The sequence below is a fragment of the Synechococcus sp. W60.3 genome (genome assembly GCF_047502615.1).
Classification (GTDB): Bacteria; Cyanobacteriota; Cyanobacteriia; order Thermostichales; family Thermostichaceae; genus Thermostichus.
The window spans coordinates 1-40,973 of record NZ_JANSHJ010000024.1 but is presented as its reverse complement, the minus strand read 5'-3'; the positions used below and the strand labels follow the sequence as shown (position 1 = coordinate 40,973).

Genomic DNA, 40,973 nt, shown 5'->3' with positions numbered 1-40,973 from the left:
TTGGCGAAGCGTGGCGTAAGCCATGAAGCCTGCACTCTATGCGTCAGCATGAGTGCGGGAGTACGTCACGGTTTCACGGTTTGTCTTCTGGCTCTGTGGGTTACTATGTCCTCTGATGTCTCTCCTCCACCTCTTCTCTCGGCTGAAGCAGCTGCCCAGTTGGCAACCGCTCCCCCCGTCTTCACCACGGATCAAATCCTGGAGATCCTGCCCCATCGCTACCCTTTTTTGCTGGTGGATCGCGTGGTGGAGTATCAACCAGGGCAACGGGCGGTGGGCCTGAAAAACGTCACCTTCAACGAGCCCTTTTTCCAGGGGCACTTCCCCAACCGACCGATCATGCCCGGCGTTCTGATCGTCGAGGCCATGGCGCAGTTGGGGGGGATCGTGTTGACCAAGTTGCCGGATGTGGCTGGGCGGTTGGCTCTCTTTGCCGGCATCGATGGCGTTCGCTTCCGCCGCCCCGTGCTGCCGGGGGATCAGTTGCTGCTGTCAGCCAATTTGCTCACCATCCGGCAAAAACGCATCGGCAAGATGTTTTGTCGGGCCCAGGTGGGGGGACAGTTGGTGACCGAAGGGGAGCTGATGTTCTCCCTGGTGGATTGATGGGCCAACAGCGGCCAGCAGCGGGGCCTTTGGCGCTCCGCAACCGCGGGGCAAGTGGGGGGTGGCCATCTGTTTTCCCCATCGAGGAGGAGCCCAGCGGAGGCAACTTGGCGTGGAAAGACCCTGCTAAAGTGTTGGGATAGGGGCATGTCAAGTGCTGCTTTCACCTCCCGGTCGGAGTTTCACAGCAGAGCGGTGGAGGATTGTGCCCTCCCCAAGCAAGCCCTAATCGCAGGGTTGGGAGCGTAGCTACATTTGCTGGCTAGGTTAGAAATGAGTTCGTTGGCTTCAGCGGGATCCACTCCCAACTCCTCTGTTCGGATTCATCCCACAGCGGTAATCCATCCGAAGGCTGAGTTGCACGAGACGGTACAAGTTGGCCCCTATGCGGTTATCGGCGAGCATGTGCGCATTGGCGCCCGTACGGTGGTGGGGGCCCACGTGGTGATCGATGGTTGGACAGATATTGGCGAGGACAACCAGATTTTTCCGGGGGCGGTGCTGGGCACGGAGCCTCAGGATCTGAAGTACAGCGGCGCGCCCTCTCAGGTGGTGATCGGCAAGGGCAACCGCATCCGCGAGTTCGTCACCATCAACCGAGCCACCAATGAAGGGGAAGCGACGGTGGTCGGCGATCACAACCTGCTGATGGCCTACGTCCACGTCGCCCACAACTGCGTCATCGAAAATCAGGTGGTGATCACCAACGCTGTCTCCCTGGCTGGCCACATTCACATTGAGTCGCAGGCGCGCATCGGCGGCATGGTCGGGATCCACCAGTTTACCCGTGTGGGGCGCCTGGCTATGGTGGGGGCCATGAGCCGGGTGGATCGCGACGTGCCGCCTTACATGTTGGTGGAGGGGCACCCGGCCCGCATCCGGGGCCTTAACTTGGTGGGGTTGCGGCGAGCCAAGGGGATGGAGGGATCCCTGGCGGCCTTGCGGCAGGCCTACCGGCTCCTCTACCGTTCCGGTTTGCCCCTGGAAAAAGCGCTGCAAACGCTGCGGGAGAGTCTGCGAAGCGAGGGGGGCTCTAGCATCTTCTCCCTGCAGGGGAAAGAGCTGGTGGACGAGACGGGATCCCTGCTCCATCTGCTGCAATTTTTGGAAGATTCCCTTTCCCAACCCCAACGGCGCGGCCCTCTGCCGGCCTTGCGCCGCAGCAGAGAAGAGGACGACCTGTGAGCCATCTGTTTATCTGCACCGGAGAAGTCTCCGGGGATCTGCAGGCCGGCCATCTCATCCGCGAGTTGCTGCGCCAACGCCCGCACCTACGCATCACGGCAGTTGGGGGAGAGGAGATGGCCGCTGCGGGGGCCAATCTGTTGCACCGCACCACGGAGATCAGCTCTATCGGCATTCTGGAGGCTCTCCCCTTCGTCGGCCCTGCCCTATGGACGGAGTGGAAGATCCGCCGCTTCCTGGCGCAAGACCCGCCTGATTTGGCCATCCTGGTGGATTACATCGGCATCAATAGCCGCATCGCCCGCCTGTTGCAGCGGCGACGCATCCCTGCCGTTTACTACATTGCCCCCCAAGAATGGGTGTGGTCGCCCAACAGCCGCCTCACTTACCGGCTAGCCCAGCAGATGCGACTGATGGTGGCGATTTTCCCTGAAGAAGCCCGCTACTACGCCGCAGCAGGTGCCCAGGTTTGCTATGTGGGCCACCCCCTGCTGGATATTTTGGCGAGTGTACCCGGTCGCGCTCAGGCCAGGGCTGAGTTAGGGATCCCTGAGGAAGCGATGGTGGTGGCGCTGCTGCCGGCCTCCCGCCGCCAGGAGCTGCGCTCGGTTTTGCCCATCTTGCTCCAGGCAGCGCGGCTGTTGCGGGCTCGCCTGCCCCAGGTGCGGTTTTGGGCGCCGCTGGCCTCGCCCCGCTTTGCCGCCCCGATTGCCCAAGCCGCCCGCCGCTATGGGCTGGAGGATCTCACCCTTCTCTTGCCTCGCCCTTCGCCTCCGAAGGCGCATCACCTGCTGTTGGCGGCCGCCGACCTGGTGCTGGCCAAGTCGGGAACTGTCAACCTGGAGGCGGCCATTTTGGGGATCCCGCAGGTGGTGATCTACCGCCTCAACCCAATTACCTTTTGGCTGGCCCGCCATTGGCTGAAGGTGTCGGTGCCCTTTATGTCTCCCCCCAACTTGGTGCTGATGCGCCCCATTGTGCCGGAACTCCTCCAGGAGGAGGCCCAGCCAGAGCGAGTCGCCCAACTGGCCTTGGAGCTGCTGACTCGGCCCGAGCGCCGCACCCAACTGCAGGCCGACTATGCTGCTATGCGGGCAGCGCTGGGGGAGCCGGGAGTTTTGGCCCGCGCCGCCAAGGCCATCCTGGAAGTGCTCGACAGCGAAACTCGCCCTAAGGGAGATCCCTGAGGCTAGCCTGTCGAGAGAATGGCATCCAAGAGGGGATCCGCCCCAAAGCGCACCACGTCGGTACAGGGCCGCCCGGTCTCCACTTCCACCTGGCGGATCTGGGCCAGGGCGGCTTCCTCCTCCCAACCGAAGGTATTGAGGGCCACCCCCACCACCGGCACGGGGGCAAAGGCGCCGGCAGCTCTGGCCACCTGTTCGTACAGCTCGATGACCTTACGCAGGGGAGGGATGGGTACGTAGTCCATCCCTTTGATGTGGGTTTGCCCAGCTCGGTGGACCAAGATCAAGTGGGTGGGCTGGGATCCCCTTAGCAAAGGCAGGGTGGCGGTGGAAGCGGGGTTGAGCAGGGATCCCTGGCCTTCGATGTGCAGGATGTCGTGGTCAAATCCATAGCGCAACACCAGTTGCTCCACAGCGCCGCTGGCGTAGTCCACCCGCACCGCATCCAGGGGTATCCCATCGCCGCTGATGAGGATCCCGGTTTGTCCGGTGGCCAAAAAGCAGGAGCGCAGGCCGCGCTTCAGGCTGGCCCGGTGCAGTTCCAGGCTGGTGGACATTTTGCCCACGGCCATATCGGTGCCCACCGTCAGTACCCGCCGACAGGGGAGAGAGCGAGCTAGGCCCCTCCCTACTCCCAGACCAGGGGGTTCGCGGCGAATGTCCCAGATCCAGGCTCCCGGCTGCAGCCACTGCCGCAACTGGGCATCTTCCGCTAGGGGGGTGTGCAGCCCGTTTGCTAAAGACAAGCCGGCTTGCAGGGCTTGGCAGAGCTCCTCCCGCCACTCCGGGGGCAGCTGGCCGCCGGAAGGAGCGATCCCAATCACCAACACCTCGGGGCCGTAAACCAGCGCCTCTTGCACCGAGGCTACGATGGGAATGTCTTTGGCAATGCCCGTGAGTTGGGCCAGGGATCCCCCCGCCTGCTCCCGGTCGATCACCGCCACCACCGGGAAGGAGCCGTAGCGCAGCAGCCCCAGCCCCGTTTTCCCATGCTCCCCCAGCAACCCCCCGTGGAGCAGGATGGCCACGCGACTTTCGCTGGACAGGGATCCTGGCTTTCCCATCATTCCTCCCGCAGCTCTACCCCCAAACCCGGTCGGTCGGTGGGGAGCAGGCAGCCGTCCTGCAGGATGGCCCCGGCAAAGGGATTGTCGATGAGATTGAGGTGGCTGTCTAAGTCCACGTAGTCCACCAGCGGCGCTAGGTGGGCAGCCGCCGTGTTGCCCAGGGCGGTGTTGCTGTAGCAGCCCAGCATCACCTGTAGCCCATGGGCTCTGGCTATGTGGATCATGCGCCAGGCTTCGCTAAGGCCGCCGCACTTCATCAGCTTGATGTTGATGCCGTGCACCCGATCCACCAGGGCGGGAATATCGCGGCTGTCGAAACAACTCTCATCCACGAAGATGGGCAGCTTCGACTCGTGCCAGAGGGTGATCAGCTTCGCCTCCTGTCCCCTCTCCAAGGGCTGCTCCAGGTAGCTCACCCCCTGCCCCGCCAGCCAATTGCTCATGCTCAGGCTCTGTTCCACCGTCCAGGCACCATTGGCGTCCACAGTAATCAGGGATCCCAGCGGGATCACCTCCTGCACGGCAATCAGCATGTTCTGATCGGCCATCAGCCCCAAGTCGCTGCCCAGCTTGATCTTGAAGGCCCGCGCTTGGGTCTGTTCCATCCAGGCCAAGGCACGCTGGCGGGCCGCCTGAGGGGTGGAAATGCCAATGGTCAAAGTGGTGGGCGGGATGCGGGAGCGATCCAGTCCCCACACCTGCCACAGGGGCATCCCCAGACGTTTGCCCATCCAATCGTGCAGGGCCATGTCTACTGCTGCCCGCGCCGCCGAAGGGATCCCGGCCCGCAGCAGTTCCGCCTCAATGGCCTGCCGCTCCCAGGGGGAGTGGCGGCGTAGGATCCCTTTGGCCACCTCCAAACCCACCAAGATATCCTCCAAAGACTGGTGGCAGTCCTCGCTCACCGAGAAAGGACAGGCCTCCCCCCAGCCCTCGATCCCCTCCTCTTCGATCCGCACCCAGGCCAGCGTGGCCTCGGTATAGGTGCCGCGGCTGAGGGTGAGGGCATAGCGCTTGTGAACGGTAAAGGGTTCGACGTAGAGCCGCATGGGCAGTTGCAGCGAGGTAATCCTAAACAAGTTGGGCCGACTCCGTCCCTTTGAGCTTAGCTTGTCCCCCGAATTTCCCATCAGCTTGGCGTTGCCCGCCCTATTTTCGACCGATCTCAGCCATTGGCAGAAGCTGTCTCGAGAAAGGGGACAAGTTAGCAGGCTTCTCCCGTCGGAAAGGCTCGCAAGCCGCCGGCCTGCTCCCCATCTTAAGCTGATCCCTCTCTGGAAGCAGGCCCCCAACCGGCCCCGTGGATCCGGCGAAGATCCCGGCCTGACCAGACAGGCGTCACCACCCTGCCGGAACTAGGAAGGGGGATTTAAGTTTCAACCAAGTTGGGGCATAGTAAGGCCATGGGCAGCGCCCTTTGGGACGCGCAGGCCTGCATGTCCCCACCGTTGATCCCTGCGGTTAACTGCAGTCATTATGTGAATACATCCTGGGTGGCCCGGCAGCATGAATGACCTTCCTACTCCTCTAACCCGTCGCAGCGTTGCGGCCAGCAAAGCCCTGGCCATTGCCAACGTCAGCATCACTCCTTTCGGCCGCAAGCTCAAAGAGCTGGGCTTTGCCGACGATAAGCAAATCCAGGACATCCAAAACGCCCTCAAAGCCGATCGCGAAGGGGGCAGCAAGGCCCTAGCCCTGGTGGTCAAAGAGATTGTCGGCAAAGAGATCACCCCTGACCTGGAGCGGGCCTACAAGCGGCAGCAGCTCTTTGAGCTGAAAATCATCTACGGGATCCCCCCCCTCGACATCGATTTGGAGCCGGTGGAGATCTCGGAGATGATCGGGCTCATCGACTCGCTCTTGCCTCTCGACATCTGCAACCGCTACAAGTTCTTGCCCATCCGCCGCCAAGACAACCAAGTGCTGGTGGCGATGGTCAGGCCGGACAACCTGCAGGCGCTGGACGACATCCAGCGGCGCTTCCGCATCCAGGGGCTGAAGCTGCAGCGGCGGGTCTTCACCCAGCGGGATTTCGAGACCCTGATCAACCGCTACATGGATGCGCAGGCGGAGCTGCTGGCCATCAAGGGGATCAACGACGCGGCTGCTGCCCAACAGGCGGCTGCTGCCCAACAGGAAGAAGAGGTGGTGGTCAACACTGCCGAAATCGATCTGGATGCTATTGAGGATGTGGCTGCCGATGAGGCCGGCGAGGGATCCCTGGAGCAGCAGCTCAAATCGGCAGACGATGCCCCGATCGTCAAATTGGCCAACCAAATCCTAATCAAGGCGCTGCAAGACGGGGCGTCGGACATCCACATCGAGCCGCAGGAAGAATACCTGCGCATCCGCTTCCGCAAGGATGGGGTGCTGCGGCAGGCTTTTGAAAACTTTCCCAAGAAGATCGTCCCCGCCCTCACCGCTCGCTTCAAGATCATGTCCAACCTGAACATTGCCGAGCGGCGCTTGCCCCAGGACGGGCGGATTCGCCGCGTCTTCAAGGGGCGCAAGGTGGATTTCCGCGTCAGCACCCTGCCCTCCCGCTACGGGGAGAAGATCGTGCTGCGGATTCTGGACAACTCCGCCACCCAGCTCGGCCTGGACAAGCTGATCACCGACCCAGAGACCCTGGCCAGCTTCAAGGAGGTTGTCAGGCGACCCTTTGGCCTAATCCTGGTAACTGGGCCAACGGGATCCGGGAAAACCACGACCCTCTACTCGGCGCTGGCAGAAGTGAACGACCCGGGCATCAACATCAGCACCGCCGAGGATCCCATCGAATACTCCCTGCCGGGGATCACCCAAGTGCAGGTGATCCGAGAAAAGGGCATGGACTTTGCCATGATCCTGCGGGCCTTCTTGCGGCAAGACCCGGATGTGATCCTGGTGGGGGAAACTCGCGACCACGAGACGGCCAAAACCGCCATCGAAGCCTCCCTCACCGGCCACCTGGTGTTGACCACGCTGCACACCAACGATGCCCCTGGCGCCATTGCCCGTCTGACGGAGATGGGGATCGAGCCATTTATGATCTCCAGCTCGTTGCTGGGGGTGTTGGCCCAGCGCTTGATGCGCCGGGTGTGTACCGAATGTCGGATCCCGTACCACCCCACATCCGAGGAGTTGGCCCGCTATGGCCTCAGCCTCAGCGGCGACGGCGAACAGCTCACCTTCTACAAAGCCAACAAGCTCTCCCCCAAAGAGATCGAGCAGCGCAAGGCCACCGGCAAGCCCATCTGCGAGAAGTGTGGGGGCGTGGGCTACAAAGGCCGCGTGGGGGTGTACGAGTTCATGCGCATGAACGACCGCCTGGCCGAGTTGATCAACAAGGGGGCTCCCACGGAGGTCATCAAGGAAGCCGCTGTCGAAAGCGGCATGAAAACCCTGCTCGCCTACAGCTTGATGCTGGTAAAGCAGGGCCTCACCACGCTGGAGGAGGTAGATCGGGTTATCCTCACCGACAAGGGTTTGGAAACGGAGCTGAAGGCCCGTGCCAAGGCCCTTAGCACCTGCCGCAACTGTGGCGCCGCCCTGCAGGTAGACTGGATGGATTGCCCCTACTGCCTGACGCCGAAGTTTTAGGCAAGGCGCCTGGCTCTTGACGCCGCCAAGGTGCTGATTATAACAGTCCTATACGAGTCCTGGAGGGTTGCCTCTAGCCCGGCTTTAGAAGGGTTTTTCATCGACAACTCCTAGGTCGAACCCAGCCTGACTCAGCTTACCGATTGGAGACACCAGCCCTATGCCACAACTCATGATCGAAGACCTGATGGAAGAAATCGTCCGCAGGGGCGGTTCTGACATCCACATCTCAGCCGGTTTGCCCCCCTATTTCCGCATCAATGGCGAACTCCAGCCAACCGAGCACGAGCCCCTCACCCCTGAGGAGGTGCAGCGGCTCATTTTCAGCATGTTGAACAACACCCAGCGCAAACACCTGGAGCAGAACTGGGAGTTGGACTGCTCCTACGGCGTGCGCGGGATCGGGCGCTTCCGCGTCAACGTCTACCGGGATCGCGGCACCTACGCCTGCGCCATGCGGGCGCTGGCCTCTGAGATCCCCAACATCGACAAGCTGGGCCTGCCGGATGTGTGTAAGGAGATGGCCCGTCTGCCTCGGGGCCTGGTGTTGGTGACCGGCCCGACGGGATCCGGCAAGTCCACCACTTTGGCCGCTATCATCGACTTCATCAACCGCGAGCGGGCCGAGCACATCCTCACCATCGAGGATCCCATCGAGTACATCTACACTCCCATCCGCAGCATCATCCACCAGCGGCAGTTGGGCGAAGACACCAAGAGCTTTGCCAATGCCCTGCGGGCGGCGATGCGGGAAGATCCGGATGTGATCCTGATCGGGGAGATGCGGGATCTGGAAACCATCCAGTTGGCCATCACCGCCGCCGAGACCGGCCACCTCTGCTTTGCCACGGTCCACACCAGCTCTGCCGCCCAGACGGTGGATCGCCTGGTGGACGTGTTCCCGCCGGAGCAGCAGCAGCAGATCCGCGTGCAGCTCTCCAACTCCCTCAAGGCCGTCTTCTCGCAAACTTTGGCCCGCCGCCTCAACCCCAAGCCGGGAGAGCCCGGGCGGGTGCTGGTGCAAGAGATCATGGTGGTGACGCCGGCCATTGCCAACCTGATTCGGGAGGGCAAGACCGCCCAGATCTACTCGGCCATCCAGACGGGCGGCAAGCAGGGCATGAAGACCCTGGAGCAGGATCTGGCCAACCTCTACCTGCAGGGCAAGATCGACTTCGAGACGGCCATGTCCAAGACCTCTCGTCCTGAGGAGTTGCAGCGGCTGTTGGGCAACGTTGCCGGGCCCTCGCCAGCCGCGGCAGCTCAACACCAGCGTCCAGCGGGGGTTGCCGTCCGTCGTTGAGCCGCAGCGCCGCCTCCCGGGGTGAGGTCTTCTTGCCGATCTCTGGCCGCCGCCTCAATTTGTGGCTAAGCTCTAGCTGAGAAAGTTAGTTGCCCAAAGTTCGGGGGCTGGATCCCACAACTCGAACCCTCTCATCATGAGTTTGAATCGGGGGTAAGCTATGCCGCGCTACAAGGTTCGGGGGTTAAAGGCCGGTCAGCCGGTACGCCTGACGGTGGTGGCCAACAACTTGACCGAGGCGCGTGCACGGCTGCGCCGAGAGGGCGTTTTTGCCAAGCCAGAGGACATTCAGGAAGAAAAGCCCTTTTTCTCGCTGGAGACCTCTTTTGATTTCTCGATGCTGGGATCCATCGACATTCGGGACAAGGCGGTGTTCTCCCGGCAATTTGCTGCCCTGATCAACGCCGGCGTGTCGATGGTGCGCTCCCTCACCATTATGGAGGAGCAAACCGGCAACCCCAAGCTCAAAAAATACCTGCGGGCGATTCGGGCGGAAGTGGAGGCGGGGAAAAACCTGTCCGATTCCATCCGCCCCTATCCGGATGCCTTTGACGGCCTCTACTGCAGCATGGTGCAGGCGGGGGAGGTGGGCGGCGTGCTGGACGAGGTGCTCAACCGCCTGGCCAAGCTGCTGGAGGACATGGATCGCCTGCAGAAGCAAATTAAATCGGCCATGACCTACCCGGTGGTGGTGACCATCTTGGCCGTCTTAATCTTTTTGGGCATGGTGCTGTTTATCTTGCCCACTTTTGAGAGCATCTACAACGACTTGGGGGGTGAGCTGCCCGCCTTTACCCAGTTTTTCATCAACATCAGCAAGTTCCTGCGCACGCCCCAGTACAGCTTGGGCCTGGTGGGCTTTCTGGTGGCGGTCTTCTTTGCCTTCCGCCGCTTTTATCGCACCCCCGCCGGCAAGGAGACCATCGACGCGCTGGCCCTCAAGCTGCCCATTTTCGGGGATCTGATCCAGAAGTCGGCGGTGGCCCGTTTTTGCCGCACCTTTGGGGCCTTGACCCGCTCTGGGGTGCCGGTGCTGACTTCGTTGGAAATTGTGCGCGACACTTCCGGCAACCAGGTGGTGGCCAACGCCATCGACGCCGCCCGCCAATCCATCTCGGAAGGGGGCCAGATCGCCCCGGCCCTGGATAAGGCCAAGGTCTTCCCGATCATGGCCATCCAGATGATCAGCGTGGGCGAAGAGACGGGGGAGCTGGATGCCATGCTGATGAAGACGGCGGACTTCTACGAGCTGGAGGTGGAGGAGGCGGTGCGCGCCCTCACCAGCCTGCTGGAGCCGCTGATGATCGTGATCTTGGGGGGGATGGTGGGCTGCATCATCGTGGCCATGTACCTGCCGATGTTCAACGTGTTCGAGCTGGTGAAGTAGCGACCCCGTCCCCAGGGCAACCAGGACACATAGGGAGGAGGAAGGGATCCCATGCTGCGGCGCTGGTTGGTGGCCCTGGGGGTGTTCTTGGCCGTGGGGCTGGCGGTTCTGCTTTCCGAACAGCCGACGGGATCCCTGACGGGGCGGGTGGAGCTGCCGGCAGGGGTGGCGCCGGGGAACGTCCAGGTGATTGCCGCCGGCCCGGTGAGCCGCAGCGTCAGCCCGTCTGCGGAGGGCGAGTATCGCTTGGATCAATTGCCCGTTGGGGAATACCGGGTGACGGTGCGGGGATCCGGCCTGGAAACCGTCTTCAGCGAGAGGCCTGTGCAGGTGCGGGAAGGGTCAGTAGCTTCTGCTCCTCTCCTGCGCCCGCAGCTTCTGCCCCCCAGCCTCTACCTCTACAGCACCAGCCAGGTGTTCACGACCGCCGAGCCGGCGCGGCTGGAGTGGAGGACCAGTGGCTTGAGGGCGGTGCAGTTTGCCGTTTACCGCTTTTCCCTGGCCGATCTGGAGGGATCCCCTCGCTTGCGGAATTTGGCCCTCGGCTACGGATCCCTGGATCCGGATTTGTATTCCACCCTGCGAGGAGAGCTGCTGCGCCGTTGGCAGCAGCCGCTGGGGGGAGAAGAGGTGACCCGCACCTTGGATCTGGGGATCCTGCCGCCGGGGGCCTACTGGCTGGAGGCGAAAGGACAGGAGCCGCTGAACCCGAGTGCACCTTTGCCCCGTTCTGAGGAGTGGCTTTTGGTAAGCGACCTGGGCCTAATCCAGAAACAGGATGCCAGCCAGTTGGTGGTGCAGGCGGTGCATTTGCAGGAATTGCGTCCTCTGCCGGGGATCCAGATCCAAGTTTTTGGGGAGTGGGGGGATCCCTTGACGGCCACCACCGACGAGGAGGGGCTGGCCCAGTTTAGCTTGCCGGCGGGGGAGAGATCCTCGTTGGTGGTCTATGGCCGCAGCGCCGACAACACGTTGCAGGTTTTGTCCCGCAGCTACACCTACGGCTGGAACCAGCCGTACCGCATCTACGCCTACCCAGACCGCCCCCTCTACCGCCCCGGCCAGACGGTCTATTTTCGCGCCCTGGTGCGGGAGCAAGGCCGCCTCACCCCGCCCCCGGCAGGCCAGCCGCTGCAAGTAACCCTCGCCGCTCCCAACGGCGATGTGCTGGAGGAGCAGACCCTGGCCACCAACGCTTTCGGCAGCGTCCACGGGCAGTTTCAATTGCCGGAAGAAACCCCCCTGGGCAGCTACAGCCTAGAGTGGCAGTTCCAGGGATCCAGCCGCGAGTCCACCGACTTTGGGGTGGCAGCCTACCGCAAACCGGAGTTTGAGGTGACGGTGGTGCCCGACCGGCCTTGGCTGGTGCGGGGGGGATCCCTGAAGGCTCAGGTGGAGGCCGAGTATCTTTTCGGCGCGCCGGTGGCCCAGGCCCAGCTCCGCTACCGAGTTTACAGCAGCCCCGACTGGAGCCTGCGCTATGGGCTGTTGCCCCGTTCTGCCGAGGAAGACTATTTCGCCGACGACCTGGGAGAGGAGCAGGGCTACTACGGCGGCTACGGCCAGTTGGTGGCGGAAGGAGAAGGGGTGACGGATGCCCAAGGGCGGGCGGAGTTTCGCCTGGATCGCCTGCTGCAGGATCTCAACTGGGAAGAAGACAGCTACTGGGGCCCCCAAGAGGTGCAGCAACTGCGCATCGAGGTGGAGGTGACCGATATCAGCCGCCGGACGGTAACAGGATCGGCGCGGGCCTGGGTCACGGCTGGCGAATTTGCTCTGTTTGCGGAAGTGAACCGCCATCTGCCCGCTCCGGGGGATACCCTCACCTACCGGCTGCAAGCCCGCGATTACGATGGCCGCCCCGTCAGCGCCACCGGAGAGCTGAGCCTGGAGCGCTGGCGCTGGGATCCCAAGAGCAGCACCTACCAACGGCAAGATACCCTGCTGCGGCAACCTTTTCAGATTGTCAACGGGGAAGGCAGCCTCGACCTCCACCTGCCCGCCGACCTGGAGCCGGGAGACTACCGGGTGCGGTTGACGGCATGGGATCCCCGCCGCCGTCGCGTGCAGGAGGTGGACTATCTCTGGGTGGTGGAGCCGGGCAGCCCCCTGCAAAGTTGGGGATCCCTGCCCAGCCTGGAGGTGGTGGCGGATCGCCAGATCTACGAAGTGGGGAGATCTACGAAGTGGGGGAAGAGGCCCAGATCCTGATCGCCTCGCCACTGCCGGATCTGCCGGTGCTGGTGGGCCTGGAGGGATCCCGGCTGCACCAGGTACAACTGCTGCGCCTGCAGGGGCATACGGCCACCCTGCGCCTGCCCATCCGGGAGGAGTATCGCCCCAACCTCTACGTCACCGCCACTGTCGTTGGCCCAGAGCGGCGGCTGTACCAGAACGAGGCGCTGCTGCGGGTCTCGCCGCTGGATCGCTTTTTGCAGGTGGAGCTGCAGACGGATAAGCCCACCTACCAGCCGGGGGAGACGGCCCGAATTCAAATCCGCACCCGCAATGCCCAAGGGCAGCCGGTCAGCGCCGAGGTGGGGCTGGGGATCGTGGACAATGCCCTCTACCTGCTCCGGCCCGACTTTACCCCCGATATCCGCCGCTTCTTCTACGGGCGCCAGGACAACCAAGTCACCACCACCACCTCTTTCCCGCAACAATATCCCGGCGGCGCCGACAAGCTGGCCGGCCAAGTGCGGGAAGACTTTCGCGATACCGCCGCCTGGTTCCCGGATCTGGTCACCGATGCCGATGGCCTGGCTCAGGTGCAGGTGCGCTGGCCCGACAACCTCACCACCTGGCGCTTGACCGCCCGTGCTGCCACTGCCGACACCCAGGTGGGATCCGCTCTTGCCACAGTCTCGGTTAGCAAAGACCTGTTGGTGCGCTTGGCCGCTCCCCGCTTTTTCCGGGTGGGGGATCAGCTCACCTTGGCGGCCATTGTGCAAAACCGCACCACAAAAGCCCAGGCGGTGGAGGTGGGGCTGGAAGTGCCCGCCAACTTGGCGTTGCAAGGCCCGGATCGACAACGCCTTACCGTGCCGGCCCAGAGGGCGGAGCGGGTGGAATGGCCCCTGCGGGTGCTGGGGGCCGGCGAGACCCCCCTGCGGGTTTGGGCACAAGGGGAGGGGCTGCAGGATGCGCTGCAACTGCGGATCCCCAGTCAGCCCTTAGGGGCAGTGCACCGCTTCTTCCAAACGGGGCGGCTGCAGGAGGATGGCCTTGAGCTGCCTTTGGATTGGCCGGCCACCTGGGTGCCGGGATCCCGACACCTGCATCTGGAACTGGCCGCCAGCCCCGCAGCGGAGCTGTTGGGGCCCTTGGACTACCTGGTGCAGTTCCCCTACGGTTGCACCGAGCAGACTTTGAGCCGCTTTTTGCCCGCCTTGGCGGTGGCCCAGGCCGGCGAGCAGTTGGGCCTCAGCTTGCGCTTGCCCACCCTGGAGCGGCTGCCGCGGGTGGTTCGGGCCGGCCTGCAGCGGCTGGAGGAATCCCAGAACTACGACGGCGGCTGGGGCTGGTGGGCCTACGACACCAGCAACCCCTACCTGACCGCCTACATCCTGCAGGGCTATCATCTCGCCCAGGCCGCCGGCTACGCCCTCAAGGAGTGGCGGGTGCGGCGGGCTTTGGAGTATCTGGCTGGGCAGCCGTTCCAACGCCTCTCCCCCGATCTGCGGGCCTTTGTGGCCTACAGCCTGGCCCTCTGGGATCCGGCGCTGGTGACTGCCGAGCTGCCGCCGCCGCCGCAGCTTTCCACCTTTGGCCTGGCCTACCGCGGCCTGGCCGCCCTGCAACGGGGCCAGCGGGATCTCGCCCAGGCGGCTCTGGAGGAAGGTCTGCAACGGCGACAAAGGGATCCCCAGGGCCGCTGGTTTATTCCTGCCGCCTCCGCTCCGCCAGCCGGGGAACGCCCCACCTACGACGACCTGGAGGTGGCCGGGCCCCTCCTGCAACTGGCCGTGCGCCTCCAGGATGGCCGCGCCGGGGAGATCGCCACCGCCCTTCTCCAGCAACGGCAGGACAACCGCTGGCGCACCACCAAAGCCACCGCCGACGCCCTCCTGGGCCTGGTGGCCCACTACCAAGCCCAGCAACAGCAACAGCCTGGCCCCCGCCAGGTGCGGGTGCAAGATGGGGTAAGCGGGGCGCAACTGGCCCAGTGGCAGGCCGGTCCTCAGGATCCTCGCCAGGTGCTGGACTGGGACGACGCCGAAGTGAGTAACCTGCGCCGCCTGCGCCTGGAAAAATCCGGCCCCGGCCCCCTCTACTACAGCCTGCGGGGAGAGGCCTTTCTGCCGGAGCTGCCGCCCCCCGACAGCCAGGGCTTCACGGTGAGCCGCCGCTACTTCCGCCTACAGCCCCAGCCCCAAGCCAATGGCGAGATCCGCTACCGGGAACAGCTCCTGCGCCCCGGCGAGGCGGTGCGGGCGGGCGAGGTGCTCCTGGCCCGGCTGACGGTGGAAGCTGAGCGGGATAGCCACTACGTGGTGATCGAGGATCCCTTGCCCAGCGGCGCCGAGATCACCTCCCGGGATCCGCGAGGGCTTGCCGCCGACTACTGGTGGGACTGGTTTTGGGCCCATCAAGAGAACCGGGACGACCGGGTGGCCTTCTTCAGCACCGAGCTCAAGCGGGGCCGCCACGAGTTCGTCTACCTCTTCCGTCCCGAGATCCCTGGCCAATTCCAGGTGGCCCCTGCCCTTGTCGAGGAGATGTACGATCCCAGCCGCTATGGCCGCAGCGCTGGCCAGGCGCTCAAAGTCCTGCCCTGAGCTTGAAGCTGCCCAGGGATCCTCCCTAGAGGCCCCAACGATGAGATAGTAGAGGGGCGAGCAGAGTTGGGCAGCCTATGATCCTGCGCACCGTGGCCACCATCCCTTTTCCCGACCAAAAGCCGGGCACCTCCGGCCTGCGCAAGCCGGTGCAGGTGTTCCAGCAGCCCCACTACCTGGAGAACTTCATCCAATCCACCTTTGACGTCCTCGAGGGATCCGCCGGCCAAACCCTGGTGGTGGGCGGAGACGGCCGCTACTACAACCGGGAAGCCATCCAGATCCTGCTCAAGATGGCAGCAGCCAACGGCATCGGGCGAGTACTGCTGGGCCGGGGGGGGATCCTCTCCACGCCAGCGGTTTCCTGCTTAATTCGCAAATACGGGGCCTACGGCGGCATCATCCTCTCCGCCAGCCACAACCCCGGCGGCCCCCAGGGAGACTTCGGTATCAAGTACAACATCGGCAACGGCGGCCCTGCCCCGGAGAAGGTGACCGAGGCCATCTACGCCCGCACCCAGCAGATCCGGGAGTACCGCATCCTGCAAGCCCCGGATGTGGACCTGGATCGCCTGGGGGAGCAGCGGCTGGGATCCCTGACGGTTTCCGTCATCGACCCGGTGGCCGACTATCTAGGCCTAATGCAGCGCCTGTTTGATTTCGACGCCATCCGCGACTACCTGGCCTCCGGGGTTCGCATCGCTTTCGACGCCATGCACGCCGTCACCGGCCCCTATGCCCACGCCATCCTGGAGGGAGCTCTAGGGGCGCCCCAGGGCAGCGTCCTCAACGGCCAGCCGCTGCCGGACTTTGGCGGCGGCCGCCCGGATCCCAACCTGGTGCATGCCCGCGCCCTGGTGGAGCTGCTGTTTCGAGAAGATGGGCCGGATTTCGGCGCCGCCTCCGACGGGGATGGGGATCGCAACATGATCCTGGGCCGCCGCTTCTACGTGACCCCCAGCGACAGCCTGGCGGTGTTGGCCGCCAACGCCCACCAGGTGCCCGGCTACCGGGAGGGGCTGGCGGGGATCGCCCGCTCCATGCCCACCAGCCAGGCAGCAGACCGGGTGGCGGCCAAGCTGGGGATCCCTTGCTACGAGACGCCTACCGGCTGGAAGTTTTTTGGCAACCTCCTGGATGCCGGCAAAGTTACCCTCTGCGGCGAGGAGAGCTTCGGCACCGGCTCCCACCACATCCGGGAAAAAGACGGCCTCTGGGCTGTCCTCTTTTGGCTCAACATCCTCGCCGTGCGGCGCCAGTCGGTGCGGCAGATTGTGGAAGACCACTGGCGCACCTACGGGCGCAACTTCTACTCCCGCCACGACTACGAGGGGCTACCGGTGGAGGTGGCCGAGGAGCTGATGGAGCACTTGCGGCGCTCCGTGGCAAGCTGGGTGGGGCAGCGCTTTGGCTCCCAAACAGTAGCCTATGCCGATGACTTCAGCTACACCGATCCCGTGGACGGCAGCACCAGCCGCAACCAGGGGATCCGCATCGGCTTTGAGGACGGCTCCCGCATCGTCTACCGCCTTTCCGGCACCGGCACCCACGGGGCCACCCTGCGGGTGTACTTGGAGCGGTTTGAGCCGGATCCCAGCCGGCACGGCCTGGATCCCCAGGTGGCCCTGGCCGAGCTGATCCAACTGGCGGATCACTTCGCCCAGATCCGCGCCCGCACCGGTCGGCAGCAGCCGGATGTGATCACCTGAGAGTTCTGCCGAGAAGCTAGATCTCTCTGGGGGGAGGGATTGGGGGCAATGGCCGGCAGAGAAAGACGCTCGAGAGTGGCGGTAGGATGAGGAGGTGGGGACCCTTCCACAACGCCTCCACATCTTTTTTCTGTCTGTGTTCACTGCTCCTCCTGCGAGTTTGGCAGCCGATCCCATTGCCCCTTTTGCTCCCCAAACCTGGAGCTGGCGGGGTCACGCCATTCGCTACGTCGTCCAGGGATCTGGCTCCCCACTGATTTTGGTGCATGGCTTTGGGGCCTCCATTGGCCACTGGCGGCACAACATCCCTGTGCTAGCGGCGGCGGGATACCGGGTCTATGCTTTGGATTTGCTGGGGTTTGGCGGCTCGGCCAAGCCGGCCCTTGCCTACAGTCTGGAGCTGTGGGCCGAGCTGCTGGCGGATTTTTGGCGGCAGCATGTGCGGCAGCCGGCGGTGTTCATCGGCAACTCTATCGGCGCCTTGCTCAGCTTGCTCATGGCTGCCCGCTATCCCCAGCTTGTTGCTGGAGCCGTGCTGCTCAACTGTGCCGGCGGTCTCAACCACCGCTCCCACGAGCTCAGCCCGCTGGCCCGCCTTTTCATGGCCACCTTCACTGCTCTGGTGGCCTCGCCGGTCACGGGGCCCCTTCTGTTTGATTGGGTGCGGCAGCGGCAGCGGATCCGCGCCACTCTGAAACAGGTGTACTGCAACCCTGCCGCCATCACTGACGAGCTGGTGGAGATCCTCTACGCCCCTTCCTGTGAGCCGGGAGCGCAGCAGGTGTTTGCCGCTGTTCTCACGGCTCCCCCTGGCCCTACGCCGGAAGCGTTGCTGCCCCAGGTGCGCTGTCCGCTGCTGGTGATTTGGGGGGAACGGGATCCCTGGACGCCTATTCAGCGGGGTCGCGGCTTTCAAAACCATGTGCAGGGGATCGACTACCAATTTTTCCCTCTTCCCGATACGGGCCATTGCCCCCACGACGAGCGCCCAGAGATTGTCAACCCCTTGATTTTGAGCTGGCTACCCAAAGCCTTTGCCACGGCTTAGCCTTTCTTGGAGGCTTGGGTAGTTCTTTTGCCCAGGCCCAGCCACTTGCGCACCCTGTCTATCCAGCTCTGAAGGGGCGAAGGCTGGGGCCGAACTGCCACCTGAATGGGCTCGTCTTGAAACTCTTTGTCCTTAAGGCGAAAGCCAAACTCCAGCTCGTCTTTGACTTTGCTAAGACGGGGAAAGAGGCGGACGGCTGCTTTTTTGAGCTCTTCCTCGTTTTGGAAGATGGCCTGGTGGATGGCGCTGGAGCGACTGACCGCCAGGGATCCCACGGGCAGCCAGGGGTTGGGTTTGCCGGGCTCAGCTTGGCGGCGCCGGGCAAAAATGGCGAACTCCGGCATCCCCTTGGCTTTCAGCTCGTCGTAGCGTTTGGCGGCTTCCTTGCGCTTGGCCGTGTTGGCCTTGGCCGGTTTCTTCTCTGGCTTGGATTGGCTGAAACCCTTGGGCTGACTCATACTCCAGTAGGGCAACGGTGGATCCCCATAGCCTAGCGCAGAACGACTCCCGCCCGCGGGAAGATGCCATGCATGGCATGCTATACTTACAAAGCCTTGGATTTGGATTGCTCCTCGGGATGTAGCGCAGCTTGGTAGCGCACTTCGTTCGGGACGAAGGGGTCGCAGGTTCGAATCCTGTCATCCCGATAGATTCAGGAAAATGTGGGGCAACGGCCATCCTTCGAGCCTAAGGCCCTCTTCCCCTTGGGCAGCAGAGGGGCAAAAGCGCAGCCTGCGGCACTCAGATCACTGGTGGGGTTGTAGGTGACGCAGCCAGGCGTTGACGTTAACGCGGAGCCGCTGCCCAAGCTGGAAGAGGCGGCGCAAGGTTTCGCCAGGGATCTCCTGGCCTTCTTCTCGAAGGTGGGTTGGGCCGCTCGCGCTCCCTTCAGCCAGATGCAGTTGAAGTTCTCTCTGCCGTTCCAGACCCAGCAGGTAGAGCTCCTGGAGGCGATCCAGGTTGATGGGCAGGCGCAGATCGTCAGCTAGTTTTAGCCACTCCTCCAGGTTGTGGAGCTGTTCGCCAAAGCTCTCCGGCTCAAAATCGTGGGCAAGGTGCCACATCCCCCGCTGCAAGAGCCGATCCAAAACCCGGGCCGCCTCCTCCCGCCGCAACTGACACCCCAACTGCTCCGCCTCGCGGGCGATTGCCCGCAACTCCAGCAGGTGATCCTGCTTGCCCCCTTCCACTTCCATCGCCCGCAAGCTGCTCAACAGGCGCTGGTTGAGAGTGATCTGCGCGGCAGCCAACAGCTCTTCCGGGATCGGCAGGCCATCGGCCCGAAAAGCCATCAAAACCCCGTAATTTTCCAGGTAGGTTTGGCGATAGAGCTGGGCCAGGCGATCTAACGTGTCTTGGGTAAGCCAGCGCAGCATCTGCTGCCGGTCTTCCTCAATCAGGGCGTTGAGGTCAAAGGTTTCCGGGCCAAACAGCTCTTGCAGGGTTAGGACTAGCTGGATGCGGCTGCGGGATCCAGATAGCAGGGTGGCTTTCAACTGCTCGTAGCTGCGCCGCCCTGTAAACGGCTTAACCCCACACTGAAAGTCCCAGCCGCCCAGATGGAGGAGAGCGTAGATGAGGTCGTGCTCTTCGCCGGTGTTGGGAAAGGCGAGCTTCACCCGCCCGACGAGCAGTGTGGATCCCCCTATAGCCAGGCGCTCCTGATCCACCGGCTCCAGCATATATCCGGGGGCTCGGGGCATGCCGTTGCACAGGGAAAGCAGGGCGTGCTGGGCCACCAGCCGCTGTGGGCTGATCAAAGCGGGGCGCACCAAAGCCCAGTAAACCCCCTTGCCATCTCTGTATAGGTCGAGGTTACTGGGAGCCTTGCTCAAGCGGCCCAGAAACTCTTCTTCCAGATCCACATCCGCCACTGCTGCCGCCAGCTCGATGGCCCGCGCCGCGTAGCGCAGGATCTGCACTCCCTCAGGACGCGAGAGCTCCTCGAAGAACCAGCCGCAACTGGTAAACATCAACTGGCCGTAGCGCTGCATCTCCAGTAGGCGCAGCACCTGCACTCGGTCTTCGGCAGTGAGGCGGTGGCTCTGGTGCTCCTGCAAAAACGCCTCGCAGCGCTCCCGATCCAAGATCACCTCGATGTAGCGATCCCGGGCCAGCCAGGGATCCCGCAGGTAGGCCTTGGCCTCCGTCTCGTAGATCTCGGCCAACTGATCCCGCAGCCAGTTGAGGGCCTCCCGCAGCGGTTGCCGCCAGCGCTGGTGCCAGCCTGGAACCGCCCCACAGCCGCAGTCGCGCGACCACCGTCCTACCCCGTGGGCGCAGCTCCAGGCGGTGACCGGCTTCAGTTGCACCTCCCAGGTGGGGGGATGGTGGCTGAGGAAGTGGCCGTAGTTGCCCACCTGCCACCCCCGCCGGGGAAACTCTTCGCAAAAGGCGTAGGCCAGCGTGCGCTCCACGCTGCGCTTGTGGTGGCCAAAGGTCTCGCCATCGGTAGCACAGTTGATCAGATAGGGTTCCCCTTTTCTGTCAGGGCGGATGGCCAGCCGGATCCGCTCCGCCAGCGACTGGGTGCTGTAGACGATATCGCCAAAGCCAAGATCCCGGGAGATAGGGCCATCAAAAAAGAAAATGTCCAGGTAGCCGCTGCGATCCGGGGTAAAGCAGCGGTAGGGCCGGCTGGGATCGATCTGACCCTGGCTGACATCGATCCATTCCGTTTGACCCAAAGGACGAATGCGCTGCGCCTGGCTGGGTGCCAAGATGACAAAGCGGATCCCGCAGTCGACTAAGGCTTTAACCGTTGCCGCATCGATGGCGGTTTCCGCCAGCCACATGCCCTCGGGAAAGCGGCCAAAGCGATGCTGGAAATCGGCAATCCCCCAGCGGATCTGGGTGTACTTGTCCCGCTCGTTGGCCAAGGGCAGGATGACGTGGTTGTAGACCTGGGCGATGGCATTGCCATGCCCCTCCAGCCGCTCGGCGCTGAGGCGGTCGGCAGTCAAGATGCGTTGGTACACTTCAACATCGTGCTCCTCCAACCAGGAGAGGAGAGTGGGGCCAAAGTTAAAACTCAAGAATTCGTAGTTATTGACAATGCGCACCACCCGCCCCTGCTCGTCCAGGATGCGGGCAAAGGCGTTGGGACGATAACACTCCGCCAGAATGCGCTCGTTCCAGTCGTGGAAGGGGGCAGCGCTGGGCTGGCGCTCAATGCGGTTTAGCCAGGGATCCTCCCGCGGCGGCTGGTAGAAATGACCGTGCAGCACCACGTAGGGAGCGGTGGTTGTAGCTCGCGGAGGCGGAGAGCTAGCATCAGCTAAAAAGGGAGCCGGATCCCCTTGCCCTGATTCGGCCGCCGGCATAGAGGCGTTTTTGGAGCCACTCGGCAGCATGAGACCCTACTCCTTGCCCGCCCTCGGAGCTTCAGTTCTGGGGAGACGGGCTGCTAGTTAACCTAAGTTCATATCCATACGTTACAGCGATCCCCGATCTGCGACTGTCAACGTAAAGGACTTGGACAAAAATTTGACGGCGAATAACTATTGCTTAGCAATCTTCTTGCGTTCCCCCAGCGAAGACTCTTGAGCAAGCCCGAAGATGACCCGATCTCACTGCCACTCGGAGTAACAAGCTATACAAAAAGCCTCACTGATGTCTCCAAGGCTCCCTCCTGGTGGCCGGCCATTGGCAGTTGTTCATGGATTTTGAGGACAGCTTCCAGGCTACAGGTGGCTGCGAAGCTTGTAGCTTTCCAGGGTGTTGGCCAGCAGCATCGTCACCGTCATCGGCCCCACGCCGCCTGGTACAGGCGTGATGGCAGCGGCCCGCTCTTTGACCGCTTCGTAGTCCACATCTCCCACCAACTGCTCAGATCCGTCAGGGTCTTGGATACGGTTAATGCCTACATCGACAACCACGGCGCCCGGCTTCACCATGTCTGCCGTGAGCAAGCGAGGACGCCCTACAGCCATGACCACAATGTCGGCACTGCGGGTTACTTCGGCCAGGTTGGGTGTACGGGAGTGGGCCACGGTAACCGTTGCGTCGGCGGCCAACAACATCAGGCTCAGGGGCTTGCCCACCAGGAGGCTGCGGCCGACCACCACCGCTTTTCGTCCGGCAATGGGGATCCCTTCCGCTTGCAACAGGCGCATCACACCTAGAGGCGTACAACTGCGCAGGCCGGGCTCGCCGCGCACTAGCCGGCCCAGGTTGAGGGGGTGGAGACCGTCCACGTCTTTGGCGGGGTCGATGGCCAGAAGGGGCGGGATGGGATCCCAGCCGGGGGGCAGAGGCAGTTGCACGAGGATGCCGTCGACGCGCTCGTCCTGGTTGAGTTGGGCGATGGCGTCGAGCAGATGGGCGGGGGAGTCTTGGGCGGAAAAATGGCGGCCAAAGGAGGCAATGCCCACTCGCTCACAGGCCCGCTCTTTGCCGCGCACATAGGCAGCACTGGCGGGATCCTCCCCCACCCGCAGCACCGCCAATCCCGGCGGACGCCCCACCCGCGGCAGCCAAGCTTGCACCTGAGCGGCCATCTCGGCTTGCAGCCGGCCAGCCAAGGCTTTGCCATCCAGGATCTTGGCAGACATGGGGGCCCCAGAAGACATCTTGACAACTTGACGATTGTTACGGGTCGAGCATTGTCCGTCAAGCCTCGGCGCAGCAAAGAGGCGACGGCAGAGCGGGATCCCTAGAATGCTTGCCAGTCTTCGTCGTCTTGGTTCAATTCCTCGATGAGGATCTCCACCTGCTGCCGCTTTTCCTCCAAAAACTCGCCGCAGCGCTTCAGGGTCTGGGCGGCCTGTTGGAAGCGCTCCACCACCTCCGCCAGATCCAGCTCTCCCGATTCGATCTGGGCAATCAGACTTTCCACTTCGGCGATGGCTGCTTCGTAGCGCCAGGGATCCTCACGTTTGCGGCGGCTCATGGCTCTCCTCCACTCGGGCCCAGAGGCTGCCCGAGGCCAGTTGTATCCTCAGCCGGGTCTGGGGCGGCAGGCGGTGGCTGCAGACCAGGGATCCCCGCTCGTCGCGCACCAGGGCATAGCCCCGCCTGAGAACGGCGGCAGGATCGAGGGCTTGCAGGTGCTGCTGGAGAGCTTGGTGGCGCTGTTGCTGCTGCTGGAGACGGTGGCGCACGGCCTGGACCAGGCGCTGCTGCTGTTGGGCTAGGCGCTCCTGGGCCTGCTGCAGCAGCCGCTCCGGATGCACCTGGGCTAGGCGGCGCTGGGCGTGGTGCCAACGCTGTTCAGCTTTTTCCAGAGCATGCAGGGTGCGCTCGACAAGCTGCTGGCGCAACTGGAATGCCTGGCGCTGCAGTTCCCGCAGATCGGGCACAACTCGCTCGGCGGCCGCTGTGGGGGTGTGCGCCGCATAGTCAGCAGCGTAGTCAGCTAAGGTCTCATCCCGCTGGTGGCCGATCCCGGTCACCACCGGAATGGAGCACTCGGCAATGGCCCGCACCACCCGCTCGTCGTTAAAGCAGGCCAAGTCCTCGCCGGATCCGCCCCCCCGGGCCACGATCAGCACTTCCGCCCGCCCGTCCCGCTCCACCCGGCGAATGGCCCGCACAATCGACTCCGGGGCCGCCTCCCCCTGCACCTGGGCTGGCGCAAACAGCACCCGCAGCCCGGGGTAGCGCTGGTTGAGGGTGCAGCGGATATCGCCCCAGCCAGCGGCGTCGGGAGAGCTGACGACGGCAATACACTGAGGGTGGGTGGGCAGGGGCCGCTGGTTGTCGAACAGGCCTTCGGCGGCAAGGCGGGCCTTAAGCTGCTGAAACCGCCACGCCAACAGCCCCTCGCCCGCCGGCAGCAGTTGCCAGATAACCAGGCGGTAGTAGCTGCCGCCGCTGTAGATGCCAAGTTGACCCAGGGCCAGCACCCGTTGCCCCACTTCTGGCCAGAAGCTGAGCCGGGCAGTCTGACTTTGCCACACAACCCCCTTGAGGAGGTCGCCGCTTTCCGGATCCACCAGGGTCAGGAACAGGTGGCCGTTGCGGCTGCGCTGGCAACTGGAGACTTCTCCCACCACCCACAGCCTGGCCAGGTAGGGATCCCCGGCCAGCAGCGATTTCAAGTAGCCGGACACTCCCCCCACCGAGAGCAGGGGGACTTCCTCGGCAAGAAAGGATTCTGTCCCGCAGTCGAGGCCATCAAAGGCCAGAGCCATTGCTTGCGGATCCAGATCGCGCATACGGGCTCCCCCATGGAAATGCTCGGGATCCCATCTAGAATAGGCGACGACAGGGCGAGAGAGGAGGCGAGCTGCGGTGACCTTCGCCCAGTGGCTGGGGCTGGCAGCATTGCTGGGTTTGCTGGTTCTGCTCTGGCAGATCCGGCAGATCCTGCTGTTGGTGTTTGCGGCCATCGTCTTGGCAGTAGCTTTGGATACCTTAGCCCAGATCCCGCAGCGCTACGGCTTTCGCCGCGGCCCCTCGCTCCTCATCACCGGTTTGACGGTTCTGGTGGGGGCGATTCTGGTGGGGCTGATCGTGGTGCCTCCCTTGGCGGATCAGTTGCGGCGGCTGTTTACCGATGGGGTGCCCGCCGGGATCGTGCAGGCGCAGCGGCTGTTCGAGAGCCTCATCCTCTCGTTGCCGACGGATATTGAGCTGCCGACGCTGCGGGAATTGGCCAATAGCTTGGTGCCCCAGGCCACCGAGTTGGTGCGCCAGGTGCGCGACTTTTTCTCCGAGTCCTTCACCGCCTTTTTCGCCACCCTGCTCAATCTGTTGTTTGTGATCATCCTCACCATCCTGTTGTTGGTGGATCCCCAGGCTTATAGCCGCGCCTTTGTCTCGGTTTTCCCGGCCTTCTACCGCCCCCGCGTCCGCTACATCCTCAAGCGCTGCGAGCTGGCGCTGCGAGGGTGGCTGGTGGGGATCCTGTTCACCAGCAGCTTGGTGATGCTGCTAAGCGGCATTGGCCTCTGGATTTTAGGTGTGCCCCTGAGCCTGGCCAACGCGGTGCTGGCGGGACTGTTTAATTTCATCCCCAACATCGGCCCCACCCTGAGCGTGGTTGCCCCCATGCTGGTAGCCCTCACCGACGCCCCCTGGAAATCGCTGGCGGTGCTGGGGCTCTACATCCTTATCCAGCAGCTCGAAAGCAGCGTCTTCACCCCCATCGTCATGTCGCGGCAGGTGTCGCTTTTGCCCGCCCTAACTTTGGTGGCCCAAGTTACCTCGGCCTTTTTCTTCGGCGTGCTGGGCTTGTTTTTGGCTGTGCCGCTGGCGGCCATCCTGCAGGTGTGGATCCAGGAGGTGCTGATTCGGGATGTGTTGGATCCCTGGCAGGGATCCCGGGCCCGCCCCTTGCCCCTGGCCAAGGGAGATGGGATCCCGGCTTCCCAGGAGAAGCGGAAGCCTCTGCAGCCGGAGAACGAGAACGCCATCCTGCTGCCGTGAGGGTAGAGAAGTTACGGGAGCCGCGGGAAACGTAATCCTCCTTCACATTTCTTCCACAACTGCAGAGGCGCTTCTATAGTGAGGATCCCGTCTCCATCCGTCCAAGGATCGGAACCGCCATGTCCCACTTCACCACCTTGCAAGTGCAAATCAAGGATGCCGACCTGCTGGAAGAGACCCTGAAGGAATTGGGCTACACCGTGGAGCGGAACGCCAGCCTGCGCGGCTACCTCTGGAACCGCACCCGCGCCGATCTGGTGATCCGGCAAAAGAACGGCTTCGACATCGGCTTTCGCCGCAACGGGGATCACTATGAGCTTGTGGTGGATCTGTGGGGGGCGGGCATCGATCCCCAGACCTTTCTGGAGCCGATTTTGCAGCGCTACGCCCACAAGAGCTTGCTGCGCTCTGCCCGGCAACAGGGCTTCGCCATCGAGGCGGAGGAGCATCTAGAGGATGGCACCATCCGCGTAGTGGTGGGGCGCTGGGTGTAGCCGGGCCCATTGGCATCCGCTCATGCTCAGCAACTCCCGACCCTTGGTGGGCACAGGTGAGGGATCCCGGCCCCGCCCTTGGGATCTGGTGTTGGGAGGACGAGCCGCAGCCGGCGGTGCCCCGGCCCACGCCTTAGTTTTGGGGGGGCTTGAGGGGGCGCGGCGACGGCTCACCCAGGGCGACGAGGCGGTGCGTCTGGCCACCTTGCCCCAGCTGCTGCAGTACGGGCCGGCAGGCCTGGCCGAACTGATCGAAGCACTTGCTGGCAACACCTCCTGGGCAGTGCGCCTAGAGGCCTGGCGGCTGCTCTCCCAGCTCGAGCAGCCGGAGGCAGAGGAAGCCTGTCGAACCTACAGCCCCTTTCGCCCGGTGGGGGGTGCCCAGGGGGTCATCGTGGCCTATCGGCGCGGGGAGCGGAACTTTGCCTACGCCGACTTGGAGGGAGTGGATCTGCAAGAGGCGCGGCTGGGGGGTGCCAACTTCTACGAAGCTAATTTGAGAAAGGCCAACCTGGGTCTTTGCAACTTCAACGGCGCCCACCTGCACCAGGCAGATCTGCGCCAAGCTAACTTGCAAGGGGCCAAGCTCAGTGGCGCCGTCCTCCAGGGGGCGGATCTGCGGGGAGCCGATCTGAGGGGGGCGAAAGTCAGCGGCACCAGCCTGCGGGGATCCCGGCTTTCGGAAGAGACCCGCCTGGAGGAGCGGCTGCGCCACATCTGGCAGTTGCAAAACTGGGGGGGACAAGGGCAAGATTTCTCCGGCCAAGACCTGAGCAAGGCCGACTTGAGAGGGCTGGGGCTGCGCCAGATCCGGCTGCGGGGGGCCAACCTCAAGCGCGTGGATCTGCGCGGATCCAACCTGGAGGGAGCAGACCTGCGGGGGGCCAACCTGCAGCGGGCGGATCTGCGGGGGGCCAACTTGCAAAATGCCGACCTCGAGGGGGCCGATCTCAGCGGCGCCGAGCTGCGCCAGGCCCAGTTGCAGGGGGCCAACCTGCGCCGGGCTGACCTCAGCCGCGCCAACCTGACTCAGGCCAACCTGGAAGGCGCCCAGATCGAGGGCCTCAAACACAGCGGATCCCAGATTGCCGGCCTCATCTTCCCCGACGGCACCCCCCTCAAGCCCTGGTGGTGGTAGGCTGACCACCGCTGCCAAATCCAAAGGAATCCCAAGATCCCCAAGCCCCCGCCCCAACCTGGAGCAGCATGAGAGTAGAGATACCTAGGGGGTACGGCTATGGTTTTGGCAGAACAGCTCTCAACCAAACCGCTCACCGACGACGAACTGCGCAAAATGGACGCCTACTGGCGGGCCGCCAACTACCTGTCGGTGGGGCAGATTTACCTGATGGACAACCCGCTGCTGCGGGAACCTCTAAAGCTAGAGCATGTGAAGCCGCGCCTGCTGGGGCACTGGGGCACCACACCGGGGCTGAATTTTATCTACGTGCATCTCAACCGCATCATCAAGCGGGAAAACCTCAACGTCCTCTACATCACCGGCCCCGGCCATGGCGGCCCCGCTCTGGTGGCCAACACGTACCTGGAGGGCACCTACAGCGAGGTGTACCCCAACATCGGCCAAGATGCCGACGGGATGCGCAAGCTCTTCAAACAGTTCTCCTTCCCCGGCGGCGTGCCCAGCCACGTGGCCCCAGAAACCCCCGGCTCCATCCATGAGGGGGGAGAGCTAGGCTATGCCCTGGCCCACGCCTTTGGGGCGGCCTTCGACAACCCCGATCTGTTGGTGGCCTGTGTAGTCGGGGATGGAGAGGCGGAAACCGGCCCTCTGGCTGCTTCCTGGCACTCCAACAAGTTCCTCAACCCCATCCACGACGGGGCAGTGCTGCCGATTCTCCACCTCAACGGCTACAAGATCGCCAACCCCACCATCCTGGGTCGCCTCAGCCGTGAAGAGCTGCAGAGCCTGTTTGTGGGCTATGGCTACAAGCCTTACTTCGTAGAAGGCTCCGATCCGGCCCAGATGCACCAGTTGATGGCCGCCACTTTGGACACGGTAATCCACGAGATCCAAGAAATCCAGCAGCATGCTCGTACCAAGGGGGATCCCAGCCGTCCCCAGTGGCCGATGCTCATCCTGCGCACCCCCAAAGGCTGGACGGGCCCCAAAGAGGTGGACGGCAAAAAGGTGGAGGATTTCTGGCGCTCCCACCAGGTGCCGCTGGCGGATCTGGCCAAGAAACCAGAGCACCTCAAGATCCTGGAAGAGTGGATGCGCAGCTACAGACCGGAAGAGCTCTTCGACGAAAACGGCCGCCTGCGGCCCGAGCTGCAGGAGCTGGCCCCCAAAGGGGAAAAGCGCATGGGCGCCACCCCCTATGCCAACGGCGGCCTGCTGACGCGGGAGCTGAAAATGCCGGATTTCCGCCGCTACGCCGTGGACGTGCCGCACCCCGGCACCCTCGAAGCCGAAGCCACCAAGGTGCTGGGGCAATTCTTGCGAGATGTGATGAAGCTCAACCCCCACAACTTCCGCCTCTTTGGCCCCGATGAAACTGCATCCAATCGCCTGGACGCCGTGTTTGAGGCCAGTGACCGCACCTGGGTGGCGCCTATCTACGACTACGACGAGCACCTCTCCCCCGATGGGCGGGTGATGGAGATCCTGAGCGAGCACGTCTGCCAGGGCTGGCTGGAGGGCTACCTGTTGACAGGCCGCCACGGCTTTTTCTCCTGCTACGAAGCCTTCATCCACCTGGTGGACTCCATGTTCAACCAGCACGCCAAGTGGCTGAAGACCACCCGCCACATCCCCTGGCGGCGGCCCATCCCCTCTCTCAACTACCTGCTCACCTCCCACGTGTGGCGGCAGGATCACAACGGCTTCAGCCACCAGGATCCCGGCTTTCTGGATCACGTGGTCAACAAGAAAGCCGATGTTATCCGCGTCTACCTGCCCCCGGATGCCAACACCCTGCTCTCGGTGGCGGATCACTGCCTGCGCAGCCGCCACTACGTCAATGTCATCGTGGCGGGGAAACAGCCGGCCCTGCAGTACCTGGACATGGATGCCGCCATCAAGCACTGCACCCAGGGCTTGGGGATCTGGGAGTGGGCCAGCAACGACCAGGGCTCGGAGCCGGATGTGGTCATGGCCTGCTGCGGCGATGTGCCGACGATGGAAACCCTGGCGGCGGCGGACTTCTTGCGGCAGCACCTGCCGGACATCAAGATCCGGGTGGTGAACGTGGTGAACCTGATGAAGTTGCAGCCGCCCAGCGAACACCCCCACGGCATCAGCGACAAGGAGTTTGTCAGCATCTTCACCCCCGATAAGCCCATCGTGTTTGCCTTCCATGGCTATCCTTGGCTCATTCACCGCCTCACCTACCGCCGCCCCAACCACCACAACCTACACGTGCGCGGCTACAAGGAGGAAGGCACCACCACCACTCCCTTCGACATGTGCGTCCTCAACCAGGTGGATCGCTTCAACCTGGCCAACGACGTGTTGGAGCGGGTGGAGCGCTTCAAATACCGGCGGGATCACGTCCAGCAGTTGATTCGGGACAAGCTGGTGGAGCACAAGCAGTACATCTGCAAGTACGGCGAGGATCTGCCCGAGGTGCGCAACTGGAAGTGGCCCTACTAGTGGATCCCCCTTCCCCCAACTTTCACCTCTAGCCGCCGGCAGGGTAGAGTTTTCTTGGGCTCTCCTGCCGGAGCGTTCTGGGCGGTTGTGCTGGAGGTTGAGAATGTGAGGGGTTCAGAACGGGTGGATGCGGATACCCTTCCCCGGCTGGAAGAGGCGGACTGGGGAGGGATGGCCCTCTCCTTAGTTCTCGGCCTGGCCCTCTCAGCGCTGGTCATCGGGATCCGGCCCCAGGTGGCCGTCCCCTTTGGATTGAGCGTGCTGGGCTCGGCCCTGCTGGGATCCCTGCTTCTCCCGGTCTTGCGGCGCTGGAAGGCAGGCCAGGTCATCCGCGAGGAGGGGCCCCAGTCCCACCACAAAAAAGCGGGCACGCCGACCATGGGTGGCCTTAGCTTTTTGCCCGTAGGGCTGCTGGTGGCCGGCATCGGGAGCGGCTGGGATCCCCAATGGCTGGCGGTGGCCCTACTGACCCTGGCTTACACCGTGGTTGGCTGGCTGGACGATTGGCTGGTCATCCGGCAGCGCTCCAACAAGGGGTTGTCTGCCAAATCGAAGCTTTTACTCCAAGTTGGGATCGGCCTGGTTTTCTGTGGCTACCTGGCCTGGCAAGGGATCCCCACCGTTCTCACCCTGCCGGGAATAGGCGCCCTCCCCCTGGGCTGGCTGTTCTGGCCCTTGGCCTTGTTTGTGCTGGTGGGCACCAACAACGCCGTCAACCTCGCCGACGGCATGGACGGCCTGGCGGCAGGGATGGTGGCCCTTGTCCTGGCAGGGCTGGGGCTGACGGCAGCGGATCCCGTTTTGGCGCTCGTGGCCTTTGCCTTGAGCGGCGCCTGTCTGGGCTTTCTGGTGCACAACCACCACCGGGCCCGCCTGTTTATGGGCGATACCGGATCCCTGGGGTTGGGGGGCGCTCTGGCGGGTCTGGCGCTGTTGGGGGATCAGCTCTGGGCCCTGGCCTGGATGGGCGCGGTGCTGGTGGCAGAGGCCCTGTCGGTGATCCTGCAGGTGGGCTACTTCCAATACACCAAACGCAAAACCGGACAAGGCAAACGGCTGCTGCGCATGTCGCCCTTGCACCACCATCTGGAGCTGGGGGGCTGGTCGGAGGTGCAGGTGGTGGGGTGCTTCTATGGGCTAACGGCGCTATTGGTGGGGCTGGGCTGGGCCTGGTGGCACTGGGCCGGCGCTTGAGAGGCAGAGGATCCAGGGGTACCACGGCAGGGGCCAAGCGCCGAAGCCGGACTTGGGGCTGCTTTCGGGGTTGGGAGGAGGTCTAAACTGACTTAAGGGTTGTGGCTTGCCCTGGGCAGAGATTTGTCCATGGGTACAGCATCCTGTCCCCAACCCAAATGGCTGCAATTTCAAAAATGGTTGAAAAGGGCTTCTAGGCCGCCCGCAGAGCCCTCTAAGGCTGCAGGATCATCGACCAAAAGCCGCTCTCTTCATTCCAAAAGGGCGCCAGCGACTCTCCCACCACGTTCGGCCCCCAGTAGCGAGCGGTTCCATCCAGGGTAAAAGCCACCACAATATCGCCGGGGCCGATCTGCAATGGCTCCTCGCCCAAACTCAGCACCAGCCCCTCGCTGCCCCCTTCTCCGGGCGCAAAGTCCCAGTGGGCCGTTTCCGGGTTGAGCAGCCGTCCACCGCTGCGCATCAAGATCACCAGCCGAATCGGGTGAGGGGTGCGATTGCCGACTCGAAAGGCTCCTGTGCGGGTGGAGGTGGGGAAGGCAGACTCTGAGGGCAGGACAGGAGCTGCATTCCCCTCGAAGGAGCCTTGTGGGGATTTTAACATCGGCTGGGCTGCCAACCCCCGAACGAGAGCCAGACCCCAAACCAAAGCGGCAGCCAACCCCAGGGATCTCTGGCGCAGCTTGCCCCGCAAGGTCCCTTTCGGCGGCCCGCCGGCAACAAGAGCGGCAACAGCTTGGGTGATACAGGCAGGAAATGAGCGGATGGAAACAGACATCAGATTACCGCAACCAGGAGTGCTACATGCCGGATTGAGAAAGAAGCTGAGCGACCGTGACCTCGCCATTGGTGAGCAGATCCAGCCCGCAGGCGGCGTCGCGCTCAGAATAGGACGGTTGTTCAGCCACGCTAACACCTCTATCCTTGTCTGTTCTTCAATATTCATTCAACCTTCTCTCGGAAGGCGAAAACCGCTCCCCCCTCCCACCTGCAGTCGGCTGGGATCCTTCTAGGGGTTGACCGCTCGGCATTTCCACCCTTGCGGGCTGCGCTCATACAGAGTTCGTCGCTGGGGATAGATCGCATCTCCCTTGAGCTGGAGGTGATCCACCTCCGTTGGATCCAACAGCAGTAGGACAAATGTCGGCGGTGGCAAAGATGCCTTTTCGGGGGGCAGCTCTTCAACAAAAGCCTCGGGTGGGGCAAGAGGGCCTTTAGGTTCCGGCCAGAACCAGAGCAGCCGTCCTTTTTCCGAGATTTGTTGCCACAACTGTTGTCGGTGCTGCTGCGCCCGAGGATCCGGGTGGTCGGCGGTGATGGCCTCGAGAGTGCCGGCAATGCGAAATTGCTCGCGAGTTTTACAGAAGTACCAGCAGATCTGGGCCAGTGGGCAGTGGGCGATCTGGCAGATCTTCTCGCTGCGGCTGTCCACCGCCAACTGAATGCGGTCGGTATCCCCCAAAAATCCCCGGAAGACCACCGTGCGGTTGCGCGGGTGCCCCCAAGGATCCACCGTAGCCAACTGCAAATAGCGCACACCCGCGTCGCTGCGGTTGCGGTGCAAGGCCGCCTGCAGCAACGTCCGCCAAGAGGGATCCCCAGCCGGGTTATCCTTCAACTCGTTCATAGGGGTGCGCAGGTGCCAGCCGAGACTTTAGCCGGGAGGGGGAGGAGCTTCCGATTGCGGATCCCTGGCCTGTCCTAGTGAGGATTCTGGCCGAACGGAATGGGAATCCAGACCAGTTGGGTGAAGGGAATGAAAGGGATGCTCCAGACAGCCCTCTGCCAGCCCCTCGAAGCGTTCCGGCACCGGCTGTTTCACCGGCAATTTCTGGAGCACCAGAGCGAGATACTCGCTGTACCATGGGGAGCGAGCTTCTCGCACCTTGTGCCACACCGAGCGCGACATCAACAGCGTCCGCTCCACGTCCCGGGCTCCCAGCTTGAGCAAAAATTCCTCCCGTTCCGGCTGGTAATCGGTGGAGGCCAAAGCCAAAGCCTGCGGCGGATAGGCTTGGGTGAGCCGGGCCATCTTGGCCATGAGCTCAGGATAGAGCCAGGTGTAGGCGGGGTGAACCGTAAGCTTGGCCACATGCGGCTGCTGCCCGGTACGGTCCAACTTCAGGTTGAAATAGCCGATAGCGGTTTTCCGCTCCGGCTCATAGACACACATCTCCACCCGTTCCGTTTGGCTGATGACGCATTTGGCCTGATCTAGGAGCCAATCCAGCGGGCTGGTGCGAAAATCGCTCACGTCGCGGTCGTATACCTGGCGCACGGTGGCCGGCATGGATCCCGTATCCAGTTGGTAAATGGCGTAGGCATCCCGGTTGGTCACCGGCACCAGGTTGGGCAGCATGGGCTCGTGCTGGCTGAGGGCGGCCAGAATCTCGGGCCGGATCGACCAGTAGGTAATCTGGGCCAGCGGTTGGAAGCCGTTGTGGCGGTAGAGGGCCATCGCCCCCTTGTTGTGGATGTTCACCTCCAAGATCCAGGTGCGGGCCTCGCGAAAGTGCTCCATGCAGTGTCTGAGCAACTTAGAGCCGATTCCCTGCCGCCGGGCGGAGGGCACCACAGCAATGTGATCCACCCGCCAGGTGCTGCGGGAATGATTAAAGGGAGAAACTTGAATGACCCCCTGGATTTTGCCCTCCAGCTCCGCCACATGCACCGTAAACATGTGCTGAAAACGGTTGGGAAACAGGCTCAAAGTTTTCAGGGGGCCATACCACTGGCGCAGCCGCCGCACCTGGCGACGAATGTCCACCGAGCGGCCGCTGTACTCTTCATCAAAAGCTTGAGCCAAAATCTCCTCCACCGCCTCCAGATCACCCAGTTGAGCCGGGCGGAGAATCAGTTCGGGAGCCTCCTTAGGAGCTTTGGAATCCGGGTTGGGCTTTTCCGCAGGTTTGTCCATGCCAAAGTGTGGGCGGGAGAATACTCAAAGCATAGCTCAGGATCCCCCACTTCTTCTATCTAAGGGGGGCGTTGCTGCCACAAATGAGATTATCGGGCTTTCCGTTGGCCTTTGGCCAATCAGGCCCCCGCATCCAGCAACGCCAGGTTGCGGAAGGTAAAGCGCTTTTCCACAGGGCCGGTTTCCGTCTCTGTTTGAATGCGCCGCTCCGAGAGGATATAGTACTTGCCCACTTTGGTGTAGAGATCTTCAAATTGGCTGCGCCCACCCTTCTGCTCGCCAGTCTTGGCGTCGTGATAGACGGAGTCGTAGCGGTGGGAGAGGTAGCCTTCGCCCGTGTCGTGGCTGCTGAAGGTGTGAATAGTAACCACCATACCGTGAATATGCCGATGCACCATGGTAACTTGGTTGTCGCGCACGTGGTAGCGATCCCCTTCGGCTTTGCCGCCCACCAGGATCTCCACGGTGCCATCGGGTAGGATCTGGCCATAGCGAAAAGTGTTGTTCCCGTGGGTCTCGGCGAAGCTGCGGCGCACCCGGTGAACGGCAATCTCCCAAAGTTGATTGTGAATGGCTTTCCGGGCTTCCTCATCCTCCACGCCCGTAACCGTCGCTTTTAGGTCTGCCCCCACTCGCACCTGGCCCACAAAAGTGCGCTCCCCATCCCAGTAGGTGACCTCGGCGCTGTAGCCCGGAAAGTCGGGATCCCAGGTGTAGCGATTTTCGTAGGCGGCCCGAAACAACTCTTCGGCAGAAACTTGGGTCGCGGTCATCGAGTGTCTCCTGTCTTACTGGCAAGCGCTTCTCATGACCATCCATCATACTGCCCCTTGCTGCCAGGCTATCCCCCTAGCCGCCCGCGGCAGGAACCTGCGTTTGTTGACATACTCTCTACGCCCAGGGCCTGCTTCCCCACAGCGATCAGCCAGGGGTTTTCGCGCCACAAAGAGCTGACATAGCTAATTGCCCATCCGCCGCTGTAGGATAGAGGCATAGCCACTGGAGCTTCTCTTCCTTCGTCACCCTAAGTTTTGGCCTGCAAGTTTAGTTGCTGCTTTGATCCCCGGAGTATTCTCTGGAAAGAGCCTTTCTATTTTTGGTGGGTGAGGAGGAAGATTGAGAGATTTTTTTGACAATCGCGTCGGCAGGACGGAATCCCTAGCGCCTAACCTGTCGCCGGCCCAGACCAGAGTGGCAGCCCCGCCGGAGATGATGGGGCCAGTGCTGAAAATTGTCGGCAAGCAGACCTTGAGCGGCCACATTCCCATCGGCGGCGCGAAAAACTCAGCTTTGGCGCTCATGGCGGGATCCCTTTTGGCTCCTGCAGCTTGCCGAATTCACAACGTGCCGCGCCTGCTGGACATTGAACGCATGGGGCAGATCCTGACCAGCCTGGGGGTTAAGGTGTCCCATGTGGGCAATACCCTTGACCTGGACGCCAGCTCCCTCAAAACTTCCCAGGCGCCCTACGAGTTGGTCAGCCAGTTGCGGGCCAGCTTCTTCATCATCGGGCCGCTGCTGGCGCGGCTGGGAGTGGCCAGAGTTCCTCTGCCCGGCGGCTGTGCCATCGGCTCGCGTCCGGTGGATCTGCATGTGCGGGGCCTGCAAGCGTTGGGGGCAACGGTTCAAATCGAGCACGGCGTGGTTCATGCCTATGCCCGCAAGCTGGTGGGAACCCGCATCTACCTTGACTATCCCAGCGTCGGCGCCACCGAGACGCTGATGATGGCCGCTACGCTGGCCGAAGGGGAAACGGTGATTGAAAATGCTGCCCAAGAGCCGGAGGTGGCCGACTTGGCCCGTTTTTGTCAGGCGATGGGAGCCCGCATCCGTGGCGTGGGCACCAATACGGTTGTGGTGGTAGGGGTGCCGCGCCTGCACGGCACCGAGTACACGGTCATTCCCGACCGCATCGAGGCCAGCACCTACCTCATTGCCGGGGCCATCACCCGCTCCGAACTCACGGTTGGCCCTGTTATCCCAGATCACCTGCGAGCGGTGATTGCCAAGCTGCGCGACATGGGGCTGCGGGTGGAGGAAGAAGGCCCCAACCGGCTGCGCATTGCCCCGGCTCAACTCAGTTCGGGCTGGCTTTGCCAGGCAACCGATATCCAAACCTTGCCCTATCCAGGTTTTCCCACCGATGTGCAGGCGCCGATCATGGCCTTGGCTGCCCTGAGCGAGGGCAGTTGCACCATCGAGGAGACGGTGTTTGAAAACCGCATGCACCACATTCCCGAGCTCAACCGCATGGGGGCGGATATTCGTCTCAAGAACCGGGTGGCCATTGTCCGGGGGGTGCCGTCGCTGTCGGGAGCGCCGGTGGTGGCCACGGACTTGCGGGCGGGGGCAGCTCTGGTGTTGGCTGGCCTGGCGGCTGAGGGCTGCTCTACTATCCACGGGCTCCACTACATCGACCGCGGCTACGAAGCTATCGATGAAAAGCTGCGCAGCGTTGGGGCCAAGGTGTATCGCTGTAACAACCCGGCAGGGATCCCGGCCACCCCTCAGCCTGAACAAGCTGATGGAAAGGGGATCCCATTGCAGAATTGGCCCACTTGAGCCTACGCCGTTGGGGGGATCCGCCGGCCCCCTCCCCCTTGTTTTCTTGAGGGAAAAAGGATGCGGTAGGCTAGGAGCCGACAGCCCAAATTCAGGGAGAAGGGGTTGGGGATCGAGAGCCATGTCCCAAGTGTACGACTGTGTCATCGTCGGCGCTGGCCCTGCCGGCGGCTCGGCCGCCTATCACCTGGCCAAGCGGGGGCGCTCAGTGCTGGTCTTGGAGAAGGATCCTTTGCCCCGCTACAAACCCTGTGGCGGCGGCGTTTCTCCCATGGTGGCGGCCTGGTTTGACTTCGATTTCAGTCCCGCCATTTCGCTGAAGATCCGGCAAATTCGCTACACCTGGCGGGGCGGGGATCCGGTCGTGGCCGACCTGGATCTGAAAGAGCCGGTATGGATGGTGCGGCGGGAGGTCTTCGACCATTACTTGATCCAGCAGGCGCAAAAGCAGGGGGCAGCACTCCAGACGGAATGTCCTGTCTCCGGCATTGAGTGGCAGAGCGACCGCTGGCAAGTGATGACAGCCACCGGCCCGGTCTGGGGTCGGTATGTGATCGGGGCCGATGGGGCCAAAGGCTCGATGGCCAAGTGGCTCGGCTTTCAAAACCGGCAGCGCCGCCTGGCTGCCGCCCTGGAAGCAGAAGTGCCCGTCTCAGAGCCAAAAACCGCAGCCGCCCATTTCGACTTTGGCGCCGTGAGCAACGGCTACATTTGGAACTTCCCCAAAGCCGATGGCTACTCCATCGGGGCAGGCACCTTTCGGGGTGGCGAAAAACAAAACTTGCGGGAAATCGCCGCCGAGTATGCCCAAAGCTTTGGTGTGGACTTGAAATCGGTCAGGCAGTTTGGCCATCCCATCTGTCTTTGGGAGGGGGATCAACCCCTGCACAGCCAAAATGCCCTCCTGGTGGGAGATGCTGCCTGTGTCGTCGATCCGTTTACCGCCGAAGGGATCCGCCCCTCCCTCCTCACTGGCATGCTGGCAGCGCAGGCCATCGACCAAGCCCTGGCGGGAGATACCGAAGCCCTGGCGAACTACTCCGCCCGCGTGCAGCAGGAGTGGGGCTCAGAGATGCGTTGGGCCAAGCGGATCGCGGCGCTGTTCTACCGCTTTCCGGGCGTCGGCTACAGGGTAGGCGTCAAGCGACCGGGAGCCACTCGGCGCATGGGCCAGATCTTGGCCGGTGAGCTGCGCTACAGCGATGTGGCCAGCTCGGCCATTCGCCAGTTGAGCGCTGGCCTGTTGGCCTAGGCCGGCCGCTGGGAGAGGGGGGCGGGATCGTCGAAGCGCCTGCTGATCAGCAGGCAGTTGCGGCCATCTGCCTGGCGAGTATAGCTCAGGTGGGTGGAGAGAGCCTTCATCAGCCGAATACCCCGTCCCCCCTCGGATTCGACCTCGGCGTCGGGGGGCCTGCTGGCTGCTCGGTTCTGGAAGAATTCCTCCAAGTTGAACTCCTGCCCTTGATCCCAGATGCGCAGCTCCAGCTCCTGGGGCATCAGAACCAGCTCGATATCGATGGGTGTACTGGGAGACAAAGTGCGGTGGGCATGGCGAACGGCGTTGGTAAAGCCCTCCGCCAAGGCCAACTGGCATTCCAACCAGATGGGGCCCGGAATGCCGGCGTCGCGGAAAGACTCAAACCACGTCAAAACTTGGCTGAGAGCATCCAGGGTTGTGTCTACTCTCAGCGCAAAGGTCTGCTTTTCCCCCGACGGGATCCCTGCCGCGTTCAAAATCGAACCCCAAAGCTCAGACTGTTGCCTGGGCCCTCGCCCCCACCAGGGATCGGACCAGTTGATTCTAGACTAAGGCGCTGTTCAAGCCTGCCAACCCCCAACTTTGGGGGGGGCCACTAGGGGGCGATGATGAGATCCACGCGGCGGTTTCGCTGTCTCCCTTCCTCCGTATCGTTGTCGGCCACCGGCAGGGTGGGGCCAAAGCCAGAGGTTGTCCAGCTGATGGGGTGGTCTTCCGGCAACAGGTTAGCTAAGTAGTCTTTCACAGCGTTGGCGCGGCGCAGGGAAAGGTCGAGGTTATAGTTCAAGGAACCGATGTTGTCGGTGTGGCCGTTGACTTGAACGCGGGCGCCGGGCATTTCCCGCAAAGATTTGGCCACTTCTGCTAACAGGGAGGCCGCCTCAGGCCGAATCTCGGCCTTGTCGAAGTCGAAGAGCAGATCGCCCGGCAGGCTAATGGTTCGGGTTCCCACCTGAAAAGAGGTAGGGGTCGGCGTTGCGGTGGGGGCAGGGACGCTTGCTCCCTCCGGGGCGATCTCGGCAGTGGTGGCCGATTCTCGCCTCGGCTCAGGGGCCGCTGCTGGGGAAGACAGCCGTTGCAGCCGCGACTCCAGTTCTTCAATGCGGATCAAAAGCTGGATGGCCTGCTGGCGGAGTTCTCGAATCTCCCTTTCCAGATCCGTGGAGCCGCCGTGATTTGGATTCCCCTTTGGTGAATCTGCATCTGGGCTCACCGCTGGGAGACTGGCCTGGGGTGGAGACAGGGTGGACAGGAGCCGGCGGCGTGTTGGCCTGCGGCTGGGGAACTGGCAGCGGTTGGGTCTGAAGCGGCTGCGGGAGCACCATTCCCGCCCAGATGCCGCTGCCGACCAGGAGGATCCCACTCGAGAGATTGAGAAAGACCGTTGCACGTTCCGATGGGCGGGGCATCGCAGGCAAACCTCTGGCTAGATGGGCGCAGGCGAGGAGCGAAAACCGGGCTCAACTCAACGCCTAGAGTCGATCCTATCCGGCGACCGCAGCTTGCCAAGGGGATTAGGGGCTGCTCAGGCTACCCCTTCCCGCCATCCTCGGCAAAAGCCTAGTCGAAGCTGAGACGGCCCCGATAGCGTCCTATGAGGATCAGGCCGTTGACGGGATCCGCACAATCGACCACAAAAGACGGGAAGCGAGGGTTGTCGCTGATAACTTTTACTCGGGATCCTGACAGGCGTTGCAGCCGTTTGACCCACAGCTCGCCATCCCTCTGAAAGACGTAGATGCCCTCACCCCCCAGCTCTTTTTGCCGTTCGACAAAGATCCAGTCGCCATCTTCCAAGGTGGGAGACATGCTGTCCCCTTGCACCCGAATCAAACTGAGCCCATCCGGGTTCCCCTTCAGATGGGCCCGTAGCCAGTTACGCTCAAAAGCTAGCACCGACTCGATGGACTCTTCCCGCACCAGCGCCCCCGCCCCTGCCGAGGCGACCACATCCACCAGAGGCACGTATACATACTCCGTTTTGGCGTCGCCAGCCTCCAGCCGCGGGGATCCCTCCCCCGTAATCAGCCAACTGAGACTCACCCCCCCCACCTGGGCAATTTTCACGGCCTTGTCGATGCCGGGCACGGATCCCTTGAGGTAACTGCGCAAGGCTGTATCGCTAATGCCGGCCCGCCGCCCAAACGCATAAATGGCCTCATCGCCGATCACCTGTCGCAAACGGTCGGCAAAGGAGGAATCAGAGGAGGTGGACATCGGCTTAACGCTACGGGTTGTGTACAACTAAATTTCTACCACTACCTGTTGACAAGTCAACCCTCGTGAGGGGCAGGGGCTTATGCTGGGTTGGAGGGAAGAGGGCAGGGTTTCCAGTAGTAGGATCTGAGAGACTTCACCTGCTCTGGCTTGCTCCCTATGACCGTCTCAGACTGGAAACGCTGGCTGGATCATTTTCTCATTGCCCTGGTCTTTCTGGTGTTTGCCGGGTTTGTCTGGTTTGTCTTCTCGGTAACGGGAGCTTTCATCGGGATCCCGCTGGGCTACAAACTTTGGCTGCGGCTGTGGTTGCCTTTGTTCCAGCCGGCACTGGGGATCCTGATGGCTGGAGCCCTGCTGAGTGGGGTGTGGGGTTGGCTGGAGAAACGCCACTCCCGCAATCGAGACCATCAGCAGAACTAAAGATCGGGCAGCGCCGGGAGGCGGCAGACTGGCTCTATACTGAAAACGTATCTAAATGTTGAGCACCTGAGGCGGTCTGGCGTCGTGTTTGTCTTATCCGGCTACGAGTATTTGCTGGTCTTTCTGATCGTCTGCGCTCTGCTGCCGGTCTTGGCTCTGGGAGCTTCTGCGCTCTTGGCCCCAAAGCGGCGGGGATCCCTGCGCCGCAGCACCTATGAGTCGGGGATGGAGCCGTTTGGCCAGGCCTGGATCCAGTTCAACATCCGCTACTACATGTTCGCCCTGGTCTTCGTGATCTTCGACGTGGAGACCGTGTTCCTCTATCCCTGGGCGGTGGCCTTTCATCGCTTGGGACTGCTGGCCTTTGTGGAGGCCCTGATTTTCATCGCCATCCTTGTGGTGGGCCTTGTGTACGCTTGGAGAAAAGGAGCGCTGGAATGGTCATGACCTCTCAGGAGCCGGAAGTCTTGTTTCCGGCGTCTGCCCCGCAAGTTACCACAGACCTCTCGAACAACGTCGTTCTCACCACGGTTAACGACCTGTACAACTGGGCGAAGATGTCCAGCCTCTGGCCGCTCCTCTACGGCACTGCCTGCTGCTTCATCGAGTTTGCAGCCATGCTGGGCTCCCGCTTCGATTTCGACCGCTTTGGCCTGTTGCCCCGTTCTTCGCCGCGCACGGCTGATTTGATCATCACGGCGGGCACGGTCACTATGAAAATGGCCCCAGCGTTGGTCAAGCTCTACCAACAAATGGCTGAGCCGAAGTACGTGATCGCCATGGGGGCCTGTACCATTAGCGGCGGCATGTTCAGCTCCGATTCCTACACGGCGGTGCGAGGGGTGGACAAGCTGATCCCTGTGGACGTGTACATTCCCGGCTGCCCGCCGCGTCCGGAGGCGATCATGGATGCTATTGTCAAGCTGCGCAAGAAGATCGCTGCAGAAGACATGCGGGAGCGGGGCCGTCTGCAACAAACCCACCGCTACTACACGGTCAAGCATAACCTTAAGCCTGTGCCGGAGATCATCACCGGCAAGTATCTGGAGAGCGAGACCCGCCAAGCTCCTCC

The 40,973-nt window shown here is 62.8% G+C and carries 34 protein-coding genes and 1 tRNA gene; 21 read left to right on the top strand and 14 right to left on the bottom strand.

Features of this window, described 5'->3' with window-relative positions; genetic code table 11:
- Positions 1 to 105: 105 nt before the first annotated feature.
- The 3 genes from fabZ (at position 106) to lpxB (ending at position 2,978) form a co-directional block, all read left to right on the top strand.
- The gene (gene fabZ / locus NW846_RS09365; RefSeq protein ID WP_011430776.1) at positions 106 to 606 is read left to right on the top strand and encodes a 3-hydroxyacyl-ACP dehydratase FabZ; all 501 of its coding nucleotides are present in this window, start codon (positions 106 to 108) and stop codon (positions 604 to 606) included.
- Positions 607 to 879: 273 nt separating this feature from the next.
- Positions 880 to 1,791, top strand: coding sequence for an acyl-ACP--UDP-N-acetylglucosamine O-acyltransferase (gene lpxA / locus NW846_RS09360; protein WP_414348434.1), 912 nt, complete (start codon positions 880 to 882; stop codon positions 1,789 to 1,791).
- Complete coding sequence (lpxB, locus tag NW846_RS09355) at positions 1,788 to 2,978, top strand: lipid-A-disaccharide synthase (RefSeq protein WP_099813040.1); 1,191 nt, start codon at positions 1,788 to 1,790, stop codon at positions 2,976 to 2,978. The genes lpxA and lpxB overlap by 4 nt, the downstream gene beginning before the upstream one ends.
- Before the next feature lie 2 nt (positions 2,979 to 2,980).
- On the opposite strand, the gene NW846_RS09350 is transcribed toward lpxB, so the two are convergent.
- Complete coding sequence (locus tag NW846_RS09350) at positions 2,981 to 4,042, bottom strand: DUF1611 domain-containing protein (protein WP_414515819.1); 1,062 nt, start codon at positions 4,040 to 4,042, stop codon at positions 2,981 to 2,983.
- Complete coding sequence (locus NW846_RS09345; protein ID WP_414515817.1) at positions 4,042 to 5,124, bottom strand: dipeptide epimerase; 1,083 nt, start codon at positions 5,122 to 5,124, stop codon at positions 4,042 to 4,044. The genes NW846_RS09350 and NW846_RS09345 overlap by 1 nt, the downstream gene beginning before the upstream one ends.
- Positions 5,125 to 5,551: 427 nt before the next feature.
- On the opposite strand from NW846_RS09345, the gene NW846_RS09340 reads away from it, so the two are divergent.
- From NW846_RS09340 to NW846_RS09310, 7 genes are all read left to right on the top strand, one after another.
- Positions 5,552 to 7,627: a GspE/PulE family protein gene (locus NW846_RS09340; RefSeq protein WP_414515815.1), complete on the top strand. Its 2,076-nt coding sequence runs from the start codon at positions 5,552 to 5,554 to the stop codon at positions 7,625 to 7,627.
- A gap of 160 nt (positions 7,628 to 7,787) precedes the next feature.
- Positions 7,788 to 8,930 (top strand): type IV pilus twitching motility protein PilT, encoded by a 1,143-nt coding sequence (locus NW846_RS09335; protein WP_099834829.1) that lies wholly within the window; start codon positions 7,788 to 7,790, stop codon positions 8,928 to 8,930.
- A gap of 160 nt (positions 8,931 to 9,090) precedes the next feature.
- Entirely contained in the window at positions 9,091 to 10,317 is a 1,227-nt protein-coding gene (locus tag NW846_RS09330) for a type II secretion system F family protein (RefSeq protein ID WP_011430786.1), read from the top strand.
- Positions 10,318 to 10,368: 51 nt separating this feature from the next.
- Positions 10,369 to 12,528, top strand: a complete 2,160-nt coding sequence (locus NW846_RS09325) for an MG2 domain-containing protein (protein ID WP_414515813.1) — start codon at positions 10,369 to 10,371, stop codon at positions 12,526 to 12,528.
- Positions 12,504 to 15,095, top strand: coding sequence for an alpha-2-macroglobulin family protein (locus NW846_RS09320; RefSeq protein ID WP_414515812.1), 2,592 nt, complete (start codon positions 12,504 to 12,506; stop codon positions 15,093 to 15,095). The genes NW846_RS09325 and NW846_RS09320 overlap by 25 nt, the downstream gene beginning before the upstream one ends.
- A 77-nt stretch (positions 15,096 to 15,172) precedes the next feature.
- Positions 15,173 to 16,804, top strand: coding sequence for an alpha-D-glucose phosphate-specific phosphoglucomutase (locus tag NW846_RS09315; RefSeq protein WP_414347046.1), 1,632 nt, complete (start codon positions 15,173 to 15,175; stop codon positions 16,802 to 16,804).
- Positions 16,805 to 16,940: 136 nt separating this feature from the next.
- Positions 16,941 to 17,852 (top strand): alpha/beta fold hydrolase, encoded by a 912-nt coding sequence (locus NW846_RS09310; RefSeq protein WP_011430789.1) that lies wholly within the window; start codon positions 16,941 to 16,943, stop codon positions 17,850 to 17,852.
- Here NW846_RS09310 and NW846_RS09305 read toward each other — a convergent pair.
- Positions 17,849 to 18,310 carry an HHL1-like protein gene (locus tag NW846_RS09305; RefSeq protein WP_011430790.1) on the bottom strand — a complete coding sequence of 154 codons (462 nt, stop codon included), beginning with the start codon at positions 18,308 to 18,310 and terminating at the stop codon, positions 17,849 to 17,851. The genes NW846_RS09310 and NW846_RS09305 overlap by 4 nt on opposite strands.
- A gap of 115 nt (positions 18,311 to 18,425) precedes the next feature.
- Here NW846_RS09305 and NW846_RS09300 point away from each other — a divergent pair.
- A tRNA-Pro gene (locus tag NW846_RS09300) sits at positions 18,426 to 18,499 on the top strand.
- Between the two features lie 99 nt (positions 18,500 to 18,598).
- On the opposite strand, the gene NW846_RS09295 is transcribed toward NW846_RS09300, so the two are convergent.
- The 4 genes from NW846_RS09295 to xseA form a co-directional block, all read right to left on the bottom strand.
- On the bottom strand, positions 18,599 to 21,205 hold the full coding sequence (locus NW846_RS09295; protein WP_099813033.1) for a DUF3536 domain-containing protein: 2,607 nt from the start codon (positions 21,203 to 21,205) through the stop codon (positions 18,599 to 18,601).
- A gap of 330 nt (positions 21,206 to 21,535) precedes the next feature.
- The gene (gene folD / locus NW846_RS09290; RefSeq protein WP_011430792.1) at positions 21,536 to 22,405 is read right to left on the bottom strand and encodes a bifunctional methylenetetrahydrofolate dehydrogenase/methenyltetrahydrofolate cyclohydrolase FolD; all 870 of its coding nucleotides are present in this window, start codon (positions 22,403 to 22,405) and stop codon (positions 21,536 to 21,538) included.
- Between the two features lie 101 nt (positions 22,406 to 22,506).
- Positions 22,507 to 22,743 (bottom strand): exodeoxyribonuclease VII small subunit, encoded by a 237-nt coding sequence (gene xseB, locus NW846_RS09285; RefSeq protein ID WP_414347045.1) that lies wholly within the window; start codon positions 22,741 to 22,743, stop codon positions 22,507 to 22,509.
- Positions 22,724 to 24,010 (bottom strand): exodeoxyribonuclease VII large subunit, encoded by a 1,287-nt coding sequence (gene xseA / locus NW846_RS09280; protein ID WP_414347044.1) that lies wholly within the window; start codon positions 24,008 to 24,010, stop codon positions 22,724 to 22,726. Before xseA ends, xseB begins: the two co-directional genes overlap by 20 nt.
- Positions 24,011 to 24,086: 76 nt before the next feature.
- Here xseA and NW846_RS09275 point away from each other — a divergent pair, with 76 nt between their 5' ends.
- From NW846_RS09275 to mraY, 5 genes are all read left to right on the top strand, one after another.
- Positions 24,087 to 25,223, top strand: coding sequence for an AI-2E family transporter (locus tag NW846_RS09275; RefSeq protein WP_099887391.1), 1,137 nt, complete (start codon positions 24,087 to 24,089; stop codon positions 25,221 to 25,223).
- Between the two features lie 119 nt (positions 25,224 to 25,342).
- Positions 25,343 to 25,717 (top strand): DUF1257 domain-containing protein, encoded by a 375-nt coding sequence (locus tag NW846_RS09270; protein ID WP_011430797.1) that lies wholly within the window; start codon positions 25,343 to 25,345, stop codon positions 25,715 to 25,717.
- A gap of 22 nt (positions 25,718 to 25,739) precedes the next feature.
- On the top strand, positions 25,740 to 26,855 hold the full coding sequence (locus NW846_RS09265; protein ID WP_414389826.1) for a pentapeptide repeat-containing protein: 1,116 nt from the start codon (positions 25,740 to 25,742) through the stop codon (positions 26,853 to 26,855).
- A gap of 99 nt (positions 26,856 to 26,954) precedes the next feature.
- Entirely contained in the window at positions 26,955 to 29,330 is a 2,376-nt protein-coding gene (locus NW846_RS09260; protein WP_414346916.1) for a phosphoketolase, read from the top strand.
- A 171-nt stretch (positions 29,331 to 29,501) separates the two neighbouring features.
- Positions 29,502 to 30,524 (top strand): phospho-N-acetylmuramoyl-pentapeptide-transferase, encoded by a 1,023-nt coding sequence (gene mraY / locus NW846_RS09255; RefSeq protein WP_414346920.1) that lies wholly within the window; start codon positions 29,502 to 29,504, stop codon positions 30,522 to 30,524.
- Between the two features lie 214 nt (positions 30,525 to 30,738).
- Here mraY and NW846_RS09250 read toward each other — a convergent pair whose 3' ends face one another.
- The 4 genes from NW846_RS09250 to NW846_RS09235 form a co-directional block, all read right to left on the bottom strand.
- On the bottom strand, positions 30,739 to 31,302 hold the full coding sequence (locus tag NW846_RS09250; RefSeq protein ID WP_099813029.1) for a hypothetical protein: 564 nt from the start codon (positions 31,300 to 31,302) through the stop codon (positions 30,739 to 30,741).
- Positions 31,303 to 31,533: 231 nt separating this feature from the next.
- Positions 31,534 to 32,151: an Npun_F5749 family FMN-dependent PPOX-type flavoprotein gene (locus NW846_RS09245; RefSeq protein WP_011430802.1), complete on the bottom strand. Its 618-nt coding sequence runs from the start codon at positions 32,149 to 32,151 to the stop codon at positions 31,534 to 31,536.
- 27 nt (positions 32,152 to 32,178) lie between these two features.
- A complete protein-coding gene (locus tag NW846_RS09240; RefSeq protein WP_414346917.1) occupies positions 32,179 to 33,441 on the bottom strand; it encodes an N-acetyltransferase family protein in 1,263 nt (420 codons plus the stop codon).
- A 119-nt stretch (positions 33,442 to 33,560) separates the two neighbouring features.
- Positions 33,561 to 34,214: a DUF3386 domain-containing protein gene (locus NW846_RS09235; RefSeq protein WP_011430804.1), complete on the bottom strand. Its 654-nt coding sequence runs from the start codon at positions 34,212 to 34,214 to the stop codon at positions 33,561 to 33,563.
- A gap of 436 nt (positions 34,215 to 34,650) precedes the next feature.
- Here NW846_RS09235 and murA point away from each other — a divergent pair, with 436 nt between their 5' ends.
- Both murA and NW846_RS09225 read left to right on the top strand, forming a co-directional pair.
- The gene (murA, locus tag NW846_RS09230) at positions 34,651 to 36,003 is read left to right on the top strand and encodes a UDP-N-acetylglucosamine 1-carboxyvinyltransferase (protein ID WP_240527895.1); all 1,353 of its coding nucleotides are present in this window, start codon (positions 34,651 to 34,653) and stop codon (positions 36,001 to 36,003) included.
- A 121-nt stretch (positions 36,004 to 36,124) separates the two neighbouring features.
- On the top strand, positions 36,125 to 37,255 hold the full coding sequence (locus NW846_RS09225; RefSeq protein ID WP_011430806.1) for a geranylgeranyl reductase family protein: 1,131 nt from the start codon (positions 36,125 to 36,127) through the stop codon (positions 37,253 to 37,255).
- On the opposite strand, the gene NW846_RS09220 is transcribed toward NW846_RS09225, so the two are convergent.
- The 3 genes from NW846_RS09220 to NW846_RS09210 form a co-directional block, all read right to left on the bottom strand.
- The gene (locus NW846_RS09220) at positions 37,252 to 37,737 is read right to left on the bottom strand and encodes an ATP-binding protein (protein ID WP_011430807.1); all 486 of its coding nucleotides are present in this window, start codon (positions 37,735 to 37,737) and stop codon (positions 37,252 to 37,254) included. The genes NW846_RS09225 and NW846_RS09220 overlap by 4 nt on opposite strands.
- Positions 37,738 to 37,856: 119 nt before the next feature.
- A complete protein-coding gene (locus NW846_RS09215; protein WP_414515807.1) occupies positions 37,857 to 38,624 on the bottom strand; it encodes an OmpA family protein in 768 nt (255 codons plus the stop codon).
- Positions 38,625 to 38,821: 197 nt separating this feature from the next.
- Positions 38,822 to 39,478, bottom strand: coding sequence for an XRE family transcriptional regulator (locus NW846_RS09210; protein ID WP_011430809.1), 657 nt, complete (start codon positions 39,476 to 39,478; stop codon positions 38,822 to 38,824).
- A 159-nt stretch (positions 39,479 to 39,637) separates the two neighbouring features.
- Here NW846_RS09210 and NW846_RS09205 point away from each other — a divergent pair, with 159 nt between their 5' ends.
- The 3 genes from NW846_RS09205 to NW846_RS09195 all read left to right on the top strand — a co-directional run.
- Complete coding sequence (locus tag NW846_RS09205) at positions 39,638 to 39,901, top strand: hypothetical protein (RefSeq protein WP_041438440.1); 264 nt, start codon at positions 39,638 to 39,640, stop codon at positions 39,899 to 39,901.
- Positions 39,902 to 39,985: 84 nt separating this feature from the next.
- Positions 39,986 to 40,348 (top strand): photosynthetic/respiratory NAD(P)H-quinone oxidoreductase subunit C, encoded by a 363-nt coding sequence (gene ndhC / locus NW846_RS09200; protein ID WP_011430811.1) that lies wholly within the window; start codon positions 39,986 to 39,988, stop codon positions 40,346 to 40,348.
- On the top strand, positions 40,339 to 40,973 hold a 635-nt coding region (locus NW846_RS09195), incomplete at its 3' end, for an NADH dehydrogenase subunit K (protein ID WP_414515804.1). The genes ndhC and NW846_RS09195, both read left to right, overlap by 10 nt.

Bases quoted from the DNA above. Each gene is read 5' to 3' on its own strand.
- NW846_RS09235 (WP_011430804.1), bottom strand. From the start codon at position 34,214: ATGACCGCGACCCAAGTTTCTGCCGAAGAGTTGTTTCGGGCCGCCTAC.
- NW846_RS09340 (WP_414515815.1), top strand. From the start codon at position 5,552: ATGAATGACCTTCCTACTCCTCTAACCCGTCGCAGCGTTGCGGCCAGC.
- lpxA (WP_414348434.1), top strand. From the start codon at position 880: ATGAGTTCGTTGGCTTCAGCGGGATCCACTCCCAACTCCTCTGTTCGG.
- xseA (WP_414347044.1), bottom strand. From the start codon at position 24,010: ATGCGCGATCTGGATCCGCAAGCAATGGCTCTGGCCTTTGATGGCCTC.
- NW846_RS09225 (WP_011430806.1), top strand. From the start codon at position 36,125: ATGTCCCAAGTGTACGACTGTGTCATCGTCGGCGCTGGCCCTGCCGGC.
- NW846_RS09205 (WP_041438440.1), top strand. From the start codon at position 39,638: ATGACCGTCTCAGACTGGAAACGCTGGCTGGATCATTTTCTCATTGCC.
- NW846_RS09245 (WP_011430802.1), bottom strand. From the start codon at position 32,151: ATGAACGAGTTGAAGGATAACCCGGCTGGGGATCCCTCTTGGCGGACG.
- NW846_RS09240 (WP_414346917.1), bottom strand. From the start codon at position 33,441: ATGGACAAACCTGCGGAAAAGCCCAACCCGGATTCCAAAGCTCCTAAG.
- NW846_RS09260 (WP_414346916.1), top strand. From the start codon at position 26,955: ATGGTTTTGGCAGAACAGCTCTCAACCAAACCGCTCACCGACGACGAA.
- folD (WP_011430792.1), bottom strand. From the start codon at position 22,405: ATGTCTGCCAAGATCCTGGATGGCAAAGCCTTGGCTGGCCGGCTGCAA.
- NW846_RS09350 (WP_414515819.1), bottom strand. From the start codon at position 4,042: ATGGGAAAGCCAGGATCCCTGTCCAGCGAAAGTCGCGTGGCCATCCTG.
- NW846_RS09295 (WP_099813033.1), bottom strand. From the start codon at position 21,205: ATGCTGCCGAGTGGCTCCAAAAACGCCTCTATGCCGGCGGCCGAATCA.
- NW846_RS09315 (WP_414347046.1), top strand. From the start codon at position 15,173: ATGATCCTGCGCACCGTGGCCACCATCCCTTTTCCCGACCAAAAGCCG.
- xseB (WP_414347045.1), bottom strand. From the start codon at position 22,743: ATGAGCCGCCGCAAACGTGAGGATCCCTGGCGCTACGAAGCAGCCATC.
- fabZ (WP_011430776.1), top strand. From the start codon at position 106: ATGTCCTCTGATGTCTCTCCTCCACCTCTTCTCTCGGCTGAAGCAGCT.
- NW846_RS09330 (WP_011430786.1), top strand. From the start codon at position 9,091: ATGCCGCGCTACAAGGTTCGGGGGTTAAAGGCCGGTCAGCCGGTACGC.
- NW846_RS09305 (WP_011430790.1), bottom strand. From the start codon at position 18,310: ATGAGTCAGCCCAAGGGTTTCAGCCAATCCAAGCCAGAGAAGAAACCG.
- murA (WP_240527895.1), top strand. From the start codon at position 34,651: ATGATGGGGCCAGTGCTGAAAATTGTCGGCAAGCAGACCTTGAGCGGC.
- NW846_RS09210 (WP_011430809.1), bottom strand. From the start codon at position 39,478: ATGTCCACCTCCTCTGATTCCTCCTTTGCCGACCGTTTGCGACAGGTG.
- NW846_RS09325 (WP_414515813.1), top strand. From the start codon at position 10,369: ATGCTGCGGCGCTGGTTGGTGGCCCTGGGGGTGTTCTTGGCCGTGGGG.
- NW846_RS09250 (WP_099813029.1), bottom strand. From the start codon at position 31,302: ATGTCTGTTTCCATCCGCTCATTTCCTGCCTGTATCACCCAAGCTGTT.
- mraY (WP_414346920.1), top strand. From the start codon at position 29,502: ATGGCCCTCTCCTTAGTTCTCGGCCTGGCCCTCTCAGCGCTGGTCATC.
- NW846_RS09335 (WP_099834829.1), top strand. From the start codon at position 7,788: ATGCCACAACTCATGATCGAAGACCTGATGGAAGAAATCGTCCGCAGG.
- NW846_RS09265 (WP_414389826.1), top strand. From the start codon at position 25,740: ATGCTCAGCAACTCCCGACCCTTGGTGGGCACAGGTGAGGGATCCCGG.
- NW846_RS09270 (WP_011430797.1), top strand. From the start codon at position 25,343: ATGTCCCACTTCACCACCTTGCAAGTGCAAATCAAGGATGCCGACCTG.